This is a genomic window from Bradyrhizobium sp. 6(2017) (assembly GCF_011058295.2).
GTDB classification, from domain to species: Bacteria; Pseudomonadota; Alphaproteobacteria; order Rhizobiales; family Xanthobacteraceae; genus Bradyrhizobium; species Bradyrhizobium septentrionale.
On the sequence record NZ_CP049289.2, the window covers coordinates 3134066 to 3191538 of the forward strand.

Consider the following 57473-nt stretch of genomic DNA (forward strand, 5'->3'; position numbering starts at 1 on the left):
ACGGCGGTGGATGGGGAGGGCACCTCTCGTCGACACAAGAGCTACTCCAACCTCAACTCAACATACCCCTGCGCCGCGACCGCGTCGCAGCGTTCGCGATACGCCGGCGCGCTGCCGCTGTAGCGGGCGACGATGCGAGTTTGCTTGCCCTCGACGTTGCGGTTGATGCCGGTCATCCAGGAATCGACCTCGTTGGAGAGCAGGCCTGTGCCGAGCGTCTTGACATGATCGGTCCAGCCGGCGGTGCCCTCGGGCGTGGCGTCGAGGAAGGTCAGGCCTTTGTCTCGCGCGAAGCGGAGCAGGCCGGTAACCCAGTCGACGCTATACTCGATGCTGCGCGGGATGTTGCCGAGCGCGGTGTGCGGGCCCATCAGCATCATCATGTTGGGGAAGCCGTCGACCATCAGCCCGAGATAGGTTTCCGGGCCGTGCGTCCATTTCTCCTTCAGCCGCGCACCATGCGCACCGCGAAAATCGATCTTGTCGAAACTGCCGGTGATGGCATCGAAGCCGGTGGCGTAGATGATGATGTCGAAGGCGTAATCCCTGTCGCTGGTCTCGATGCCCTCGGGCGTGATCTTTTCAATCGGCGTCTCCAAGATGTCGACCAGCTCGACATTGTCGCGGTTGTAGACTTCGTAATAGAAGGTCTCGAGCGGCAGCCGCCTTGTGCCAAAGCCGTGATTCCTGGGGATCAGCTTCTCGGCCACCGCCTGGTTCTTCACGCGCTCACGGATTTTTCGCGCGACAAAATCGCTGATCGTCGCATTCGCCGCGCGATCAATCAGGATATCCCTGAAATTGCCCTGCCAGATGCCGAAGCCGCGCTCGCCATAGAGCTTCTCGTAGAACGCTTCGCGCTCGGCATCGCTGACCTCGAACGCGCCGCGCGGATCGGGCGTGTGCACGAAGCAGGCGAAGGTCTCCTTGCAGCGCGCAAAGATCTCGGGATAGCCGGCCTTGATCCTCGCTTGCGTCTCGGCGTCGATCTTGCCGTTGTGCAGCGGCGCCGCCCAGTTGGCGGTGCGCTGGAACACGGTGAGGTGTCCGACCTCGCCGGCGATGGTCTGGATGGTCTGGATGCCGGTCGCGCCGGTGCCGATCACGGCGACGCGCTTGCCGGCGAAATCCACCTTCTGTTTCGGCCAGCGCGCGGTGTGAAACGACTGGCCCTTGAAATCGTCGCGGCCCTCGATGCGCGGCAAGGTCGGTGTCGACAACGGGCCGATCGCGGTGATCAGGAAGCGGCAAGAGTGGCGCGCACCGTTCTCAAGCGTGATCTGCCAGCTTCGCGTCTCGTCCTGGTAGATCGCGGCGGTAATCCGGCTCTCGAACTGGATGTCGCGGCGCAGATCGAACTTGTCGGCGACATAGTTGCAGTAGCGCAGGGTCTCGGGCTGGCCGGCGAAATGCTCCGACCATTCCCATTCCTGCAGCAGCTCCTTCGAGAACGAATAGCCGTAGGAATAGCTTTCCGAATCGAAGCGCGCGCCGGGATAGCGGTTCCAGTACCAGGTGCCGCCGACGCCGGTGCCGGCCTCGAACACCCGCGTTTTGAGGCCGAGCTCGCGCAGCCGGTAGAGCTGGTACATGCCGGACAGGCCGGCGCCGATGATGATGACGTCGTAGTCCAGCGCAGCCGTCTGGGGGGTGTTGTCCTGGCGCAGTGCGGCCACCTGTCGTTGCTCCCTGATCGGTTGATTGCCGGGAAGGCTAGCCGGTCTCACCGCTGCCGACAAACATCGAGGAGCGGGGCAGCTATCGGGATTTGCCGGGTGCGTCGGCCTGTCCACGACATTCCGTGAGGCGGATCGCGGGCTCCACAGCTTTACTCGGCCGCGGGATTCCCTTTATCGTCGGCCCGGCACAACGATCGCCCGCCAAGCGGCGACGGAACCAGCGGGAGTGAAGCGATGGCAGAGGCGCTGCGCAGGCCGGCATCAATCGATGTCAGCAATCCCCGGCTCTATCAGGACGACATTTGGCGGCCGCTGTTCGCGCAGCTTCGCCGCGACGATCCCGTGCATTATTGCGAGACTTCGGCCTACGGCCCGTACTGGTCGGTGACGCGCTACGACGACATCTTCGACGTCGAGCTGGATCACGACAACTATTCGTCGGAAATCGGCGGGATTCAGGTGGTCGATCAGCCCAAGGGCCAGGAAATCGCAAATTTCATCAGGATGGATCCGCCGGGCCATACGGCGCAGCGCCGCACGGTGGCCCCTATCGTGGCGCCGTCCAACCTCGCCAATTTCGAGCCGCTGATCCGCAAACGCACCTCTGCTGTGCTCGACGCGCTGCCGCGCAACGAGACCTTCGACTGGGTCGAGCGGGTCTCGACCAATCTCACCAACATGATGCTGGCGACCTTGTTCGATTTTCCCTGGGAAGATCGCATGAAGCTGACCTGGTGGTCCGATGTCGCAATCGCCAACGTCGATTCGCCCGACGCTGTCGTGCATTCGGAGCACGAGCGTTTCGAGGAGATGGTCAAGATGGGCGAGTATTTTCGCAAATTGTGGGATGCGCGCGCCGACGCGCCGCCGACCTTCGACCTGATCTCGATGCTGGTGCATTCGGAGGCGACGCGAAACCTGCAACCGCGCGAATTCCTCGGCACGCTGGCGCTTCTGATCGTCGGCGGCAACGACACCACGCGCAATTCGATGTCGGCCGGGCTGATGGCGCTGTGCGAGAACCCCGAGCAGTTCGAGCTGGTCCGCGCCCGCCGCGAGCTGACCCCGAGCCTGGTGTCCGAGACCATCCGCTACCACACGCCGGTGCTGCACATGCGCCGTACCGCCCGCAACGATGTCGAGCTCGCCGGCCGCCGGATCAGGAAGGGCGACAAGGTCGTGATGTGGTACATCTCCGGCAACCGCGACGAAGACAAGATCGAGCGTGCCGATGAATTCATCATCGACCGCGCCAAGCCGCGCCAGCATCTCGCCTTCGGCGCCGGTATCCACCGCTGCGTCGGCGACCGCCTCGCCGAGCAGCAACTCCGCATCCTCTGGGAGGAGGTTTTGGCGCGCGACCTCCGCTTTGAGATCATGGGCCCACCACAAAGGCTCTATTCCAATTTCATCCGCGGTATACGAAGCTTGCCGGTGATAATCGTGGATTGAGCCGCATTACCCGTCATTGCGAGGAGCGAAGCGACGAAGCAATCCATCTCGTCGCGTGGGGAAAGAATGGATTGCTTCGCTTCGCTCGCAATGACGAAAGAGGACATATCAAGGAATAAGAATGAAGAACGATCCCGTTGACGTCCTGATCATCGGCGCCGGCGCCTCCGGCGCCGCGGTGGCCTGGAGCCTCGCCGATACCAAGATGCATATCCTCTGCCTCGATCAGGGCGGCTGGATGAATCCCGCCGAATATCCGAGCACCGGGCGCGACTGGGAGGCGAAGTTCTACGGCGACTGGTCGTCGAGCCCGAACATCCGCAAGCGGCCCGAGGATTACCCTGTTAACGACGACAATTCGCCGATCAAGGTCGTCAACTTCAACGCCGTCGGCGGCTCGACCGTGATGTACACCGCGCATTGGCCGCGGCTGCATCCGTCCGACTTCAAGGTGAAGACGCTCGACGGTGTCGCCGACGACTGGCCGATCGATTACGACGCGCTGACGCCGTTCTTCGAGGAGAACGATCGCATCATGGGTACGTCGGGCCTGTCGGGCGATCCGCTGTCGCCGCTGAGCCATCCGCCGATGCCGCCGCAGCCGCTCGGTCTATCGGGCCCGCTGATCGGCAAGGCCATGAACAAGCTCGGCTGGCACTGGTGGCCATCGGACACGACCGTCGCGACGATGGACTATGAGGGCAGGGCGCGCTGCATCAATCTCGGCCATTGCACGCCGGCCTGCGCGCAGGGCGCCAAGTCCTCGACCGACATCACCTATTGGCCGCACGCGATCCGCGCCGGGGTCGAGGTCAAGACTCATTGCCGGGTACGCGAGATCCTGACCAACGAGCACGGCATGGCGTCCGGCGTCGTGTACTACGACAAGGACGGCGTCGAGCAGTTTCAGCCGGCCGAGGTCGTCATCATCGCCTGCAACGGCGTCGGCACGCCGCGGCTGCTGCTGAACTCGGTGTCAGGGAAATTTCCGAACGGGCTGGCGAACTCGTCCGGCCTGATCGGCAAGAACCTGATGTTCCACCCCTATGCGCAGATTTACGGCTATGTCGAAGAGCCGACCGATTCCAACCGAGCGCCGCCGACCTGCCTGTGGAGCAAGGAGTGGTATGACACGGACCTGTCGCGCGGCTTCGTCCGCGGCTACGGCGTCCAGTTCGTCCGCGGCGCGGGACCGGTATTCGAGGCCGTGACGAGCGAGCAGAAGGGCATTCTGCCCTGGGGCAAGGATCATCACCGTGCGTTCCGCAAGCTCAACGGTCATCGGCTCGGATTCTCCGCGATCTGCGAAGACCTTCCGGAGGAGCATAATCGCGTCACGCTCGATCCCGTGCTGAAGGACAGCCACGGCATTCCCGCGCCCAGGATCGACTACACGATCAGCGAGAACAGCCGGAAGATGATGGACCACGCGCTGGCGCGCGGCCGCGAAGTGCTCGAAGCCGCCGGCGCGACCGATTTCTGCATCAACGCACCGATCTCGTGGGGCGGCTGGCATCTGCTCGGCACCGCGCGGATGGGCACCGATCCCGCGCGCTCCGTGGTCAACGAATGGGGCCGCTCGCACGACGTGAAGAACCTCTTCATCGTCGACGGCAGCATCTTCGTCACCTCGGGCGGCGTGAACCCGACCTCCACCATCCAGGCCCTCGCGCTCTACATCGCCGACCAGATGAAGCAGCGCCTCGCCAATCTGTTCGACTGAGACCGTCATGTCCGATGTAAAAGAACTGACCGCAGCCCAGCGCGCCGATCTCCGCACCGTCGCCGCGATGATCGTTCCCGCAAGTGAAGAGTACAAGGTACCGGGCGCGGACGATGCCGCGATCCAGGCCGACATGCTGGCAACGCTCGGCCGCGACACCGCGCCGGTCGCGCAGGCGCTGGATCATCTGGCTGATCTCGCCGGCAAGCCGCTCGCCGAGCTCGACGTTGCCGGGCGCAGCGCGGTGGCGCAGGAATTTCGCGCCCGCGGCGGCCCTGCCGCGGCGACGCTCATTCGCGTCGTGCTGCAATGTTACTACCGCGACGACCGCGTGCTGCGCTCGCTCGGGCTCGAGGTGCGCGCACCGTTCCCCAAGGGGCACGTGCTGCCGGACGGCGACTGGTCGCTGCTCGATCCGGTCAGGGAGCGCGGCGGGGTGCTGCGGCGGGTGCCCTAGCCAGCCGGGCAGGCCTGCGCGGGCGCGTAACCACTTGCGGCGGCGGGAGCCGGTCACCATCTGAGGAGACCAAAGGACTCTCGCCATGCTGGATTTTACCTCAGATACCGCCGGTGACACGCTGTCATCGCGGGCGGCTGACGCTGCCCGTGACGATGACCGGGCTTTGCTGGATGCCTATTCCAATGCCGTGATCGATGTGACCGAACGCGTCGGCCCCGCCGTGGTCCGCGTCGAAACCGGGCCGAAGGTACGCAATGCGCGCGAGCGCGGCGGGCTCGGTTCGGGCATCGTGATCTCGCCCGACGGGCTCGTGGTCACCAACAGCCATGTGGTCGGATCGTCGAAGGAGATCCGCCTGCGCGACACCGAGGGCTTCGACACCGACGCCCATGTGCTCGGCGTCGATCCCGACACCGATCTCGCGCTGCTGCGCGCCGATGGCGCGCGAGATCTGGCCTATGCCTCGCTCGGTAACTCCAAGACGCTGCGGCGCGGCCAGCTCGTGGTCGCGATCGGCAATCCGCTCGGCTTCGAATCGACGGTGACCGCCGGCGTGGTCTCGGCGCTGGGACGCTCGATCCGCTCGGTCAGCGGGCGGACCATCGAGGACGTGATCCAGACCGACGCCGCGCTCAATCCGGGCAATTCCGGCGGCCCGCTGGTGTCGTCGAAGGGCGAGGTGATCGGGATCAACACCGCGATCATCAACGGCGCGCAGGGCATCTGCTTTGCGGTCGCCTCTAACACCGCGCAATTCGTGCTGTCGGAGATCATCCGTCACGGCTATGTCCGCCGCGCCTATATCGGCGTCGCAGGCCAGACCGCGCCGGTGCCGCGGCGGCATGCGGTGCTCGCCGGCGTCGAGAACAAGATGGGCGCGCTGCTGATGCAGATCGAGCCGGACAGTCCGGCCGCGCGCGCGGCGCTGCTGCCGGGCGACGTCGTGATCAGGCTCGACGGCATCGAGATCAACGGTGTCGACGATCTGATCCGCGCGCTCGATCACAGCCGGATCGATCGCACGCTGTCGATGGACGTGCTGCGCCTCGGCCGCCTGCGCGCGATCGACATCCACCCGATCGAGAGGAAGCCGGCGAAACAGTAAGACAATCCCATCCCCGCACGAGATGCACTCTCTCTCCTTGTGGGAGAGGGTCGCTTCGCGCAGCGAAGCGGGGTGATGGGTCTTTCTCCGCGATCTCATCTGTGGAGAGAACCCCTCATCCGGCGCTTCGCGCCACCTTCTCCCAAGAACACCATCGGTCTGTGCTCGGGGCCGTCAAGCCCAAGCCTTTCGGCGGTTTCGGCGGCCGCTAGAGTGCTCGTATACTCGGTTGAAGTCAGCCGGTCTTCCTACAAGGTTGAAATCCGATCCATTTTCTAGTAAACTGCACTTCCATTTGCGCGCGACCGTCTCGCGTCGCTTAGTCTTAAAGCTTTACGTGAAGCAAGGAATTACGATGCTTCCTTGCATGACGACTGCGATTGCTATGCTGTTGCTAAGCTCGACAGTATTTTGTTGAGCTCAATCCGAGCCCAGATCGTATTACGACACGCGATTGCGTCGTCACGGTTTTTAGTGACCGACGCCGGATAATTCGCGGCGGGGTGTTGTATGCATCACCCTTCACAGACCGGAACCCGTTAGTCCGAAATGTGACGTTACTGCGGAGAGTTGAAATGACGATTGCGCTCTTGCTTGTCCCTAATCAGGGCGACAGTAAAGATAATTTCCTCGCCGTAGCGCGTGACCTGAAAGCAAATTTTTGCAAGAAATCAGTTATTTTTGCGGTTACCTGGGATGGGACGCCCTCAACCGGGCCTTCGGCTTCTCCTATTGGTGGAGTTCCAACAGGGTTCAGCACGAATTTTTGGGAGTCAGTCGCCGCAGCAGATACTTTCATTTCGCTTTCCCATAGCGGCATACAAGACGGCCCGATGATAGGTCCGGAAGGTGAGCAACCTTGGCCCACCACCGGGGCGGGCACCGCACTTAGCGATGAGGCGCTCCGATTTTGGCGGCGAATTGGTTGGGGAATCGGCGACGGCGGGCGAGTTCTGATCGCAGGCTGCGATACGGCGCATTCATATGGCAAGCTCGTATCGAAGATTATGACACCTACAGTTTTTGGATTTGCTCAACACATCGGTGCCGGCGTCATATCCGAGATGCGGATGTATATCGGCAATTATTTCCTGCAGAACCGTGTTGGAAAGAACGTTGTCAAATGCTGATCTCCTAAAGAAAAGGCGATTATACCGTTCGCACATATACGGCTGTTGGTGCTTTGATTGTTGTGTGGCGCGTCAACAGCAAAACGCCCCGCCGCGTTATCAGGCGACACCACACCGGCGTAGCCGGTCTGCCCGAAATGTGGTGCCCACACCAGTCCGGTCTTCCACTGCCGCCACCGCCACTGTCCGCTTCGAGACGACGGCGGGCGCTGATGGACGAGCTGCGCTATGCTCAACGGGTCGAGAGCGACGCCGAGGAAGCCTGAGCGAGGTCGCGATGGAAAAACGACCGACGAAAGAAAGCAGCAGCTAGTGAAGCTGTTCGCCGAGGCAGTTGCCGTTGCGGAGCGCGCGCGTGACGATGTTGGGAAAGACCCCGTTCTCTAATTGCAGTTTGAACGCGAACTGGACGAGTTGCGCAAGCTAATGCGTGCCATTCAGGAGGAAATCGAAAAAATTGGGATCGGATAGCGGCGTCGGGGGAGTTCGCGCGGCTGATGATCTGGTCGAGGACGAGGCCAGCGGCCATTGCCGGAGCCCTTCGCGCTCATAGCATCATCACGACCGACGACAACAGCGACAGCACCGCCACGACAGGAGCGGGCGACCGATAGCCGACGGCGTCACGTTATGTCGCGACTGCCGACAGATTGCGGAGGGACCGCCATCCTTCGACGATCCCCGCCAGACTGTCGCGGACATCACGTCATCCGACGACACGGTGCGAGCCATCGACAATGGGGTGTCCGCGCTTGAGGCAAAAGCAATCGTAGGCATTATTCCGAGAACCGTGTAGCTTCCTCGCACCGTCACGCCCTTTGCTTGCCGGAAGCCGCTGCCCACAAAACGGAGACACGCCGAACTCTCCGCTTCTCTTCAAATTGCAGCCTTGGTGCCATTGGCAGGCGCGATCTTCAGAACTGGCCATTCACAGATCACCAGCGTGCGCGCTGTACAGGTGCGCCCGACTGTCGGACACGATTAGATCAAAGAGGGCAAAGTCATGAGCAAAACCTTGTCGCTGCTACTGGTGCTGTTGTTCGTCACTATCGGCCATGCGCGGGCGGACCCGCTCACTGAGGACATGACGAAACTCAATGCGCAATGGGACGCCGCGATCAACGATCCAAATTTCGATGCCTTGCTGCCAATGTATGAAACCGATGCCAGTCTAATCCCGCCCGGCGCACCGCCCGTTTCGGGTGCGACTGCGATACGCGACTTCTTTGCCAAAAGGGGGACGAGCGTCAGAAATCACAAGCTCGAGCTTGTCGAGGTTCTACCAATGGGGAACTACGCATACGTGACCTCGCGCTTCAAAGCGTCCTTGGTCAAAGGCGAGGAAACGACCAAGCTGTCCGGAAGTACCGTTAAGCTTTACGAACACCAGTCCAACGGCGAATGGAAGGTTAAGTCCCATATTTTCGTTCGGGAATAACCAGCCAAGGCGCATTTGATTTTGATCACCACGACAAGAGAGGGCGACCGATAGCGAACGGCATCACGTCATCGCGCGTGCGCGCTCGATGCCGGCTCGCGGTGATGCGTACGCTGGCGTGCGGCTCTCGATAAACACTACGAGCCGAAGGTACGTGATGAATGTTTCCATGAAGCTTTTGACGGGCGGATGGGTACTCCAATCCGCGAACTTTGAATTTGAGGACGGGGAAATTATCGAAATCTATGGCCCAAATCCGATGGGCGGTGGTTTTTGGCGAACAAGGGAGGATGATAGCTATCTTGACCGCCAATAATCGCCCCACAACGGGTGACGACCATAGCAAAGCCGAGCTATTCAACACGATGCTGGCTTATTCGGGAAAATTCAAACTGAGCGGCGACACATTTACGACGACCGTCGATATAAGTTGGGTTACCGAGTGGCTGGGTACGGAGCAGCTTCGTTATGTACACCTCGACGGCGACATTCTTTCCTTGCGCACACCAATTCATGAACACCCTCGCTATCCCGGTCGAAGAGGATTTGGCGATCTAAGATGGCGTCGCGAAAAGTAATTAATGCGTCATTAGCTTCAGGAACAGGCGTGAGCGGCTCGGCCATTAGAAGGCCCTAGAGCGCGCCACAGCGTCGGGCTACAAGAAAACACCGGGCAGGACCGCGCCAGCGATCACCACTTTTCCCGGAATGCGATCTGTTTGGCGTGATCGCTGTTCACCACCAGTATGGCCACCGCCACCCCTCATAGAGGCGCCAAGACGACACCAGGGGCGGCGCATATGGATCGACCCGGTCGTCTTCGGGGCGATAGCGATATCGTGGAACAATATAATAGTCCCACGGAGTCGGCCTTATCACGGGCGTCGTGATAACGACCCTCGTTCGTTCATGAACGACTTGTACCTTCCGCGCCCGGGCTTCAGCACCGGACGCCCCGAGGTTACACAGCACCAGGGCCGCTCCGACAGTGCACACGACGGTCATAATCTTCATCTTCATGCATCGGCCTCCTAACCTGAGAGTGCAAAAGGACTCAAAGCAAGGCAAGCTAATTCGCTCTTGGCTGGCTTGAATCACCGCTTCTGGCCCCTCTCGGACTTGCGGCAATGCCCGCTGTCGCGCTCCTGTCAGGGCCATGGCAGACGTCCAACACGCGTGATCCGAGCCACCTCGATTTATGAGTACACGCCCCAGCTAGTGGTAGTCGATTATCTCCACGTCCGCCGGACCGGTGTCGGTTCACCGGAATACGACCCGCCATTGGTGATTGATAGGAATCGAGTGCTTACCCGGCAAGTCGCCCTTGCACCGGCATGGTGGGTGAGAATCGCGACGGACGCCTACGCTCTTGCGCCGGGATGTCCGCGGGATTTCTGAATAATAGAAGATATCGCTGATTTGCCCGACGCGTCAAGTTGCTTGTCCGGTTGCCGGCGGCCGCCCTGCTACTTTGCATGGGGTTGTTTTCGATATTTTTGAGTTCTCCAGCGTCACCAGCAGTAGTGGCGGCTGGGCACTTCGAATGCGAAAGCATCGGAGCCGGCTGAGGGGTCTCTATCCGCGGAGACAGACCCCTCATCCGGCGCCGTAGCCGACGCTATGCGTCGGCGTCATTTAATTGACGGCGGCCGTAGGCCGCCTACGCCACCTTCTCCCACAAGGGGAGAAGGGAAGAGGGCTGTTACTGCAGCGCGGCCAGCAGTTCGTCGGGCTGCTCGACCATCATCATGTGGCCCGCGCCCGGCAGCACCACAATGCGGGCATTCGGCGTCGCAGCGGCGAGTGTCTTGCCGGCCTTGGCCGGGGTCATCATGTCGCGCTCGCCGAGGACGAAGGTCGCGGGCACCTTGACCGCGGCCGCCGCCGTGAGCGCGTTCTGGTAGGCGTTGCAGGCGTTGAGGTCGTTGTACAGCACGCCCGGCTTCGCCTCCTGCAGCACCCGCTGCGCGCCCTGGTGCATCCACATCCCCGGCGCGAGGCTACCGCCGAGCTCGGCCTTGAAGCCGAGGCCCCAGATCGAGACCATGTCGATCGCGTCGGCATCGTTGGCCTCGGCGGCCTTCAACAGGTCGGGGCCGACCGTCATGGTCGCGGCGGTGCCGATCAGCGCAAGGCCGGAGACCTTGTCGGGATGCCGCGCCGAGGTCTCGATCGCGATCAGCGACCCCATCGAATGGCCGATCAGCCGGGCCTTCGCTGCGCCGGCCGCGGCAATCAGCGCTGCGGTCCAGTCGGCCATCTCGGCGATTGTCTTCAGCGGCTTGCCGGCGGAGCGGCCGTGGCCGGGGAGATCTGGCGCCAGCACCGAAAAACCATGATGTGCGAACCAGCGGCTGTGCAGCGCCCAGGTCGAAGAGTCGAAGCCGGCGCCGTGGATCATCACCACCGTGGCGAGCTCCGCATCGAACGGCTTGCCGCCGGTCGCAACAAAGGTGTCGATGCCGTTGACGGAAAGCTGCATGGCTCAGGTCCTTTGCGAGGCGCGCAGCGCCTGGCCGAGATCGTCGATGATGTCCTGCGCGGTCTCGATGCCGACCGAGAGCCGCACCAGCTCCTCGCCGATCCCGGCGGCCTTGAGCTGATCGGCATCCATCTGCTGATGCGTGGTGCTGGCGGGGTGGATCACCAGCGTCTTGGCGTCGCCGACATTGGCGAGATGGCTGATCAGCTTCAGGGACTCGATGAACTTCTTGCCGGCGGCGCGGCCGCCCTTGATGCCGAAGCTGATGATCGAGCCGGCGCCGCGCGGCAGCAGCTTCTTTGCCAGCGCGTAGTCCGGATGCGTCTCCAGCGACGGATGCAGCACCCAGTCGACCGCTTTGTTCGCGGCGAGGGCGTCCAGCACCGCATGGGTGTTGCTGACATGGCGGTCCATGCGGACGCCCAACGTCTCGATGCCCTGCAACAGCTGGAATGCGTTGGTCGGCGACAGGCAGGCGCCGAAATCGCGCAGGCCCTCGGTGCGGGCGCGCATGATGAAGGCGGCCTTGCCGAACTGCTCGTCGAAGACGATGCCGTGATAGCCGGCATAGGGCTCGGTGATCTGCGGGAATTTGCCGGAGGCGCGCCAGTCGAACCGGCCTCCGTCGACGATGACGCCGCCGATCGCGATGCCGTGGCCGCCCATCCATTTGGTCGCCGAATTCATCGTGATATCGGCGCCGAGCTCGATCGGCTGGCTCAGATAAGGCGTCGCGAAGGTGTTGTCGATCAGAAGCGGAATCTTCGCATCATGCGCGATCTGCGCGACCGCCGGGATATCGAGCACCTCGAGGCCAGGATTGCCGATGGTCTCGCCGATCACGAGCCGCGTGTTCGGCTTGATCGCGGCGCGGAATTCGTCGAGCGCGCGCGGCTTCACGAAGGTGGTGGTGATGCCGAAGCGCGGCAGCGTATGTGCCAAAATGTTGATGGTGCCGCCATAGAGCGAGGCCGAGGCGACGATATGGTCGCCGGCATTGAGCAGGGTTGCGATCGCCAGATGCATCGCGGCCATGCCGCTGGCGGTGCAGATCGCGCCGACGCCGCATTCGAGCGCGGCGATGCGCTCCTCCAGAACCGCGGTGGTCGGGTTCGAGATCCGCGTATAGATGTGACCGGCGCGTTCCAGGTTGAACAGCGCCGCGGCGTGGTCGGCGTCCTGGAAGACGTAGGACGTGGTCTGATAGATCGGAACCGCGCGCGCGCCGGTCGCGGGATCGGGGCGCTGGCCGGCGTGCAGGCTCAGGGTTTCGAAGGCAGGCGGCTTGGGTGCGGGCATGCGAAACTCGTCAGGTCAGTCGATCGGAGTGATCGGTGCGTTGATTTAGACGTGAACTGCGGTGCGAACACGGCCGACATTGCCGAACACGCGCAAATAGCGCTCGACCTCGGACGGGATGCCGGTCGCCTTCTCCGGATTGTCGGAGAGTTTGACGGCGGGCCGGCCGTCGACCGACGTCACCTTGCAGACGATCGAGATCGGATCGAGGGCCGCGGTGCCGTCGGGCGCGCAGCCGACGAAATCGTTGGTGAGGTTGGTGCCCCAGCCGAAGCTGACGCGCACGCGGCCCTTGAAGTGATGGAACGTCTCCTCGATCGAGCCGACATCCATCGCGTCGGAGAACACCAAAAGCTTCTCCTTGGGATCGCGGCCCTTCTGCTTCCACCACTTGATGATGTCTTCGCCGGCCGTGATCGGCGGCGCGCTATCGGGACGAAAGCCGGTCCAGTCGGCGACCCAGTCGGGCGCATCGCGCAGGAACGGTTTGGTGCCGAACGCATCGGGCAGGGCGATCAGCAGGTTGCCGCCATAGGTGTGGCGCCACTGGTCGAGGATGCGATAGGGGGCCCAGCGCAGCGCCTCGTCGTCATTGGCGAGCGCGGCCGCCACCATCGGCAGCTCATGGGCGTTGGTGCCGATCGCCTCGAGGTCGTTGTCCATCGCGAGCAGCACGTTCGACGTTCCGGTGAAGGACGGACCGAGACCTTCCTTCACCGCCTCGACGCACCAGCGCTGCCATAGGAAACCGTGGCGGCGGCGCGTGCCGAAATCGGACAGCCGCAAGCCATCCAGCTTGCGCAGCCGCTCGACCTTGGCCCACAGCTTGGCCTTGGCGCGGGCGTAGAGCACGTCGAGCGCGAAGCGTCCGTAGGTCTTGGTCGCGGCGCGGGAGCGCAGCTCATTGAGGATCGCGAGCGCCGGGATCTCCCACATCGTGGTGTGGGTCCACGGCCCGTGGAAATGCAGCTCGTACTGGCCGTCGACCTTGTGCAGCTCGTATTCGGGCAGGCGGAAGGCCGAGAGCCAGTTGATGAAGTCGGGCGAGAACATCTGGGTCTTGCCGTAGAACGTGTTGCCGGCGAGCCAGATCAGTTCCTTCTTGGTGAAGCGGATGGTGCGGGCGTGGTCGAGCTGGGCGCGCAGCTCGCCCTCGTCGATGACCTCGGCGAGCCGGATATGGGTCGAGCGGTTGATCACCGAAAAGGTCGTGCGCGTGTCCGGATAGCATTCCCGGATCATCTGCAGCATCAACAGCTTGTAGAAATCGGTGTCCAGCAGGCTGCGCACGATCGGGTCGAGCCGCCAGCCATGGTTGTAGGTCCGGGTCGCGATATCTGTCACGGTCATGCGGGAACCTTAGCCTGCCGAACGCCGCCCGCCCAGTGGGTATCCAGCGGAACATGGCAGGTCAGCGCGCTATGGTCCGCCGTATACGGCCGACCGTGGCGGCGACATCGGTCCATTCAGGCTTGCCCGGGGCAAATTGCCGCCGGAGGAACGTGACGAGCTCGGCGATCTGGCCGTCGCTCATGCTGTCCCTGAAGGCCGGCATGTAGCCGAGATCAGTCACGGCCGGCTTGGCGATGCCGTGCAGGATTACCTGGATCAGATTGTCGGGGACATCGCTGTGCAAATTGCTGTTGAGCGCCAGCGATGGCCGGCTGCCGAACAGCGGCGGTCCGCCGACCTCATGGCAGACGGCGCAGGCGCCTTGATAGATCCGCCCGCCCGCGGACGCGGCGGTGGTGACGGCGGTGGCGGTTTCGAGCTTGGCTACCAGTGCATCGTGAGCCGGCCGGTCAGCGCGCTCGTTGAACGAGGCGAGGTAGACCGCCATCGCGCGGATGTCCTGATCGGGCAGCGCGACGAGCTCCTGCACGACCGGCGCCATCGGGCCCGCGGCAACGCCGTGGAAGCGGGACTCGCCGGTGCGCAGATAGGCGTAAAGCTCATCCTCGCTCCAGGGCACCGGCGCCTTCGACAGCGACGTCAGCGCCGGAGCCTCCCAGCCCTCGGCGAAGCCGCCGGCGAGATAGGCGGCCTGCCGTTCGGCGCCGAGCGCGTTGCGTGGCGAGTGACAGGCGCTGCAATGGCCGAGACCTTCGATCAGATAGGCACCGCGATTCCATATCACTGATTTCGATGGATCGGGCTGGAACGTACCCGGCTGATGGAACAGCGCATTCCATCCGGCGAGCAGCGGCCGCAGGTTGAACGGAAATGCCAGCGTGTTCGGCGGCGTCTCGGCGCGCACCGGCGCCTGCGCCATCAGATAGGCATACAGCGCCTGCAGGTCGGCATCGGTAGTCTTGGCAAAATGCGTGTATGGAAACGCCGGATAGAGATGGCGCCCGTCGCGATGAATGCCCTCGCGCATCGCGCGCTCGAAGGCGGGGTAGGACCAGGCACCGATCCCGGTCGCGACATCGGGCGTGATGTTGGTCGTGGTGATGACGCCGAACGGCGTCTCGAGCGGCCGGCCGCCGGCGTTCACGATGCCATGCTCCGCCGTGTGGCAGACCGCGCAGGCGCCGAGTGCCGCAAGCTCTTTGCCGCGCGCGATCGTCGCGGCGGAATAGACCGCGGCATCGGGCCGGGCGATCGGCGCGATTGCGCGCCAGGGCAGCACGGCCGCGCCGACACCGATCGCCGCGGCGCAGAGCGCGGCAATGCCGGCGAGCAGACCGCCGCGCTTTGCAAACGGATTCTGCCATCTGTTGAGGTCAGCCGTCTGCGCGGGCGGTGGAAGCGGCGCGGGCGCGACGGGTTGCTCGCCACGCAATCCCTTCAAAATGCGCTCCGGTGTGAACGGCAGCTCGCGAAAACGCACGCCGGTCGCGTCAAAGATCGCATTGGCGATGGCGGCGGCGCTCGGCACCGAGGCGGACTCGCCGACACCGAGCGGCGGCTGGTCCTGCCGCGGCAGCATCAACACATCGATCTTGGGCAGATCGGGGAATTGGATGATGGGGTAGGCGCCCCATTCCCGCGCCGCCACCGCGCCGCGCTCGAAGGAGACTTCTTCCATGAGCGCGCGGCTGGTCGACTGGATGACATTGCCTTCGATCTGGTGCCGTACCCCGTCCGGATTGATCATCAGCCCGGAATCCTGGCCGGCCACGACGCGCGTCACGCTGACGTCACCGGTTGCCTTGTTCACCGCGACGTCGGCAATCCAGGCCGACCATGCCGCGCCGTAGCCGGGAAACTTGCTGTGCACGTAGAGCGCATAGGCAAAGCCGCGGCCGCGAACGATGTCGCCTTCCGCCTCGGGCGCCTCGCGCACCGGGCGCGGCGTCCAGCCGGCGCGCTCGGCGACCGCGTTGACAAGATCGATCGCGCGCTTGTCCTTCAGATAGCGCAGCCGGTACTCGATTGGATCGGCCTCGGCTTCGGCGGCAAGCTCGTCGATATAGGATTCATGTGCAAAGGTGTTTGGCAGCGCCGACACGCCGCGAAACCAGGACGCGCGCACGATCGGCGGCATGTCGTTGGCGACGACGCGCATATTCTCGTAGTCGTAGGGCGGGATCGCGGTGCGGTCGCCCATCTCGAACACGGCGGCTTCAGGCGCGATCCGCCCGGTGAGCAGCAGCGCCAGCGTCGGCGCGCCGTTCGACGGATAGCGCGTGGAAAAATCGTAACCGGCGACGCTGCCGTCGGCGTTGAGGCCGCCATTGACGTCCATCAGCTGCGCGGTGCCCTTCGGCTCCCACGCATGTTCCTGCTCGCGGGTGAGCTGGACGCGCACCGGGCGACCGACCGCGCGCGACAGCAGCAGCGCATCAGCGGAGACGTCGTCGGCGCAGTTGCGGCCGTAGCAGCCGGCGGCCTCCATCCTGATCACGTCGATCTCGGATTCCGGCCGCTGGATCAGCAGCGCAAGATCGCTGCGCAGGATGTGCGGGTTCTGGGTGCCGGACCAGACGCGGATCGCGCTCTCGCTATAGTCGGCAACCGCACAGGACGGCCCGATCGAGCCGTGCATCTGGTAGGGCCAGAGATAGGTCCGCTGCATCGGCTTGGCCGCCGCCTTGATCGCGGCATCGACGTCGCCCTTGTCGATCAGCTGGCGCGGCGTCGAGGGATTGGCGCGCAGCGCCTTCTCGATGTCGGCAAGATCGGTCAGTGCCGGTCCCGGCTTCCAGCTCACCTTGAGCTGTGCGGCGGCCTTGATGGCGTTCTCCTCGCGCTCGGCAACGACACCGACGAAATCAGCGATCCGCACCACCGCGACGAGGCCGGGGATGTCGCGCACCGAATCCTCATCGACCGCGATCAGGCTGGTGCCGACGAACGGTCCGGCATCGACGCCGGCGTAAGGCGGGCGGACGACGCGGCCGTGCAGCATGCCGGGTACGCGTACATCGTGGACATAGACGAGCTCGCCGGTGGCCTTCGCCGGCAGGTCGACCCGCGGCACGGACTTGCCGACGACCGAATAGGCGCTGACGGCCTTGACCGGAACGTCGTCGGCGAGCTCGAGCCGGATGGTCTCGTCCGCGATCAATTCGCCATAGCTGACGCTGCGGTTGTCGTGACCGCGGACCAGGCCGTCCTCGATCGTGAGGTCGCCGAGCGGCAGTTCGAGCCGCTCGGCCGCGCGTGCGAGCAGGAAATGCCGCGCCTGCGCCGCCGCCTTGCGCAAGGGAACGGCGGTGATCTGGATGGTCTCGCTCGCGATCGTCGCGCCCTGGTTCGGCACCATTGCGGTGTCACCGAGGATTACGACGACGCGGGCAAACGACACGTCGAGCTCTTCGGCGACGATCTGCCCGAGCGCAGTGCGGATGCCGGTGCCGAGATCGACATGGCCGTTATAGGCATTGACCGAACCGTCCGCGCTGACGGTGATGAAGGTCTCGAACGCGCCTTCCGCGCCCAGCACCGCAGGGCGAACGACGGACAGTGAGCCGCGCGCGCGTTGCTCCGAACCGGCCATCAATCGCGCGCCTCAAGTGTGTGGCCAGCTGCGCGCCTCGCGGCGCGGACGATCTCGATATGCGCGCCGCAGCGGCAGAGATTGTAGCGCAGCGCTTCCAGCACCTCGTGCTCGGAAGGGGTCGGGTTGCGCGTCAGCAGCGCCTTGGTGGTGATGATCATGCCGTTGAGGCAATAGCCGCACTGTGCGGCCTGCTCTCGGATGAATGCATCCTGCACGGGATCGGGATGCTCGCGGCTGCCGAGACCTTCGAGCGTGACGATGCTGCGCCCGGCGCAGCCTTCGATCGGAATCACGCAGGCGCGTGCGGCGACGCCGTCGATCAGCACCGCGCAGGCGCCGCACTCGCCGAGCCCGCAGCCATATTTCGGTCCGTTCAATGCGAGATCGTTGCGCAGCACGTAAAGCAATGCGGTGTCGGGAGCGGCGTCGACATCATGATTCCTGCCGTTCACGGTCAGGCGCATTGCCCCGGTTCTCCCCTGAAGTTTGCGCTGCAACGCCAGCGTCCAAATCGCGGATGAGGATAACGTTTGTATACAAACGTGCAAGCGGCGGCATGCCGCGCTGCAGCGAGTGCACGCTTTATGAACAGGGTGCGCAAGCGAATGGCAGGGTTTGATTGCAAAGGCCGCTTGACAGGTCTCAAGCTCGCGCGCAGGATCATTCGTATACGAACGATATAGTCGGGAGGCGGAAGCGCAGTATGATCGACCGTCCCCGCAAGTCCAGGCTGGGTCACGATGGCTGACACAATCACCGTCGCCGCCGGCGACAAGATCCGCTGCGATGCCTGTCCGGTGATGTGTTACATCAAGCCGGGCGCGGCCGGCGCCTGCGATCGCTACGCCAACCATGATGGCACGCTGGTGCGCGTCGATCCGCATGTCGTGCTGGAGCGCACCGTGTCGCACGGCGGCAAGCTGGTGCCGTTCCAGGTGAGCGGCGACTGGGACGGCAAGATCGTCCGCCAGCCCGATCTCTTCGTCACCGCGATCGGCGCCGGAACCACCTATCCGGATTACAAGCCGGCGCCTTTCATCGTGTCGTCGGAGGTTGACGGCGTCGACATGGTGACGGTGGTGACCGAAGGCATTTTCTCCTATTGCGGCGTCAAGGTGAAGATCGATACCGACCGCTATCTCGGCCCGGAAACCGCTATTGTCCGCGCGGAGGGCGAGGCGGTCGGCCACGTCACGACCAGCGAATATGGCTCGCAGATGCTCTCGCTCGGCGGCGTGCATCATCTGACCGGCGGCTCCAAGAAGGAAGGCCGCGTCACCTGCGACACGCTGATGGATCTCTCCAACTGCAAGGCGGTGGAGCTTGTGATCGACGGCGGCGCCACTGTCGTGGTGCAGGCCGGCCAGCCGCCGATCGTCAACGGTGTGGCGGAAGAGCGGATGCGGGTCGGCTGCGGCTCGGCCACCATCGGCATGTTCGCCAAGCAATGGCACGGCAAGGTCGATGAGGTCGTGGTGGTCGACGACCACATCACCGGCGTGCTCAGCGAGCATCAGGCCGGCAAGCTGCTCGACATCGCCGATACCGGCATCAAGATGAAGGGCCGGCGCTCGACGCCCGGCCGCTATTTCCAGGTCGCCGATCCCGGCACCGGATGGGGCGGCACCAACATCTCCGATCCGCTGTCGATCCTCGGTCCCTTCAATGCCAAGGAGGCGCGGCCCGGGCTCACCATGCTGATGGTCTCGACCACCGGCGAGCATGCCTCCTACTACGTGCTCGACGAGGCGCTGAAGCCGGTTGAGACCGAGATGCCGGCGGACCTCAGATTTTCGGTCGAACGCATCCAGGAGAATTGCGAGCCGGCGCTGTGCACCGTGCTGTTCATGGGCGGCGCGGGCGGATCGCTGCGCGCCGGGGTCACCGACAATCCGGTGCGGCTGACGCGCTCGGTCAAGGACGCGCTGACGCGGGTGACCAGTGGCGGCGCGCCGGTCTATGTCTGGCCCGGCGGCGGCATCACCTTCATGGTCGATGTCACGCAAATGCCGGCCGGCGCCTTCGGCTATGTGCCGACGCCTGCGCTGGTGGCGCCGATCGAGTTCACGATGAAACTGTCCGACTATGCGGCGCTCGGCGGCCATATGGATTATGTCCGGCCGCTGTCGTCGCTGCGGGACAGCGCGGAAGTTCGGCCGATGCCGTATCTTCCCGGGCGGCGCGCATGACCAGGCTCCCGCAAATCGCGCTTCTTCCTGACGGAAAGCGGCTGCATTTGCAGGACGGCCCGATTGATCTGGTCGTCGAGGTCAAGGGCAGGGATGTGGACGTGTCGGCCGCCTATCAGGCTGCGGCGGAGCGCTTTACCGGCTTGCTTGACGAACTCTGCATGGAACTCTCTGAGTTGCGCAGCGCGGCCAACCCGAAGCACAAAGCGCTGAAAGGCGTCGTCGCGCGGCGGATGCATGCGGCGGTCGCGCCGTTTGCCGCCGGTTGCTTCATCACGCCGATGGCGGCGGTCGCGGGCTCGGTCGCCGAGGAAATCCTTGGCGCGATGCTCGCGGCGGCGACGCTCGACCGCGCCTATGTCAACAATGGCGGCGATATCGCGCTATATCTGGGCGATGGCGAACAGTTCAGCGTCGGCCTGATGGACCGGCCGGACCGTCATGGCGTGATGCGCACGATGACCGTAGATGGCGACATGCCGGTCCGCGGCATCGCGACCAGCGGCCGCCACGGCCGCAGCTTCTCGCTCGGCATTGCCGATGCCGTCACCGTGCTGGCGCGCACGGCGTCGCAGGCCGATGCCGCGGCGACCGTGATCGCCAATGCGGTCGATCTGCCGGGTCATCCGGCGATCCTGCGCGTTCCGGCGAGCGAGTTGCAGCCCGACAGCGACCTCGGCGCACGGCTGGTGACCCGCGACGTCGGACGTCTGGCGGAACATGAGATCGAGCAGGCGCTCGAGGCGGGGGCGGCGCGGGCGCGCGACCTCCTGATGTCGGGATTGATCGAGGGCGCGGCATTGCGTCTACTGGGCGAAACGCGAATTGTCGGTGCAACTGGGGACGGAGGGCCGGCGTCGCACGCGTTTCAGGGACGAACGACAGACAGCATGCTGCAGGCATGACCGGGAGCGAGGCTGATACGATGAGCGCCGTCATTCGCAAAATCGTCACCGTGGTCGAGGAGACCCATCTGGAGATGGGCAAGACCATTGCGCCACCGACCCGGCGCGCCGCCGCGATCGCGGTGATCGAAAACCCCTTTGCCGGCCGCTATGTCGAGGATCTGTCGCCGCTGATCGCGATCGGCGAGGAGCTCGGCGAGTTGCTCTCGAAGCGGGCAGTGGCCGCGCTCGGCATCGACGGCGCCAAGGCGCATAGCTACGGCAAGGCCGCCGCCGTCGGCGAAAATGGCGAGCTCGAGCACGCGGCCGCGATCTTGCATCCCAAGATGGGCGCGCCGGTGCGCAAGGTGCTGTCGAAGGGCGCTGCGCTGATCCCGTCCTCGAAGAAGCGCTCGGGGCCCGGCACCACGCTGGATATTCCGCTCGGGCACAAGGACGCCGCGTTCGTGCGCAGCCATTTCGACGGCATGGAGGTGCAGATCAACGACGCGCCGCGGGCCAACGAGATCATGGTCGCGGTCGCGGTGACCGACAGCGGCCGGCCGCTGCCGCGCGTCGGTGGGCTGACGGTCGATGAGGTCAAGGGCGAAGACGGATTGCGATAATCTTTTTGCAGAACAACTGGAGGACGGGATGCGTGGTTATTTCGTAGGGGCGGGATTGGCGATCGCGGTTGCGACCATGGCAACGAGCGCCATGACAACGCAGGCCTTGGCGCAGAGCGAGATCAAGGTCGGCGAGATCAACTCTTATTCCCTGCTGCCGGCGTTCACCGAGCCCTATCGCAAGGGCTGGCAGCTGGCGGTGGAAGAGATCAACGCGGCCGGCGGCATCAACGGCAAGAAGCTCGTGGTCGTCTCCAAGGATGATGGCGGCAAGCCGGCGGATGCGCAGACCGCGGCGAACGAGCTGGTGTCGAGCGAAAACGTCGCGATGCTCACCGGCACGTTCCTCTCCAATATCGGCCTCGCCGTCAGCGATTTTGCAAATCAGAAGAAGGTGTTTTTCCTGGCAGCAGAGCCGCTAACCGACGCCATCACCTGGTCGAAGGGTAACCGCTACACATTCCGTCTGCGTCCCTCCAACTATATGCAGGCCGCGATGCTGGTCGAGGAAGCGGCGAAGCTTCCCGCAAAACGCTGGGCGACGATCGCGCCGAACTATGAATATGGTCAGTCGGCGGTCGCGGTGTTCAAGAAGCTGATGTCGGAGAAGCGGCCCGACATCCAGTGGGTCGACGAGCAGTGGCCGCCGCAGGGTAAGATCGACGCCGGCCCGGTGGTGCAGGCGGTGGCCGCGGCAAACCCGGAGGCCATCCTCAACGTCACCTTCGGTGCCGACCTTGTGAAACTCGTGCGCGAGGGTAACACCCGCGGTTTGTTCAAGGACCGCAAGGTCGTCAGCTTCCTGACCGGCGAGCCGGAATATCTCGATCCGCTGAAGGACGAGACGCCGGAGGGCTGGATCGTCACCGGCTATCCCTGGTATTCGATCAAGACACCCGAGCACGACGCGTTCCTGAAGGCTTACCAGGCCAAGTACAACGACTATCCGCGGCTCGGTTCGATCGTCGGCTACCAGACCATCAAGGCGGCGGCGGCGATCCTTGCGAAAGCCGGCTCGACCGATCCGGAGAAGCTGATCGCGGCGGCCGAGGGCATCTCGATGCCGTCGCCGTTCGGCGAGATCACCTTCCGCAAGATCGATCACCAGTCGACGCTCGGGGCCTTCACCGGCAAGACGGCGCTGAAGGACGGCAAGGGCATCATGGTCGACAGCGCCTATCGCAAGGGCTCGGACTATCTGCCCAGCGATGCCGAAATCGAGAAGCTGCGGCCGAAGGATTAGGCCTCTCGTTCTCTACGTAGGGTGGGTTAGCCGACTACGTCCGCCGTACCTCAACGAGCGAAGGCGGAAGGCGTAACCCACCGCCTCGCGGTGAAACGGCGGGTTACGCTTGCGCTAACCCGCCCTACGAAGTGACGCTTGTGTTCTCCAACGCGGACCGCCCATGGCCTTCTATATCGTCCAGTTCCTGACCGGTCTTGCCAGCGCGGCGTCGCTGTTCCTGGTCGCTTCGGGTCTGTCGATCATCTTCGGCGTGACGCGGATCGTGAATTTCGCGCATGGCGCGTTCTACATGCTCGGCGCCTATGTTGCCTTCACGCTGACCGAGCGCTTCGCCGGCGCGCTCGGCTTCTGGGGCGGCATCGTCGTTGCGGCGTTGATCGTTGCCGTGATCGGCGTGCTGGTGGAGATGCTGCTGCTGCGCCGGATCTATCATGCTCCCGAGCTGTTCCAGCTGTTGGCGACCTTCGGCCTGACGCTGATGGTCGAAGACCTCGTGGTGTTGATCTGGGGCCCGGACGATCTGGTCGGCCGCCGCGCGCCGGGCTTCAAGGGCGCGGTCGATTTCTTCGGCCAGAACATTCCAAGCTACGATCTGTTCCTGATCGTGCTCGGGCCGGTCGTGCTTGGCGTCCTCTGGCTCTTGTTCCAGCGCACCCGCTGGGGCGTCCTGGTGCGGGCGGCGACGCAGGATCGCGACATGGTCGCAGCGCTCGGCGTCAATCAGAAATGGCTGTTCACCAGCGTGTTCGCGCTCGGCGTCTTCCTCGCCGCGCTCGGCGGCGCATTGCAGATTCCGCGCGATGCCGTGCATCACGCGATGGACCTGCGCATCATCGTCGAGGTCTTCGTCGTGGTCGTGATCGGCGGCCTCGGCAGCATCATCGGCGCCTTTGTCGCCGCGGTGCTGGTGTCGGAGCTCAACGCCTTCGGCATCCTGATCTTCCCGAAGATCTCCATCATCCTGGTGTTCCTGGTGATGGCGGTGGTGCTGATCGTCCGTCCGTGGGGCCTGTTCGGCAAGCCGGAAGCGCCGGCGCGGCGCACGCCGGGCCTCACCGTCAACCCGTGGCGGCCGCTGACGGCGAACGAGCGGCTTGCCGCGATCGCGGTGCTCGTCGTCGCCGCGGCGCTGCCGTTCGTCGCCGGCAATTACGTGCTCACGGTCGGCTCGGAGATCGCGATCTTCGTGATCTTCGCAGTCAGCCTGCACTTCCTGATGTCGGTCGGCGGGCTCGCCTCGTTCGGCCATGCCGCCTATTTCGGCCTCGGCGCCTATGGCGTGGCGCTGCTCGCCAAGATGGCGGGCCTGCCGATGATCGCCTGCCTGCTACTTGGCCCGCTGCTCGGGCTGCTCGGTGCGGCCGTGTTCGGCTTCTTCGCCGTGCAGCTCTCCGGGGTCTATTTCGCGATGCTGACGCTGGCCTTTGCCCAGATCGTCTGGTCGATCGCGTTCCAGTGGGTGTCGGTCACCGGTGGCGACAACGGCATTCTCGGCGTCTGGCCTTCGAGCTGGGCGGCGAGCCCGGCGCACTTCTACTGGCTGTCGCTCGGCGTCGCCGCGCTCGCGGTCGTGATCCTCCGCATCATCGTGTTCTCGCCGTTCGGCTTCGCCCTGCGCGCCACGCGCGACTCTCCGCTGCGCAGCGAAGCGGTCGGCATCAACGGCAAGCGCATCCAGTGGACCGCCTTCGTGATCGCGGGCACCGTCGCCGGTCTCGCCGGCGCGCTGTTCGCCTATCTCAAGGGCAGCGTGTTCCCCGACAACATGAGCATCTCGCTGTCGGTCGATGCGCTGGTCATGGTGCTGCTCGGCGGCGTCGAGACCGTATCGGGCGCGGTGGTCGGGGCGATCGTCTATAAGGCGCTCAACATCTGGCTGGTCAGCCAGACCGATTTGTCAAAACTCGTGCTCGGCGGCTTCGTCGTGCTGATCGTGGTCGCCTTCCCTAAGGGTATCGTCGGCACGCTGGAAGCGCTGCTGCATCGCCGGCGCAAGTCCGGATCGTCATCGTCACCGCTGCTCACCTCCCGCATCGAGACCGCCGAATGAGCATGGCCCCCATATTGCTGTCGGTCGAAGGGCTGACGAAGTCCTATGGCGGCGTGCATGCCGTGCGCGGTGTCTCCTTCGAATTGCGCGCCGGCGAGATCCTGGCGCTGATCGGGCCGAACGGCGCGGGCAAGAGCACCTGCTTCGACATGCTCAACGGCCAGAATATTCCCGATAGCGGCCGCATCCGCGTGCTGGGGGCGGAGACCACCGGCAAGAAGCCGCGCGTGATCTGGCGCATGGGCGTCGGCCGCACCTTCCAGATCGCGGCGACGTTCCCGACCATGACGGTGCGCGAGAACGTGCAGGTCGCGCTGGTGTCGTATGGCGGGCAATTGTTCAATCTGTGGGCCTCGACCGCGGGCCAGGCGCGCGGCGAGGCCGGACGGCTGCTCGATCTGGTCGGCATGGGCGCCTATGCGGAGCGGCCCTGCGGCGAGCTTGCCTATGGCGACGTCAAGCGGCTGGAGCTTGCGATCGCGCTCGCCAATCAGCCGAAGCTGCTGCTGATGGACGAGCCGACCGCCGGCATGGCGCCGCGCGAGCGCGTCGAGCTGATGCGGCTGACGGCGCGGATCGCGCGCGAGCAGTCGATCGGCGTTCTCTTCACCGAGCACGACATGGATGTCGTGTTCGAGCATGCCGACCGCATCCTGGTGCTCAACCGCGGCAGCCTGATCGCCGAGGGCTCACCCGAAGAGGTGCGCGGCAATGCCCTGGTGCGGGCGATCTATCTCGGCGAAGGCTTGCTTTACGATGCGCGGCATCGCGAGGGAGCATCCGCATGAAGCTCACGGTGAGGGACCTCAACAGCTTCTACGGTCCGGCGCACATCCTGTTCGACATCGCGCTCGAGGTCGGCGAGGGCGAGGTGGTTGCTTTGCTCGGGCGCAACGGCGCCGGCAAGTCGACCACGTTCCGCTCCATCGTCGGCCTGGTCGAGAACCGCTCGGGCCGCATCATGTTCGAGGGCAGGGATGTCTCGGAGCTGCCGACGCACGCGATCGTGCGCGGCGGCCTCGGCTATGTGCCGGAAGAGCGGCGCATCTTCACTGACCTGACGGTCGAGGAAAATCTCGAGGTCGGCCGCCAGCCGAAACGGGCGGGCGCGCCGCAATGGGACCGCGACAAGCTGTTCAAGCTGTTTCCGAACCTTGGCGAGATGCGGGGACGGCCCGGTGGCCGTATGAGCGGCGGCGAGCAGCAGATGCTGACCATTGCGCGCACGCTGATGGGTAATCCGTCGCTGGTGCTACTCGATGAGCCCTCGGAAGGCCTGTCGCCGAAGATCGTCGAGCAGATGGTCGATGCGATCCTGGCGATGAAGAAAGAGGGCGTCAGCATCGTCGTCTCCGAGCAGAATTTGCATTTCGCTCGGCTGATCTCGGATCGCGCCTATATTATCGAGCGCGGCCGGATCTGTTTCGGCGGCACCATGGCGGAACTCGATGCACGTCCGGATGTCCGCGACGCGCATCTGTCGCTGTAAGGGCGGGGTAAAACAATGGCGAGGAGCGCAGCACAGAAGCGAAACGGGAAGGCGGCGAAGCCGGGTTACGTGCTGGACGAGCAGATCGGCTTCATCCTGCGCCAGGTGTCGCAGCGCCACGCCATGATCTTCGCCCGCGAGATCGGCATCAACCTGACGCCGACGCAGTGGGCGGCGCTGTCGAAGCTGTCGGAGGTCGGCGCGTGCTCGCAGAACCAATTGGGGCGGCTGACCTCGATGGACGTTGCGACCATCAAGGGCGTGATCGACCGCCTGACGGCGCGCGGCCTGACCGAAACCTCGCCCGATCCCGACGACGGCCGCCGGCTGATGGTCAGTTTGACGCGCGCGGGCCAGCAGATGGCCGACAAGGCCGCGCCGAACGCGTTTACGATCTCCAAGGAGACATTGGCGCCGCTCGACGCCAAGGAGCGCGAGACGCTGATGGCGCTGCTCGGCAAGTTGCGGTGATCTATCTATCACCGTCACCCCCGCGCAAAGGCTTCGCCTTTGTCGCTGCAGGAGCCGCGCGGAAGGCGGCGTCTCGAAAGGGCGACGGCCCGGCTGTCTGCCATGGGCCGTGCATCCTTCGAGGCTCGCCCCGCGGCGCAAGTGCGCCGCAAGGCTCGTACCTCCAGCGACAACGGCAGAGCCGTTGCGCGGGGATGACGGGTCATCTATCGCGCCTACGTCGCCACGACCTCCGCCACCTTGCTTGCTGACTGGCGCATCACGCGCGAATTATGTCGCAACACCGAGCGCCAGCGCGACCGCGCCGACCAGCACGAGGCTGAGGGCCCAAACCGTGTCCAGATTGAACCAGCTCCGCGCCACGAATTTGAGACCCAGATAGCGGTAGACCAGCCACGCCAGACATCCGCCGGCGGCGATCATCGCGCCGGCATGGACGAGGGAGACCAGCACGGCCATCGTGAGGCTGGTGTCGATCAGGCTGTTGGCGGCGGCGTGGCCTTGGTCCGGCGCAGCCCCGCGGCATAGCCCCAGATAGATCGGTACCAGCATCAGCGCCGCGCCGTGGGCGATCGCCACCGCAAACGACCATAGGGCGAGTTGCGTCGGCGGGATCCGCGCCAGGGCTCGCGGATGGCGCCGGTCGATCAGCCGATAGAGGCCGAAGGCGATCACAAGCAGGCTGGCGCCGATCCGGAGCGTGCGCTGCCATTCGACAAGAGCGACGAGCAATGCAAAGGGCAGGATCACGAGCAGCATCGCCAGCAGGTGACCGATTGCGAGCGGGCCAAGCGCGGCGAGCAGCGCGCGCGAACTCCTTTGCATCAAACCCGCTGAAACCGCGAGCGGCCAGCCCATGCCCGGGTTGATCCCGTGGTAGAGGCCGCTCGCGATGACCGCCAGCCAAAGCCAGGCCGGTGTCCAGTGGGCTGCACTCACATTCAGGCCGACGGATAGCAGAACGAATCCGTCGAGCAGTCGCCGCCGTCGAGCCGGATCTGGTGGGCGCGGTAGCCGTCGGGGAAGGTGACCCAGTAGTTCTTTGCCAGTTCAAGGCCGCCGCCTGGGCTCGCATTCGCCATCACCTGGGCGCCGGGAATGCCTTGCGGATAGAACTGGTCGTCCCAGGTCGAGTAGAGCGAATTGGTCCAGTAGACCCGTTTGCCGTCGCGGCTGATCTCGACCATTTGCGGACCGCCGGCAAATGGCTGGCCGTTGGGGTGAGGAGTGCGGCTGACGATACCGCCGATGCGGACCGATCCGGCAAGCTTCGGCTTGCGCGGATTGCTGACATCGTATTGGCGCATCTCGCCGGTGGCCCAGCAGGCGACGTAAAGGAACTTGTCGTCCATCGACAGATCGATGTCGGTCACCAGCGGCGGTACGGCGCCGAAGCCTTGCAGCAGCGGCGGCAGCTGCTCCTTCGGCGCGGGCTCGGGCGGTATCGTCACCGTCTTCTCGATGTGAAACTTGCCGCCCTCCCGCCACCAGGTCCAGATCGACCCCTCGAGGTTGGTGGTATCGACCACGACGCCGACGAAGCCGTATTCTCGAACCGGATCGTGTGCAGGACGCACCTCCAGCGCCATCTGATGATTGGCGCCGAGATCGATGGTCTGGACATTGCGCCGCGCGCGCAGATCCCAGAAGTGGAGGCGATGGCCGTATTTGTTCGAGAGCAAATCCTCCGGCACGATCCCGTTCTCGAATTGCGGCGGCAGCGCCCATTCGCTGCTCACCATGTAGTCGCGCGGCAGGTTCCACCAGAAGTCATAGTGCTTGGTCTGGGGACCGCGATCGATCTCCCAGCGTCCGAGCACCTCGAAGGTCTCGCAGTCCATGATGAAGACGCCGGGCGGCCCATCGGTGCCGTCCTTGCCGCCGCCGCCGAGCGTGGAGACGTAGATGCCGTCCGGTCCGCAGTGGATGGTATGCGGCCGCGAATAGCCGGTCTTCCTGAACACCTCCTCGGGCTCGATGATCTTGTGGATCTTGGCCTGCGTCGGATCCGGCTTGGTGTCGATGATGTATATCCGCGACGACCGCATGCCGGGGACGATGAGATAGCGGCGCTCGATGAAGGCATGTCCTGCAAGCGGGGACAATGCCGAGGAACAGGCGTTCCAGCCGAAATGGTGAAACTCGTCGCCCTTGTTGGGCATCGTCACGGTGTGGACGATCTTGCTGTAGGTCGGCGAGCCCGGCTTGACGTCGATGACGGCGAGCGCGTCGGGCTTTGAAAAGTCCGGGCTGAGCAGCACGGTGTAGGCGAAGTTCTCTGCCGGAGCTTCCATCGCAAGCTTCGGCGAGGCGTGAAACGTGGGATCTGGCCTCATCGTCATCGTGCTGCCTCCTGTTTGTCTGGTGTGGACCAACACGGCGCGGCGGCATGCGGCAGGAACTAATCCGGATCGTCGCGTGTCTCTTGTGAGTGCCGCCGGCTAGGTCGCGTGGCTGCACGATACACCCCAATGGTGACAGGTGAAAGCAACGTCCCGGTGCGGTAAGATGGCACATAATGCACGGGTCACGTCATTCCGGGCGCGACGAAGTCGCGAACCCGGAATCCGGAAATTGTCGGGAGGAAATTCCGGGTCGGATTACTTCGCCACGATCTCCGGCACCTTGCCGGCGGGCGGCGTGTTGCGGCTGCGCTGGGTGCGGACGATGCCGTCGATGATGGTCATGCCGATGCCCGGGAGATCGCCGAGCTGAACGCTGTGCAAAAGGTTCTTGCCGGGCGAGTGCTGCGCCATGTCCATGATGACAAAATCGGCGGAGCGGCCGACCTCGACCAGGCCGCAATCGAGCTCGCGCATCCGCGCGGTGTTGCCGGTGGCGAGGCAGAACGCCAGTTCGGCGGGCAGCTCCCCAAGCGAGGACAACAGCGAGACCATCCGCAAGATGCCGAGCGGCTGCACGCCGGAGCCGGCCGGCGCGTCGGTGCCGAGGATGACGCGATGCAAATCGCCCATCTCGCGCGCGGTGCGCAGCGTGAACAGCGCCGAGCGCTCATTGCCGTTATGCACCAGCTCGAGTCCGCGCTTGCAGCCCTCGCAGATGCAGCGGATCTGGTCGTCGGGCAGTGCGGTATGGCCGCCATTGATGTGACCGACCACGTCGGTGTCGGCTTCCAGCACCACGTCCTTGTCGATCAGGCCGGAGCCCGGGATCGAGGGCCCGCCGGTGTGGATCGTGCTCTGGATGCCGTATTTGCGCGCCCAGCCGACCATCTTCCGCGCCGTCGGGCCGTCCTTGACGCCGCCGAGCCCGACCTCGCCGAGCAGCTTGACGCCGGCGGCGGCCAATTCCCTGAAATCGTCCTCCACCATCTCGCATTCGATCACCGGCGCGCCGGCATGCACCTTCACGCCGCCCGGACGCAGCGTCCAGAACGCGCGCTGCGCGAAGATCGCCATCGCCTTCAGTCCGACCACGTCGCGCGGCCGCCCGGGCATGTGCACCTCGCCGGCGGAGATCATGGTGGTGACGCCGCCATGCAGATAGCTGTCGATCCAGTTGGTCTGGTTCTGCCGCGGCGTCCAGTCGCCGGCGACGGGATGGACATGGCTGTCGATCAGGCCGGGCGCGACCGTCGTGCCATTGGCGTCGACGATGGTGGTGGCGCCTTCGGTATCGACGTCCTTGAGACGGCCGATCGCGGTGATCTTGCCGTTCTCCGCGACGATGGTATCGGCGTCCAGAATCGGCCTTTCCAAGGCTCCCGACAGCAATAGCCCGATATTGCGGACCACCAGCTTGCTGGGGCCGGTGGTCTGGGGCGCGTCGTGAGCCATGGGTGTTTTCCTTCTGTTTCTGCCGAAAATTGCCCGGGAATTTGAGCCCGGCTTGACTTTCGGATCAAGCCGGATTATTCGTTTGTATACGAACGATCGTATACAAACGATCCGGCCGGTCAACGGGGTTCAAGTTCTCGCCCCGCCGCAGCACAGATCAGGGATTGGTGCGATGAGCAATTTCAACCAGGAAAGCGTCCTCAGCGTTCATCACTGGACCGACACGCTGTTCTCCTTCACCACCACCCGCAACCCGTCGTTCCGCTTCCGCAACGGCGAGTTCACCATGATCGGCCTCAAGGTCGGCGAGAAGCCTCTGCTGCGGGCCTACAGCGTCGCCAGCGCGAATTACGAGGACACGCTGGAGTTCTTCTCGATCAAGGTTCCGGACGGCCCGCTGACCTCGCGTCTCCAGCATCTCAAGGAAGGCGACGAGATCATCGTCAGCCGCAAGGCCACCGGCACGCTTGTGATCGACAACCTCGAGGACGGCCGCAACCTCTACCTGGTCGGCACCGGCACCGGCCTTGCTCCGTTCCTCAGCGTGATCAAGGATCCCGAGACCTATGACCGCTTCGAGAAGGTCGTGCTGCTGCACGGCTGCCGCCGCGTCAAGGAGCTCGCCTATGGCGAGATGATCACCGAGCGGCTGCCGCAGGACGAATTGATCGGCGAATTGGTGCGCGACCAGCTGATCTACTACCCGACCGTGACGCGCGATCCTTTCCGCAACCGCGGCCGCATCACCGACCTCATCACCTCGGGCAAGCTGTTCGCCGACATCGGCCTGCCAGCGCTCGATCCCGCGCATGACCGCGTCATGATCTGCGGCTCGCCGGCGCTGGTCGCCGACACCCGCACGCTGCTGAATGGCCGCGGCTTCGTCGAGGGCAATCACGGCGAGCCCGCGCAGTTCGTGGTCGAGAAAGCGTTCGCCGAGCGCTGATCTTCGCACTGATCTCCAGCCCCGTCATTGCGAAGAGTTCGCGACAAAATTGCAATGCAATTTTGCGCTGAAGCGACGAAGCAATCCATCTTCCGGTACAGCCGGAAGCAATGGATTGCTTCGCTCCGCTTGACAAAGCTGATGCGGCTTACGGCCGGATCGCCGGCGTCTCGATCGGCATGCCGCGCGCCCGCGACATCAGGTAGAGCTCGAGCTCGACGAGCTCCGGCGAACCATAGTCGTAGGCCTGCGCGCGGATGCCGGTGATGCAGGCGCGCAGCCGCCGCTGCAGCGATCCGAGCGATTGCCATTCCAGCCGATAGAGCGGATAGCCGGTCGGCTGCGCCTGCGTGATCGCGCTGCCCGCGAGCTTCATGTCCCAATTATCGTCGTGGCAGTTGGTGCAGCCGAGATTGAGCTGGCCCTGCCGCTGCATGAACAGCGCGCGGCCCTTCTCGGTAAACGGCGCGAGCTCCGGATCGTCGCCGGCCGCGATCGGCACGCCACGAGACTGCTGCGCGACATAGGCTGATAGCGCCAGCAGTTCGCGGCTTTCATAGGCGAATGGCGACGCCTGCTGGTGGTTGGCGCGGCAGAGGTTGATCCGCCCTTCGAGGTCAACAGGCTTTCCCAGTGCCTTCTCGAAGGCCGGATAGTGCGCCGCGACGCCTTTCATGCTGACGCGGGCATCGTTGTGACAGTCGGCGCAGGCCTTGTCCGCGCTGCCGGCCTTGCGCTTCCACAGCGCCTCGCCGTCGAGCACAAAGAGCATGCCGGGATTGGCAGTGTCTTCGTCCTGCATCGCCCTGGTGTCCGCGCTCATGAAGCTATAGCCGGAGCGGCGCTCGACTTGCGGGATCTCGGTGGCGAGCGCTGCGCCCGCCATCGCCGTCAGCAGCGCGATGCAGCCGGCAATCCTCATTCGACCGTGATCGAAGCCTGCGCGGTCTCCGAAAATCCTTTGTCGCCGATCCACTCGAATTCGAACTTGCCGCTCTCGGTCACCGTCGTGAAGAAGGTGATGAACGGATTGGCGGCGATCGCAGGATAAAGATCGGCGCGGAAGATCTCGGTGCCGTTGAAGCGGCAAGTGAAGCTCGTGACGATGTCGCGCGGCACCACGTCGCCCGACGCGGTGTGGCGATAGCCGGTCTCCATGATGTGCGACATCAGCGTCTTGATCTCGATGACGCTGCCGCGCCTGGCCTTGGCCGGCACGTTGATCAAAGCCGATGGCATCAGATCGCCTCCTCGGTGCAGGCGGCGAGCGTCACCACGACATCAGCGGTCGCCGACCAGAACGTGTCGTCGGAGAGCCGTGCAATGGCCGTGACCTTCTGGCTGTCGGCGAGGCGGATGCGGGCCGACACCTGAGCGCGCCCGGCGCGCGGTGTGAGATAGAAATTGCCGATGTTCGGCTGCGGGTTCTTCTCGTTGAAGATATGGATGCTCTTCACATACTCGTCTGCCGTCATCGGGCTGGTGACGCTAACCGTCACCGGCACGGTGTTACCGTTCTCGACCAGCGGCGGGATGTCGAGCTTGACCTTGCCGGTCCGCACGTTGGCTTCGCCGACGACATTGCGGATCGCGGACTGCAGCGTCGCGGGCGTGGCGTCGGCCGGCCGCACGATCACCAGCGCTGCGGCACCGCCCGTGAGGCTCAGGAATGTGCGACGTGTGGTGTGCTCCGAATTCGTCATTCCTAGGTCCTAGTTCCGTAGCGTTACCAGATAGGCCACGATGTCCTCGATCTGCTCCGCCGACAGGATCGGTTTGTCGCGCCATGAGGTGCCGACGCGCGTGAGCCCATCGACTCGATAGTAGGACGGCATGATCGTCGCCGCGTTGAGATGCGCCGCATCGACCAGCCGGAGCCGCAACTGTCCTTCCGACCAGCGGGCGCCGCTCCCAGTGAGGTTCGGCGCGAGGTCGCCCTGGAACGCCTGCTCCGGAAATGGGCCGCTGTGGCAGAGGATGCAAGTCGAGGAACGCTCGACGATCAGCGCACGGCCACGAGTCGCGTCGCCCTTTGTTGCCGTCAGCGGTTGCGGGATCGCATCGCCGACCACGGTATAGGGGCGCAGTGCTTCGGCGCCGGCAGGTGCGCAAGCCGCGAGTGCGACCGCTGCGAGCAGTGCCATGAGGGAGAGCCTAGCCAAAGGCCTCTCCCGTGATGGTCCTGAACCAGTCGAGCGCCTGATCGGCCTCGCGCTGGCGCACCTCGCGCGGCGCGTCAACCGGGCTCGTGGTCACCTCGGCTTCGGCATATTGATCTTCCTTCGGCTGATAGATGCCCTTCAGCGAGAAGGCGTAGCCCGGGGCGACCGTGTTGTAGCAGGCGCCATCGAGCCGCGGCGTCTCCGGCGCCTTGCCTGCAAGTGAATTCACGATCGCCGCCGCACAGGCGCGGCCTTGCGCGGCCGCGGCGGAGGCGGATTTCGGAATGCCGCCGGCGATCGCGGCATCACCGATGACGTGAATATTGGGCACGAGCTTCGAGGCAAAGCTGACCGGATCGATCGGGCACCAGCCGGTGTGGTCGGCGGCACCGGCGATCTCGGCGATGCGGCCGGCTCGCTGCGGCGGGATCACATTGGCGACCGCGGCGGTGTAGTTGCCGAAGTCGGTGACGATCTCGTTCGTCGCCGGATCGACCGCCGTCACCCGTCCACCCTGTGACAAGGCAATTCGTTCAATCATGCCGGGATAGAGTTCCGCCCAGGCCCTCTCGAACAGCTTTTGTTGCGAATAATTGTCCTTGGCGTCGAGCACCAGGATCTTTGAACGTGGCTTCCGGGCCTTCAGGTAATGCGCGATCAGGCTGGCGCGCTCGTAGGGCGCCGGCGGGCAGCGTAGCGGCGCGGCGGGGACGGCGATCACGACGAGGCCGCCATCGTCCATGGCTTCGAGCTGCCCGCGCAGCAGCATGGTCTGCGCGCCGGCCTTCCAGGCGTGCGGCATCTTCTCCGCCGCCGCCTCGTCATAGCCGGAGAGCGCGTCGAAGCGCATGTCGATGCCAGGGGCGAGGACAAGCCGGTCATAGAAGAGGGAGGTGCCATCAGAGAGAACGATGCTGCGCGCCTGCGCGTCGACCTTGGTGGCTGCCTGTGCGGCAACTGCGATGCCGTCGGCTGCGACCTTGCCGTAGGTGAATTGCTGCGCGGAAAGCTCGCGCAGGCCTGCGATCACCTCGTTGCTGAACGGGCAGGCGGTGAAAATCTTGTTCGGCTCGATCAGCGTGACCTGGAATTTTGCATCGAGCCGCCGCAGTGCCCGCGCGCAGGCCGCACCGCCGAAGCCGCCGCCGATCACCGCGATCCGCGGCGCGCCCTGCGCCAATGACGGACGCGCCAATGCGGCCGCTGCTGCGATGGCAGCGGCGCCACGGACGACATCCCTGCGCGTCTGAAGACGCGAGACGGCCATGCACGATAATCCTGAGGAGGGGGCGGCGGCCGCTCGGGCCGCCGCTTCTGGTTTGATCAGGCGAAGCTGATGTTCTGGTTGCGCAGCGGGAAGCTGCGGATGCGTCTTCCCGTCGCCGCGAAATAGGCGTTGAGCACCGCCGGCGCCGCGACGCCGATGGTCGGTTCGCCCACGCCGCCCCAGAACCCGCCGCTCGGCACCATCACCGATTCCACCTTCGGCATTTCGTTGATGCGCATCGAGTTGTAGGTGTCGAAGTTGGTCTGCTCGATGCGGCCGTCCTTCACGGTGCAGCCGCCGTAGAAGAGCGCGCTGAGGCCGTAGACGAACGAGCCCGCGATCTGCCGTTCCACCTGCGCCGGATTGACGACATAGCCGGGATCGGTGGAGGCGACGATGCGGTGCACCTTGATCTTGCTGCCGTCGGTCACCGAGATCTCGGCGGCGCCGGCAACATAGCTGCCATAGCCCATCACCTGCGCGATGCCGCGATAGACGCCCTGCGGCGCCGGCGTGCTCCAGCCGATCTTCTCGGCCACGGCGTTGAGCACCGCGAGATGCTTGGGGTTCTTGCCCATCAGCTTGCGGCGGAATTCGAGCGGGTCCTGGCCGGCAGCCAGCGCCAGCTCGTCCATGAAGCATTCCATGTAGATCGCGTTGTGATTGACGTTGACGCCGCGCCAGAAGCCCGGCGGGACGTGCGGGTTGCGCATCGAATGCTCGACCAGCAGATTCGGCACCGAATAGCCGATCGCGGCCTCGCCGGCTTGTGCGACGCCCTGGAACGCGGCGGGGTCCATGCCGTTCTGCAGCGCTTCCGGGCGCACCGAGAACAGGATGGATTGGCCGGACAGCCGGTAGTGCAACGCGACCAGGTTGTTGTCGGCATCGAACGCGCCGGTCAGCTTGCACTGCGTGATCGGGTGATACTTGCCGTGCTGCATGTCCTCTTCGCGCGACCACAACAGCTTGATCGGCGTGCCTGGCATCTGCTTGGCGATCGCGACCGCCTGCCGCACATAGTCGGTCATGCCGCGCCGGCCGAAACCGCCGCCGAGCATCAGCTTGTGCACGTCGACCTTGTCCGCCGGCAGGCCCGAGGCCTCGAGCGCTGCGGCGAACGCCGCCTCGCCATTCTGGGTGCCGCACCACACCTCGCATCTATCAGGTGTGTAGAGCACGGTGGCGTTCATCGGCTCCATCGTGGCGTGGTTCTGGTAGGGGTAGCTGTAGACCGCCTCGACCTTCTTGGCTGCGGTGGCGATGGCCGCCTTTGCGTCGCCGTTCTGGTTGCCGACATAGGCCGGCTGCGCATTGTCGAGACCCTCGGCGAGCCAGTTCGCAATCGTCTCGCTGGAGACTTTTGCGTTGGGGCCTTCGTCCCAGACGACCGGCAGCGCATCCAGTGCGGTCTTGGCGTGCCACCAGGTGTCGGCGACGACGGCAACGGCGCTGTCGCCGACCGGCACCACCTTCTTGACGCCCTTCATGCCGGCGATCTTGGCTTCGTCAAAACTCTTCACCTTGCCGCCGAACACCCGGCAGTCCTTGATCGCGGCGTTCAGCATGCCCGGCAGCTTGACGTCGATGCCGTAGGTCATCTTGCCGGTGGTCTTGTCGACGGTGTCGAGCCGCTTCAGGCCCTTGCCGGCGATGGTCCAGTCCTTCGGGTCCTTCAGCTTGACGTCGGCCGGCGGCTCGAGCTTGGCCGCCGCCTCCGCGACCTTGCCGTAGGTCGTGGTCTTGCCCGACGGCGTGTGGGTGATGACGCTCTTCGCGGCCTTGCATTCGGAAGCAGGCACCTTCCACTCATTGGCCGCCGCCTGGATCAGCATCACGCGTGCGATGGCGCCGCCCTTGCGGACATAGTCCTGCGAGGTGCGGATGCCACGGCTGCCGCCGGTCGAGAAATCGCCCCAGGCGCGCTTGCGGGCGACGCTCTGGCCGGGCGTCGGATATTCGGTGGTGACCTTCGACCAGTCGCACTCCAATTCCTCGGCGACGAGCTGGGCGAGGCCGGTGAGGGTGCCCTGTCCCATCTCGGAGCGGGCGATGCGGATCACCACGGTGTCGTCGGGCCGGATCACGACCCAAGCGTTGACTTCCGGTGCACCGTCGGCCGCGCGCACCACGGAGGGGCCGCCGAACGGAAGATCGAGGCCGAGCGCGAGACCGGCGCCGGCGGTTGCCGTGCTGATCACGAAGGCGCGGCGATTGAGCCTTGAAGAGAGCTTTGGCATGACGTGCTGATTCATTGCTGCTTCCTCATGCGTTCGCGGCAGCATGAATCGCCTCGCGCACCTGCTGGAAGGTGCCGCAGCGGCAGATATTGGTGATGGCGTCGTTGATGTCGTCGTCGGTCGGCTTCGGGTTCTCCTTCAGCAGCGCCGCCACGGCCATGATCATGCCGCTCTGGCAATAGCCGCATTGCGGCACGTCGTCGGCGATCCAGGCGAGCTGAACCTTGTGCATCACGCCGCCCGCCGCGAGGCCCTCGATGGTGGTGATGTCCTTGCCGGCGGCTTCGCTCACCGTGACGCCGCAGGAGCGCATCGCGACGCCGTCGATGTGAACGGTGCAGGCGCCGCACTGTGCAATGCCGCAGCCGTATTTGGTCCCGGTCAGTCCGACATTCTCGCGAATCGCCCACAGCAGTGGCGTGTCGTCCTCGACGTCTACGTTGATTGTTTTGCCGTTTATTTTGAGATTTGCCATCGCTTTTCCCTGAATAGTCCAATCCACCGATTGGACTGCGGCGCGATGGTGGCCTTGAAACTGGAACGGTTCAAATCAAGAAAATGCGCTCGCAACGCGGAAGAAAGTTGATGACGTGGTGTTTGGTCGCGCGCCCCGCGCGCGCAACATGGCTGTCATGTCTTTTGCGGTGAGGCGACTACCAAACGCAGGAAACTCATGACACTGCCGAGCGCGGCAAATCCGGCACCGAGTGCCAGCGCGACGGTGGCGCCCTCGCGGTCGGCCAGTGCGAAGCAGAGTGCGGCGAGTGCGGCGCCGGTGGTCTGCCCGGTCAGCCGCGCGGTCGCGACAATGCCGCTGGCGCTGCCGCTGCGATGTGACGGGGCGCTCGACATGATCGCCTTCATGTTCGGGGTCTGGAAGAAACCGAAGCCGATGCCGCAGATCATCGTGCGCCAGACGATGTTGGCGACGCTGGGCTCTCCCGGCAGGGTCGCGAGCAGCACCATGCCAAGCCCGAGCAGCAGCATGCCGATGCCGCCGAGGATGCCGGCCGGATAGCGGTCGGACAGCCGGCCGCCGATCGGCGCCATGAAGGCAACCACCAGCGGCCACGGCGTCATGAAAAAGCCGGTCTCGACCTGCGAGCGGTGCAGTATGTCCTCGAAGTAGAACGGCAGCGAGACGAAGGCGAGGCCCTGCACAGCAAACGAGCAGACGGCGGTCGCGGCCGACAGCGCGAAGATCGGCCGGCGAAACAGGTCGATCGGCAGCATCGGCGCCGGATGATCGGCATGCCGCCGGGTCAGGATCCAGCCGAACAGGATCGCGCCGACAAGCTCGGCGATGACAAGCGCAGGCGCCGTCTTGTGGGCGGCGCTGCCGATGCCGATGATGAAGAGGCCGAGGCAGGCGCAGGCCAGCGCGGCGCCGGCGAAGTCGAAGGCGTGGGTGGCGCGCGGTGTCTTGGGCAGCGTCTTCATGCCGATCAGCAAGGCTGTGATGCCGAAGGGAATGTTGACGGCGAACAGCCAGGGCCATGGACCGACAGCGAGGATTCCCGACGCGATCGTTGGTCCCAACGTAAACGCGGTCGCGACGACGAGCGCATTGTGGCCGAAGCCGCGGCCGAGCATCCGGCTCGGATAAACGAAGCGCACCAGCGCGGTGTTGACGCTCATCAGGCCGCTGGCGCCGAGCCCCTGCAAGGTGCGCGCGACCAACAGGCTCGGCAGCGACCACGCCAGAGCGCAGCCGAGGGATGCCAACGTGAACAGCAGGAGGCCGCCGAGATAGATGCGCTGATGGCCGACAATTTCGCCGAGCGCGCCGAGCGGCAGCAGCGTCGCGACCAGGGCGATCTGATAGACGTTGACGACCCATACCACCTCGGCGGGGCTGACATGCAGATCGTTGGCGATCGCGGGCAGCGCGATGTTGGCGATCGCGGTATCGAGTGAGGCCATCGCCAGCGCCGTGAAGATCGCCGCCACCGCCCAGCGTCGGGTTTCCCACGGCAATCCATCGGTGATAGGCGCCGCAGCCGCGCCGGTGGTGGGGGTCTTTTCGAGCATGCCTGACAATGTCTCCGGGGCGCCATGTACTACGCCGGCACCCCGTTCCCCAGCCGCGCCGCTGCATGATGCGTATGCGAAGCGGCCGGGCGCGGTCAGTGGTCCCGGTGCGGCCCGAACAGATAACCCTCGATCGCGCGCAGGACCCGGCGGTTCGCGGCGGCATTTGACAGGTCCTGCTGCAGGGCATGGTCGACCATGGCGCGGCTGATCACGATCAGGTCCTCGATGATTTCGTCGTCGACGGGCCTTGCGATCTCGCGACGGTGCCGGGCGAGCAGGGCGGCGACCAACTCCTTCAATTCGCTGGCCGCCGAAGAGTCTGATGACGCCGGGCGCAGGCGATCCTCCTCGGTCTCCAGGATGCGGTTGAGCCCGGCTCGCTCGGCATGCGCCTCGAGCTGAGCGCGAATGATGAGGTTGAGCGACGCGGTCAGGCTCCTGCCCTCGGACGCTGCGACCGCGTCCCGCACCTTGGCCAGCAGCGCGTCCTCGAACCGGCCGATCAAAGCCAGCGTCAGCGCGTCCTTGTTGGGAAAGTACTGGTAGACCGAGCCGACGCTGATCCCGCCGCGCTCGGCCACCGCATTGGTGTTGTAACCCTCGAGCCCGCGTTGCTCCAAAACGCGAGCCGCCGCTTCCAGAATGACCGCCACGGTTTCCCGCGAACGCTGCTGCAGCGGCTGTTTTCGGGCCTTTATGCGCCGCTTCGCCGGCATTGAGAGTCGCTCCTGAACGCGAGTTGCAGAATATGAGTAATTGCTCATATTATGAACGTGAAAGGAGAACTGATCAATGGTCACACCGCAAACGACGTCGTCCCCCGTGCTTCCCGAGCACGCGGACGATCCGCACAATTTTCACATCTTCGTCATGGTCAAGACCACGCGGCACTGGCTCGATCTGAAGACCGAGCAGCGCCTCGCCTTCCTGCACGAGGAGGTCATTCCGCTGCTCCGGCGCCGTCCCGAGCTGAGGGTGCGCTGGTTCGAGCCGGAGGCCTTCTCGACCAGGGCGACCGACGTCATGATCTGTGAAACAAGCGACCTCTCGGCCTGGGCCTGGTTCTGCGACCATTTGCGCGAGACGAGGTTTTGGGATCATTACTTCGAAGTGCTCGACATCATGCCGGCGCTCGAAGGCAATTATCTCGCCTAGAGCCGAACGCCGGCCCGGATCGTTTCGGGCCGGCGCGTCGGCAGGGTGCGGCCGAGGGCGCTCTTGCGGTGAAGTTTCTTCGCTTTTTCAGAATTATCTCTCTGATCGAGAGAGGGTGAAACGAGAAGCAAACCTCGGACAAATCATGTCGCGAGAATGCGAAGCTATGGCCCACATTGTCATCGCCCGGCTCGACCGGGCGATCCAGTACGCCGCGGCCCATCGGCTCAATCACCGACGTCTCTGGAATACTGGATCACCCGCTTTCGCGGGTGATGACACCGAACTAGCCGTTTGACAGGTGAATCAAACCGACCCGTCATCCCCGCACAAAGGCGGAGCCTTTGCGCGGGGATGACGGGACTGATAGCAGCGGCGTCCAAACATTCAATTCGTGTCCCGCGCTGCGTCACAGAATCGCGCCGAGACGACTTTCGGATAGCTTGCGTCACAGTCGCGATCGACTACGCTTGGTATGCAAGCAGGCGCGACGTCAGATCGCGCCGCAAGAGGGGACGCGCGCATTGCACGGACAGGCCGACGGGCGCAGCGATGCCATGCGAAGCGCCGGCGAGGGAACTCGGCGCCGCGCATTCACCGGCCTTTGGGTCGCAGCACTGCTGGCGATCCTCACCTTCCTGGTGATCTATCCCGTTTTCATGCTGCTGCTCGGCGCGCTCACCGACACCAATCCGGTGGTCGACGGCATCCGTCTCAGCCTGAGCCATCTGTCGATCGCCAATTTCCTCGCCGTGCTCGCCAATCCGAACGTCGCCGAAGCGCTGCTCAACACGCTGATCGCCTGCGGCGGCGGCACCGTGATCGCGGTCGCGATCGGGCTGTTGTTCTCCTGGATCGTGGTCCGCACCAACACGCCTTTCAAGGGCTTCATCGCCGCGGCCAGCATCCTGCCGCTGTTTGCGCCGCCGCTGGTCGCCGGCGTGGCCTGGGCCATCCTCGGCTCGCCAAAGACCGGGCTGATCAACACGATGTTCAAGTGGATGGGCTCCGACCTGCGCATCGATCTCTATTCGATGTGGGGCCTGGTGTTCGTGTTCGGCATCTACTACGCGCCCTATGTCTACATGTTCACCTCCTCGGCGCTGCGCAACATGGACCCGAGCCTGGAGGAGGCCGCGGAAATCTCCGGCGCCAGCGCGTTCGCCACTTTGTTCACGGTGACGTTCCCGCTGATCATGCCGGCGATCGTCTCGGGCATGCTGCTGTCGTTCATCGTGATGCTCGGCATCTACGGCATTCCCGCCGTGCTCGGCGCGCCGACCAACCTGAACGTGCTCACGACCTACATCTTCAAGCTCACCAACTGGTCGCCGCCGCTCTACAACACCGCAGCCGCCGTGGCGATCATCCTGATGGTGGTCACGGGCCTCCTGGTCTATCTCCAGCAGAAATTGCTGAGCGGACGCAGCTACACGACCGTGGCGGGCAAGGCGTTCCGGCCGCGCAGCCTCGATCTCGGGCCGTGGCGCTGGCTGACCTTCGCGCTCGGGATCGGCTATCTCCTCATCGTCGTGGTGCTGCCGTCGCTGGCGCTGATCGTCGCGGCGTTCCGCAAGTTCATGTTCATCCGCGACGCCGCGAGCCTGTTCGACATGCGGCAGTATTCGCTGGTGCATTTCGAGAGCATCTTCGACAATCCGCTGACGATGCGGTCGATCTACAACGCGGTCGAGGTCGGCGTCATCACGGCGGTGGTCGGCGGCGCGCTCGCCTTTGCGATCGGCTACACCATCCATCGCACCCGCGTCAGCGGCCGCAGCGCCATCGATCTGATCTCGACAGTGCCGGTCGCGATCCCCGGGCTCGTGGTCGGCGTCGCCTATCTCTGGGCCTGGATCGGCGTGCCCGGCGGGCTCTACGGCACGATCTGGATTCTCGCGCTGGCCTTCATCGCGCGCTTCATGCCCGACACCGTGAAGGCGCTGTCGACCTCGTTCCTGCAGATCCATCGCGAGCTCGAGGAGGCCGCCTGGGTCTGCGGCCGGGGCATGCTCGGTGCCATCAGGACGATCGTGCTGCCGCTGGCGCGGCCGGGCGTGCTGGCGTCGATGACGCTGCTGTTCGTGCTGGCGATCCGCGAGCTCGGCTCGTCGCTGTTCCTTTACACCAGCAACACCATGGTGATGTCGGTGCTGCTGCTCGACTATTACGAGGGCGGCAATATCGGAAAGACCGCGGCCTTCAGCCTGGTGCAGACGGTGCTGCTCGGTGTCCTGATCGGCGGCGCCAACTGGCTGTCGCGCGGTGCCGCACAGGGCAATGTGGCGCGGACCGGATAATAACAAGAAGAGGGAAGGATTGGCGATGGATAGACGGACCTTCACCACACTGGCCACTATACTCGCCTTGGCGGGCGTCGCGACATTCGCGCCGGCGCCGGCCGCATCGGCGCAGGAGTTCGGGTCGCCGGAATTGATCGCAGCCGCGAAGGCCGAAGGCAAGCTCGTCTTCTACACCGCGAACTTCGCCGAGATCGAGCAGCAGGTGATCAAGGCGTTCAACAAGCGCTTTCCGGAGATCAAGGTCGAGATGGTGCGCGCCCCCGGCGGCCAGCTGATCACCCGTGTGAAGACGGAGGCCGCCGCCGGCAAGCTGATCGCCGATGTCGTCGACCACTCCGACCGCGCGCTGATGCAGCCGCTGGAAGACTTGTTCCAGGACTATGCGCCGCCGAACGCGGCCGATTACGATCCGCACGCGCTGATCTCGCCAAAATATTGGCCCCGCGCCACCATCGCCTGGTCGATCGGCTACAACACCGAGCTGGTGAAGGATCCGCCGAAATCCTGGATGGATCTGACCAAGCCGCAATATGACAAGCTGATCGGGCAGGTGTTCGCGCAGTCCGGCGGCACGACGTGGACCCGGATCATGTTCGAGCGCCAGGTGCTCGGCGAGGGGTACTGGGCCAGGCAGGCCGCGACCCATCCCGTGCTTTATCCCTCCGGCGCGCCGACGGCCGATGCCCTGGTGCGTGGCGAGATCGCGATAGCTCCGCTGCTCTACAACGTGATCTATCAAAAGAAGAAGGACGGCGCGCCGATCGAGATTTTCTTTCCGCCCGAAGGCGCTCCGGTCAATCCCTATGCGAGCGGCATTCCGAAGACGGCCGCCCATCCCAACGCGGCAAAGCTGTTCCTGAACTGGTGCCTGTCGAAGGAAGGGCAGACCTTCATGATCAAGGAGCTCGGCAATCTCACTTCGTTGAAGGAGCCGCCGGCGTTTCCGGAGGGGTTCGATCCCAAGGTGGTCAAGCTCTGGTATCCGAAGTTCGACGACTATGTGAAGCTGCACGCGGCGTGGGTTGCGGAGTGGGACAAGACGTTCGGTTACCGGCAGTAAGCTGATGGTGAAGCGATGACGGCGACGCTCGAGGTCAGCGATCTCAGGAAGCAGTTTGCGATCGGCCGCCCGGCGATCGACGGCGTCAGCTTTGCCGTGCCGGCAGGCGAGATCGTGGTGCTGCTCGGGCCGTCCGGCTGCGGCAAGACCACGACGTTGCGCTGCGTCGCCGGGCTCGAGCATCCAACCGGCGGCGAGATCAGCATTTCCGGGCGGGTGGTGTCGTCGCCGGCGCGCGGCATCCTTGTGCCGCCGCGCGCGCGCAACCTCGGCATGGTGTTCCAGTCCTATGCGGTGTGGCCGCATATGACTGTGCGGCAGAACGTGATCTATCCGCTGAAGCATCGGAAGATCGGGCGTGCTGACGCCGGGCGCATGGTCGAGGAGGCGCTGGCGCTGGTCGGACTGTCCGAGTATGCCGACCGGCCGGTGGTTGCGCTGTCGGGAGGCCAGATGCAGCGCGTCGCGCTCGCGCGCAGCATGGTGTACCGACCGCAACTTCTGCTGCTCGACGAGCCGCTGTCGAACCTCGATGCGAAATTGCGCCTGCGGCTGCGCGACGACCTCCGCGTCATTCTCAAGCAGACCGGGATGACCGCGCTCTATGTCACCCATGATCAGGCCGAGGCGGTCGTGCTCGGCGACCGGATCGGCGTGATGCGCGACGGCAAGCTGTTGCAAATGGACACGCCCGACATGATCTACAACCACCCGGCCGATCTGTTCGTCGCCAATTTCACCGGCGCGACCAACGAGCTCGCGGGCACGCTGGTCGCCTGCAACGACCGCTACGGCATGGTCGATTTCGGCGACGGCAGGCAAGGGGAGGTCGCCCTATGCCAGACGCTGAAACCCGACGAGAAGGTCCGCGTCGCGCTGCGGCCCGAGAATATCGCGATCGGCCGCCCCGATGGCGCCAACACGTTCTCGGCAAAGGTGCTGGACCGTCGCTATCAGGGCACCCAGACCGCCTACGGCATCGAGCTGTTCGGCAAACGGCTGGAGGCCATCGAGCTCGGCACCGCCGCGCGCCATCAGGTCGGCGTCGAGGCACAGGTCGCGCTGCCGCGTGAATGCCTGTGGGCCTATCGCGACAACGGGCCGGCATCGCATGACTAAGGCGCCCCGGTCGGATGGAGTTAACGCATCCTGAATGCGCTGAAGTCGATTCAATTTTAGCGACCTGGACCCCGGTACTTTTACGTCCTTCCGGTATGCTGCCGGTCGTATCGGGGGAGACCATGCCGTTCGGGAGATTCAAGTCTGGCGCTGCATCGATCTCCGATGCCGTCTATCTGGAGGTTATCGGCAATCTTTACGGGACCACGGTTCCGATCCTGATTGCAGGCGGTTGCCTGGCGATTGTCGGCGCGATCTCGGTCAGCGCGACCGGGGACCGCCTCTCCGCGGCACCGACGATCGTTGGCGTTGTCGTCGCTGTCGTACGGTTGCTCGGCGTGCTTGCATTCCGGACCGAAACGCGTCGCAGGCCGCTGCTTGATCGGGCCGAGGCCGCCGTCTGGGAATGGTGTTACGCGGTCGGTAGCGTCGCCACCGCCCTGATCATCGGGTTATTGGCCGGCCGGAGCCTGTTCGTCGGCGACGCCATCTGCCTAGTGATGGCGGTCGGCATCGCCTTTGGCTTCAGCGCGGGGACCGTCGCGCGGCTGTCGTTGCGGCCGGTGGTGGCGATCCTGGATTTCGCGGCGGTGGGTCTGCCTGCGGTCGTTGCGAGCTTCATGAAAGCATCGGATGTGCCGCATATCGCGCTGGGCGTCATGTTCCTGGTCTTCATCGTCGCGGGCGTCGAGATGGTTCGCCTGTCCTACGACAATACGCTGAACCAGATGTCGCTGAAGCGGAAGTTCGAACAGCTTGCGCGTCTCGACCCCATGACCGGCCTGCTCAACCGGTCGGTGCTTGCCACCGACCTTGCCGAGATCATCGTAGAACGCGGCAGCGCGATGGTCGCGGTCCATGCCATCGACCTCGATCATTTCAAAGCCGCCAATGACCGCTTTGGTCATCCGGTCGGCGATGCCCTGCTGCGGCAGGTGGCGGCAAGATTGTCGTCGCTTGCCGGCCGATCCGATCTCGTGATCCGCATGGGCGGCGACGAATTCATTCTGCTGCAGGGGGCGCCGCAGTCCCGCGGCGATGCCGAAGCCATGGCGCAGCGGATATACGAGATGGTCAGCGCGCCCTATCGGGTCGGCGATCATGAGATCGTCATCGGGGCCAGCATCGGCATTGCCCTGTCGCCGGACCACGGCAGGACCGTCGAGGCGCTGCTGTCCCGGTCCGACGCGGCGCTGTATCGGGCGAAGGAGCGTCGCGGCGGCTACGTCTTCGCGGCCGAGCCGGCACGCGCGAATGGCGATCGCAGCCGCCAGCGCGCCGCCTGACGTCGCCGAAGGCCAGGCGCATTCGGATCATCGCGGAATGATGCAAACCAGGATCTATTGCAGCGCCATTCCCGCGGTCTTGATCACGGTCGTCAGCTTTTGCTGGTCGGCCTTCATCAGTTCGGCAAGTTCATCGAGCGACATCGGCTTGCCCGGAATGTTGGCGAGCGACAGCTGGCGCTGCACGTCGGGGTTCTGCAATGCCTTGTTGATGGCCGCATTGATCTTGGCACGCAGCGGCGCCGGCGTCGCCGCCGGCACGTAGATGCCGTACCAGGGCACGTAGGCAGCTTCCGCGAACCCGGCTTCCGCGATGGTCGGGACATCGGGCAGGTCGGGCACGCGCCTGTCGGTGAAGACCGCGAGCGGCTTGACGCTGCCGGCCTTGATGTGCGGCAGCGCAAGCTCGAGCGAGACGATCTCGAAATGCATCAGGTTCGTCATCAGGTCGATCAGGGCCTGCGGCTGGCCCTTGTAACCGACATTGGTCAGCTTGATGCCCGCCACCTGAAACAGCTTCTGTGCGCTAAGGTCGATCGATGAGCCCGTGCCGGGATTGCCGAAGTTGAACTGTCCGGGCTGCTTGCGGGCCAGTTCGACGAACTCGCCGATGGTCTTCGCCGGCATCGACGGATGCACCAGCGCTACGCTCTGATTCCAGACCGCAAGGCCGACGCACCGAAAATCCTTTGCCGCGTTCCAGCCGGCATCCTTGTAGAGGTCCGGGTTGACCAGCAGCGCCGGGCCGGTGACGATCCAGGTGTAGCCATCCGCCTCGCTGCGTGCGACCGCCGATGTGCCGATATTGCTGTTGCCGCCGGGCCGCGCCTCCACCACGACGGTCTGCTTCCAGTCGCGGCCGACCTGCTCGGTCACCGCGCGCGCGACGATGTCGACGATGCCGCCAGCAGGGTAGGGCACGATGATGTGGATCGGCCGGCTCGGATAATTGTCCTGCGCCCAAGCCGCCGTGCTGCCGGATGCCGCCGCGATCATGGCCGCAAGCAAGGCCATGGCGGTTGTGATGCCGCGCATCTCTCCCTCCCGATGTCTCCCGCATCGTTGGTGCGATGCGTCTTGTTGGGCATGATCTTATCGGAAAACCGCTTCACACTTTTCCGGATCATGCCTCTAGCTATTGGCCACCAGCGAGCGGATGCTGCGGGCGAGCCCGAGGATGCGCGGCCCGCATTCGCGCTCGATCTGCTCGGCGCTGAAGCGGAACGAGGGGATGCCGCAATTGACCGACAGGCATTCGCCGGTGGGCGTGCGATAGAGCGGCGCGGCGACGCCGAAAATCTCGCGCCGCCATTCGCCGAGCGAGACCGCGAAGCCGCGCTCGTTGCAGAGCGCGATGTCCGGCAGCGTGCGCCGTTCGACATAGTCGAGCTCTTCGGGGCGTTCGGCCTTCACGCGGGCGACATAGGCGTCAAGTTCGTCCTTGGTGAACAGCGACAGCAGCGCGCGCCCGACCGCGGTCGGCGCCAGCGAGGAGACAAAGCCGACATCAGGCACGTGCGGCACCGCGTCGGTCGTGCGCAGCGTTTCGACATAGATGAAGTCGAGCCCGAACGGCATCGCGATCGACACCGTGCCGCCGGTGTAGGCGGCGAAGTCACGCATCAGGGGGCGCGCGAGCTGGCGGACCTTCAGCGACGACAGCACCGGATAGGCCGCCGCGAGCACGCCGAGCCCGAGCACGAAGCGGCCCTTGGCGTCGCGCCTGAGATAGCCGAGCTGCTCCAGCGTGTAGGTCAGGCGCGAGACCGTCGGCCGCGACAGGCCGGTGTGCTCGGCCAGCTCGGCATTCGAGAGCGGACCTGTGTGGTTGCGGAAGGCGGCCAACACATCGAGCCCATGCGCCAGGGTGGTCGCAAAGGAGGGATCCGCTTGGGGTTCGAGCGAGGACAATGCCGCCATGCGAAATAATGGTCTTAAATGCTCTGGAATGTCAATATATCGAAATGGATTTGCAAATCGTTTCGATATAGCCTTATCTTCCGGCCAAAAGGACGGGAGGCGGCATGGATTTCGATCTGTCCGAACAGTCGGAGCAGTGGCGACAAAATCTATCGGCCTTCTTCGATAAGGAGGTGCTGCCGCGCCACCGCGCCTGGCTCGACCACGTCCGCGAGCACAGCGACACGCCGCCGTTCATGGCCGAGCTGCAGCAGAAGGCGCGCGCGGCGGGCCTGTGGAATCTCGGCCTGCCCGAGCTCGCCACCGATGAGCCGGGCACGCGTCTCTCCAATCTCGACTACGCGCCGCTGGCGGAGATCATGGGGCGGCTGTTCTGGGCGCCGGAGGTGTTCAACTGCCAGGCGCCCGATGTGCCGAACATGATCGCGTTGCAGGCCTGCGCGACGCCGGAGCAGAAGCAGCGCTGGCTGCATCCGCTGCTCAACGCCGAGACCCGCTCCGCCTTCGGCATGACCGAGCCCGATGTCGCTTCGTCCGATGCCACCAACATCGCAACGCGGATGGTCCGCGACGGCGATCACTACATCATCAACGGCCGGAAGTGGTTCATCACCGGTGCCGCGCATCCGCGCTGCAGCTTCCTGATCGTGATGGGTGTGACCGATGCCGGCGCCGAGCGCACCAGCCGGCATTCCTGCATTATCGTGCCGATGGATGCACCGGGCGTGCGGCTGGTGCGGCGGCTGCGCTGGATGGGCTGCGAAGATCATACAGCCCCGATCGGCGAGCTGGTGTTCGACAATGTCCGGGTGCCTGCGGAGAATCTGCTCGGCGCCGAAGGCGAGGGTTTCAAGGTCGCGCAGACCCGGCTCGGGCCGGCGCGTATCCACCATTGCATGCGCTCGATCGGGCTTTGCGAGCTGCTGATCGAGCTGATGATGGCGCGCGCCGCGGAGCGCAGCGCGTTCGGCCGCACGGTGATCCAGTACGATACCGTGCAACGCTGGATCGCCGAAGCCCGCGTCGAGCTGGAGCAGGCGCGGTTACTTGCCTGGCGCTGCGCCTGGCGGCTGGATCGGGCCGGCCATCACGGCGCCTGGCGCGACGTCTCGCTGATCAAGGTCGCGGTGCCCGCGATGCTGCAGAAGATCGCCGACCGCGCGATGCAGGTGTTCGGCGCGATGGGCGGCTCCGACGACACGCCGATCCACCAGGCGCTGGCGTGGGGGCGGCTGCTGCGGATCGGCGACGGGCCGGACGAGGTGCATCTGCGGCAGATCTTCCGGATGGAGCCGATGCCGGAATGGTCGATCGCCAGCTCGCCCTATCTTGCTGCACATCCCGCCTGAGCGGCGCTACAGTGTCCACCGAATTTCCTGAAAGAGGCGCTTTCCGATGACGATGACCGAGCAAGCCCGCGACGCAAAACCCTCCGCGATCGATAAGGAGCTGCTGCGCCTGAAATATCAGGAGGAGCGCAACAAGCGGCTGCGTCCCGACGGCAATGACCAGTATCTCCAGATCAAGGGCCAGCTCGCGCACTATCTCGACGATCCCTACACGCCGGTCGCAGAGCGTGCGCCGAAGACCGATCACGTCACCTTCGCCTTCATCGGCGGCGGCTTTGCCGGGCTCGCCACCGCGGCGCGGCTGACCGAGGCCGGTGTCAAGGATGTCCGCATTGTCGAGAAGGGCGGCGATTTCGGCGGCACCTGGTACTGGAACCGATATCCCGGCGCACAATGCGACACGGCCTCGATGGTCTACATGCCGCTCTTGGAAGAGACCGGCCACATGCCGTCGGAGAAATACGCGCACGCGCCCGAAATCCTCGCGCATTGCCAGCGGATCGGCCGGCAGTTCAATCTCTACGACAATGCGCTGTTTCACACCGAGGTGACGAGCCTCGATTGGGATGCGGCGCAATCGCGCTGGATCGTCCGCACCACCAGGGGCGACGTTTTCACCGCGCAGTATGTCGGCATCGGCACTGGGCCGCTGCATGTGCCGAAGCTGCCCGGCATTCCCGGCATCGATCGCTTCAAGGGCCACTCGTTCCACACCAGCCGCTGGGATTACGATTACACCGGCGGCGATCCCAAGGGCGCACCGATGACGAAGCTTGCCGACAAGCGCGTCGGGATCATCGGCACCGGCGCAACGTCGGTGCAGTGCATTCCGTACCTCGCGCGCGCCTGCAAGGAGTTCTACGTGTTCCAGCGCACGCCATCGTCGGTCGACGTGCGCGGCAACGGCCCGATCGATCCCGACTGGTTTGCCGATATCGCGACGCCGGGCTGGCAACAACGCTGGCTGGAGAATTTCACCGCCAACCAGGCCGGCGGATCGGCCGAGGAAGATCTGGTGCAGGACGGCTGGACCGATCTGTCGAAGCGGATCCGCGCCAAGGTCATGCTGCTGCCGCGCGAGCAGAGGACCCTGGAGAACATGCGGGCTGCCTTCGAGGATTCCGACTTCGAAAAGATGGAGGAAATCCGCAACCGGGTCGACACCATCGTCGGCGACCGCGAGACGGCCAAGAACCTCAAGGCCTGGTACGGCCAGCTCTGCAAGCGGCCATGTTTCCACGACGCCTATCTTCAGGCCTTCAACACGCCGGGCACGCATCTGGTCGATACCGACGGCAAGGGCGTCGAGGAGATCACCGAGAACGGGATCGTCGTCGCGGGCAAGGAATACGCGCTCGACTGCATCATCTACGCGTCGGGATTCGAGGTCGGGACCGAATACCGCAGGCGCGCGGGCTTCGATCTGACCGGCCGCGACGGCATCAAGCTGTCGGAGCATTGGGCCGAGGGCATGCGCACCAAGCACGGCATCCACGTGCATGGCTTTCCGAACGTCTTCTTCGTGCAGCCGACGCAGGGCGCCAATCTGATCTCCAACGTGCCGCACAATCTGACCGAAGCGGCGCGCACCATCGCCTTGATGGTCGGCCATGCCAAAGATAACGGCTTCAAGGAGATCGAAGTCAGCAAAGAGGCTGAGGATCGCTGGGTCGAGCTGCTGTTGACCAGCGTCGGCCGGATGATCGGCGGACCCGATTGCACACCCGGCTACTACAACAACGAGGGCCGCGAGCCGGGTCCAGCTGCCAAGCTCAATGTCGGCCATCCCTCGGGCGCGTTGGCCTACTTCAAATACATCGACGGCTGGCGCAACAGCGGCCAGTTCGAAGGCGTGCAATTCCGCTGAGTGAAGCGCGATCGAGACCGATTTCCGCCAGTCAAGGGAGTGCTTGAGGATGACCCAGACAACCGCCGCCGAAATGTCGCACGGACTTCCGAAGCCAGCCTCCGCGTCCGTCATCGCGCAACACGAGGCGACGCTGAAGGCGTTGCCGTTCGCCGACACCAGGGATTTCGACGACGCCGCGCGCGGCTTCCTCGGCACCATCGAGAACGCGCGCGTCTCCTCGGCCCAGGGCAGGGTGGTCTGGAGCCTTGAGCCTTACGGCTTCCTCACCGACGAGAAGGCGCCTGCGACCGTCGATCCGAGCCTGTGGCGGCAGTCGCGGCTCAATATGCATCACGGCCTGTACGAGGTGGTGCCGGGCGTCTACCAGGTGCGCGGGCTCGACATCGCCAACATGACGCTGATCGAGGGCGACAAGGGCGTCACCGTGGTCGACACGCTGACCTCGATCGAGGGCGCACGCGCCGCGATGGAGCTGTACTTCCAGCATCGCGGCAAACGGCCGGTCGCCGCCGTGATCTTCACCCACACCCACACCGATCATTGGGGCGGTGCGCGCGGCGTGCTCGACGACGACATGCTGGCGGCGGGCGTGCCGATTATCGCGCCGAACTTCTTCATGGAGCACGCGGTCTCCGAGAACATCATCGCGGGTCCGGCAATGCTGCGCCGCGCGCAGTACCAGTTCGGGCCGTTCCTCGCCAAGGGCGTCCGCGGCCAGGTCGATTGCGGCCTCGGCAAGACCATGGCGGCGGGCGGCGTGGCGCTGCTGCGGCCGACCGATTTGATCATCGCGACCGGCGATACGCGCATCATCGACGGCGTCGCGCTCGAATTCCAGATGGCGCCGAACAGCGAGGCGCCGGCGGAGATGCATTTCTTCATCCCGCGCTACAAGCTGCTGAACCTCGCCGAGAACTGCACGCATAATTTCCACAATCTGCTGCCGTTCCGCGGCGCCGATGTGCGCGATGCGCTGGCCTGGTCGAAATATCTCGGCGAGGCGCTGCAGATGTGGGGCGGCAAGGCGGAAGCGATGTGCGGCCAGCATCATTGGCCGGTGTGGGGGCGGGAGCGGATCGACACCATGATCCGGCAGCAGCGCGATCTCTACAAATACGCGCATGACCAGACCATCCGGCTGATGAACCACGGGCTCAACGCAGCCGAGATTGCCGAGACGATCCGGCTGCCCTCGAGCCTCGAAGGCGCCTGGCACGGCCGCGGCTACTACGGCCACATCAGGCACAACGTGAAGGCGATCTACCAAAAATATCTCGGCTGGTACGACGCCAATCCGGTCAATCTCGATTCCTTGCCGCCGGTCGAGGCCGGGAAGAAGTATGTCGAGTATATGGGCGGCGCCGACGCGATCCTGAAGCGCGCCGCGGCCGATTTCGCCAAGGGTGAATTCCGCTTCGTGGCGCAGGCCGTCAGCCATCTGGTGTTCGCCGAACCGGATAATCAGGCGGCCCGCGCATTGCTGGCCGATACGTTCGAGCAGCTCGGCTACGCCGCGGAAAGCTCGACCTGGCGCAACGCCTATCTGTTCGGTGCGCAGGAGCTGCGGCAGGGCATGCCGAAGGCGCCGCCGCGCTCGCCGATGCCGCGCGAGACGCTGGCTGCGCTGCGCACCGAGCAGCTCTGGGACGTGCTCGGCATCCGCCTCAACGGCCCCCAGGCCGAAGGCAAGCGCATCGTGCTGAACTGGAGTTTTACGGATACGGGCGAGACGTTTGTGCTCAACCTCGAGAATTCAGCGCTGACCTACGTCAAAGGCGCGCAGGCAGAAGATGCGCACGCCAGTTTTACGCTGGCGCGCAGCGTGCTGGACGAGGCGATCGCCAAGCTGACCACGTTCCCGGAGGCGGTTGGCGCCGGCAAGATCAAGGCGGCGGGTGATCCGTCGCGGCTCGATGAGTTGATGGCGCTGATGGACGAATTCCCGCGGATGTTCGAGATCGTCGAGCCGAAGCGGACGGTGGTGACTTAGGGCCGCACACTAAAAACGTCGACCGTCACCCTGAGGAGCGCAAAGCGCGTCTCGAAGGGTCGACGGCCCGGCTGGTGGCCGTGCATCCTTCGAGACGCGCGCAAGAGCGCGCTCCTCAGGATGACGGGTCGATAAATGCGCGCTCAAATCCCCAGATACGCCGCCTGCACCTGCTTGTTGTTGGCGAGCTCGGCGCTGGTGCCCTGCATGATCACGTTGCCGCTTTCCAGCACATAGGCGCGCTGCACCAGCGACAGCGCGCGGCTGACATTCTGCTCGACCAGCAGGATCGCCGTGCCCATCTTGTGGATCTCGCCGATCTTCTCGAAGGTCACGTCGGTCATCACGGGTGCCAGGCCGAGCGAAGGCTCGTCCAGCATGAGCAGGCGCGGCTTCAGCATCAGGCCGCGGCCGACCGCGAGCATCTGCTGCTCGCCGCCGCTCATCGTGCCGGCGAGCTGTTTCTTGCGGTCGGCGAGCCGCGGGAAGATGCTGTAGACCAGCTCCATTGTGCGCGCGCGGTCCGCCTTGGCTTTGGGCGTATAGGCGCCGATCTCGAGGTTTTCCTGCACCGTCATTTCCGGGAACACCTGGCGTCCCTCCGGGACATGCGCGATGCCGAGCTCGGGGATCCGGTAGGGCGGCAGGGTTGCGAGATCGACGCCATCGAACGTCACCTTGCCGGCGAACAGTTTGACGAGGCCGGAGACGGCGCGCAGCGTCGTGCTCTTGCCGGCGCCGTTGGCGCCGAGCAGGCCGACGGCTTCGCCCTCGCCGATCGAGATGCTGACGTCGGTGATGGCGGGGACCGAGCCGTAGCTGGCGCTGACGCGGGAGAGCTCAAGCATGGGCGTCTCCCTGCGCCGGCGGGTGCACGTAGGAGCCGAGATAGGCGCGGATCACTTCCGGATTCTCCACGATCTCCTTCGGCGCGCCCTCGGCGATCTTCTGGCCGTGGTCGAGCACCACGATGTGGCGCGCCACCGCCATGATCGCGCGCATCACGTGCTCGACGATCACGATGGTCAGGCCGCTGGCGGAAAGCTTCTTCACCAGCGCGACTGCCTGGTCGATCTCGGCCGGGTTGAGCCCGGCCATCACCTCGTCGAGCAGCAGGATCTTCGGCTGCGTTGCCAGCGCGCGCGCCATCTCCAGCCGGCGCTGGTCGATTGTGGTGAGGTCCTTGGCCGGCGTCTGCTCCTTGGCGCCGAGGCCGACGAACTCGATCGCCTCCAGCGCCTTGTTGCGTGCGGCAGCGACATGCCGGTCGCGCAGGAAGGCCCCGGTCATCACATTGGCCAGCACCGTCATCGCGCCGAATGGCTTTGCCACCTGGAAGGTGCGGGCAAGGCCGAGGGCGCAGACGTCATGCGGCTTGAGGCCCACGACCTCCTGACCGAAGGCGAGCACCGAGCCGGAGTCCGGCCGGTGAAATCCCGTGATCAAATGAAAGCTCGTGGTCTTGCCGGCGCCGTTCGGCCCGATCAGCGCGACCGTCTCGTTCTCCTGCACCGTGAAGCTGACGTCCTGCACCGCGCGCAGGCCGCCGAAGCGCTTGCTGAGACCCTTGATGACCAGTGCTTCTGCCATCGCAACGACCTCAGGCGCGCGCCGGCTTGCGCCGGATGGTGCGGTGATAGACGTCGGTCGCGAATCCGATCAGCCCGGTCGGCCGCCACAGGATCACGGCCATCAGGATCAGGCTGTAGACCGTGAGCTGGATGCCGCCCACCGAGCTGCCGAGCCAGCTCTGCAGCAGTGCCGAGGTGGTTTCCAGCAGCACGGTGCCGATCACCGGACCCCACAGCGTGCCGATGCCGCCGACGATCGACACCAGCGCCGCTTCGATCGAGACGCTGAAGGAGAACGCGGTCGCGGGATCGATGAAGTAGATGTACTGGGTGTAGAAGGTGCCGGCGAGCGCGGTCAGGAACGCGCTGATCATGTAGATGTCGCGCTTGACCTTCGGCGCGTTGACGCCGATCGCCTCGGCCGCGTCCTCGTCCTCGCCGATCGCGACGAGGTAGTAGCCGATCCAGGACTTTTCGATCAGGTGGGTGATCCAGAGGCCGATGACGAGCAGCCCGAGCACGACATAGTAATAGGACGACTTCTCCTCGAACTGCATCATCAGCGGCGCGCTGCCGAGGTTCGGGATCGTGGTGCCTTCGGCACCCCAGGCGAAGTCGCGGAACTTCAGGAAGATCAGCATCAGCACCTGGGCGGTCGCGATGGTCGCGATGGTGAAGTAGGGTCCGCGCAGGCGGAAGCAGAGCCAGCCGATCGGCAGGCTTGCGAGCATCGCCACCACGCCGCCCGCGATCATCCCGATCCAGGGCGAGATGCCGTAGTTCACCTGCATGATGGTCGAGGTGTAGGCGCCGAGCCCGAAATAGGCGGCGTGCCCGAGCGACAGCTGCTTGGCATAGCCGCCCATCAGGTTCCAGGCGACGCCGATGAATGAGAACAGCAGAATGCGGATGAAGATGTCGATCGCAAACGACGAGGTCACGAGCTGGGGCAGGGCGATCATGACGACGGCACCGACCGCCAGCCACAGCCATTTCATGTTGCCTGACTTTTGCATCAGCGGCCCCTCCTGGCACCGAGGCCGCTCGGCCTGAAGGCGAGCGTCAGCAGCAGCAGCGCGAACACCACGATCAGGCCGGAATCGGCGCCGACGAACTGGATGCCGAGCGATTCCGCCACGCCCATCATCAGGCTTGCGACCAGCGCGCCCATCACATTGCCGAGCGTGCCCATCACGACCGCGACGAATGCCATCAGCACGAACACCTGGCCGACGAATGGATAGGCCGAATAGAACGGCATCAGCAGCGAGCCGGCCGCACCGGCGAGCGCCAGCGCAGTGCCGAACGCAACCGCGAACACCCGGTTGGGATTGATCCCCATCAGCATCGCGACGTCGCGGTTCTGCGACGCTGCGCGCATCGCGCGGCCGAGGTCGGTGGTGTGCAGGAAGACCCAGAGCAGGCCGCTCAGCGCCATCGCGACCGCAAAGGCGATCAGTTTTGCCACCGGGATGTAGAGCCCGCCGATGTGGAACGCTTCATCCGAATAGGACGTATGGACCGTACGGTAATTCGCGGTGAAGAGCATCAGCGAGAGATTGAGCAGCAACAGCGACAGCGCGAAGGTCAGGAAGATCTGCGGCATGTCGTTCGGCCCAAGCACCCTGCGGATCAGGAAGTGCTGGATCAGGACGCCGGCGAGGAACAGAACCGGCATCGAGACCACGAGCGAGACCAGCGGATCGACGCCGAACTGGGTGGCGAGGAAGAACGAGATATACATCCCGATCATCACGAACTCGCCCTGGGCGAAATTGACGATCTTGACCACGCCGAAGATCAGCGTGACGCCGATGCTGACAAGCGCGTAGATGCCGCCGATGAGCAGGCCGTTGATCACGGCCTGGGCCAGTGTCTCCCACATGCGATACGACCGCTGCTCAGGTCTTGATCAGCGGGGCGCGGGCGTCTTCCTTGGGGAAGATGCTGGCGAGGTCGGCGTTCTGCCACTGCACGCCGACAGGACGGCCATAGACGTTCTTGCCGTCAGGGCCGAACTTCACCTTGCCGCCCGGCGCCATCGCGGCGTAGCCCGAGGAGACGTCCAGCGTCGAGAGCGCCTCGCGGACCTTCTTGGGATCGGCGGAGGCCGCGCGCTCCAGCGCGTCGGCCAGCATGAAGGTCTGTGCGACCAGGCCGCCGGCATATTCGAACGCGAATTCGCCGGTGCGCTTCTTGAACTCGACGTTGACCTTCTGCGCATCGTCGCTGACATCGTGGTTCCAGTGCGCGACGCCTTGCAGGCCTTCGGCGGCCTTGCCGACATTCTTGTAGAAGTCCGGCATCACGAAGCCGCCGGAGCCGCCATTGATCGCGATGTTGAGCCCGACCTGCTTCACGGTGCGCACGATCAGGATGAGGTCGTTGAGATAGGACAGCGAGAACAGCGTGTTGGCGCCGGAGGCCTTGACCTTGTTGATCAGCGGGCTCGCATCGGTGAAGCCGGCCGAGTAGGGCTCGAACATCACGATCTCGACGCCTTCGCCCGGCGCCAGCTCCTTCAGCCCGTTCGAGGTCGAGGTGCCGAACGCGGTGTTCTCGAAGATGACGGCGACCTTGGCCTGCTCGCTGACCAGCTTGGCCATCTGCAACTGCGCCTTGGCGAATTGCGAGGCGCGTGCGAATGGCGTGAAGGTGTAGGTGCGGCCCTTGTTGAGCTGGTCCGAGCTCGATCCGGTGATGATCGGAACCTTGGCGCGCTCGCAGACCTCG

49 protein-coding genes (1 of these 49 cut by a window edge) are annotated in these 57473 nt (G+C 64.7%); 24 read left to right on the plus strand and 25 right to left on the minus strand.

The window, feature by feature from the left end:
* Positions 1-41: 41 nt before the first annotated feature.
* On the minus strand, positions 42-1676 hold the full coding sequence (locus G6P99_RS14705) for a flavin-containing monooxygenase (protein WP_051345968.1): 1635 nt from the start codon (positions 1674-1676) through the stop codon (positions 42-44).
* Between the two features lie 237 nt (positions 1677-1913).
* Here G6P99_RS14705 and G6P99_RS14710 point away from each other — a divergent pair, with 237 nt between their 5' ends.
* From G6P99_RS14710 to G6P99_RS14740, 7 genes are all read left to right on the plus strand, one after another.
* Complete coding sequence (locus G6P99_RS14710) at positions 1914-3131, plus strand: cytochrome P450 (RefSeq protein ID WP_029078214.1); 1218 nt, start codon at positions 1914-1916, stop codon at positions 3129-3131.
* Between the two features lie 121 nt (positions 3132-3252).
* Positions 3253-4854, plus strand: coding sequence for a GMC family oxidoreductase (locus G6P99_RS14715; RefSeq protein WP_165128629.1), 1602 nt, complete (start codon positions 3253-3255; stop codon positions 4852-4854).
* A 7-nt stretch (positions 4855-4861) separates the two neighbouring features.
* Complete coding sequence (locus G6P99_RS14720; RefSeq protein ID WP_029078213.1) at positions 4862-5311, plus strand: hypothetical protein; 450 nt, start codon at positions 4862-4864, stop codon at positions 5309-5311.
* Positions 5312-5396: 85 nt separating this feature from the next.
* The gene (locus G6P99_RS14725) at positions 5397-6419 is read left to right on the plus strand and encodes a S1C family serine protease (protein ID WP_029078212.1); all 1023 of its coding nucleotides are present in this window, start codon (positions 5397-5399) and stop codon (positions 6417-6419) included.
* A gap of 575 nt (positions 6420-6994) precedes the next feature.
* A complete protein-coding gene (locus G6P99_RS14730) occupies positions 6995-7549 on the plus strand; it encodes a hypothetical protein (RefSeq protein WP_156928346.1) in 555 nt (184 codons plus the stop codon).
* 1003 nt (positions 7550-8552) lie between these two features.
* Positions 8553-8987, plus strand: coding sequence for a YybH family protein (locus G6P99_RS14735; protein WP_029078211.1), 435 nt, complete (start codon positions 8553-8555; stop codon positions 8985-8987).
* A gap of 302 nt (positions 8988-9289) precedes the next feature.
* Positions 9290-9565, plus strand: coding sequence for a lipocalin-like domain-containing protein (locus tag G6P99_RS14740; RefSeq protein WP_165128631.1), 276 nt, complete (start codon positions 9290-9292; stop codon positions 9563-9565).
* Positions 9566-10689: 1124 nt separating this feature from the next.
* Here the strand turns inward: G6P99_RS14740 and G6P99_RS14745 are convergent.
* The 5 genes from G6P99_RS14745 to G6P99_RS14765 form a co-directional block, all read right to left on the minus strand.
* Positions 10690-11469, minus strand: coding sequence for an alpha/beta fold hydrolase (locus tag G6P99_RS14745; protein WP_029078209.1), 780 nt, complete (start codon positions 11467-11469; stop codon positions 10690-10692).
* 3 nt (positions 11470-11472) lie between these two features.
* Complete coding sequence (locus tag G6P99_RS14750; protein ID WP_029078208.1) at positions 11473-12768, minus strand: O-acetylhomoserine aminocarboxypropyltransferase; 1296 nt, start codon at positions 12766-12768, stop codon at positions 11473-11475.
* Positions 12769-12813: 45 nt separating this feature from the next.
* Complete coding sequence (gene pncB / locus G6P99_RS14755; protein ID WP_029078207.1) at positions 12814-14118, minus strand: nicotinate phosphoribosyltransferase; 1305 nt, start codon at positions 14116-14118, stop codon at positions 12814-12816.
* A gap of 61 nt (positions 14119-14179) precedes the next feature.
* Positions 14180-17713: a molybdopterin cofactor-binding domain-containing protein gene (locus G6P99_RS14760; protein WP_165128633.1), complete on the minus strand. Its 3534-nt coding sequence runs from the start codon at positions 17711-17713 to the stop codon at positions 14180-14182.
* The gene (locus G6P99_RS14765; protein WP_029078205.1) at positions 17713-18180 is read right to left on the minus strand and encodes a (2Fe-2S)-binding protein; all 468 of its coding nucleotides are present in this window, start codon (positions 18178-18180) and stop codon (positions 17713-17715) included. Before G6P99_RS14765 ends, G6P99_RS14760 begins: the two co-directional genes overlap by 1 nt.
* Positions 18181-18456: 276 nt before the next feature.
* Here G6P99_RS14765 and G6P99_RS14770 point away from each other — a divergent pair, with 276 nt between their 5' ends.
* From G6P99_RS14770 to G6P99_RS14805, 8 genes are all read left to right on the plus strand, one after another.
* The gene (locus G6P99_RS14770; protein ID WP_029078204.1) at positions 18457-19905 is read left to right on the plus strand and encodes a hypothetical protein; all 1449 of its coding nucleotides are present in this window, start codon (positions 18457-18459) and stop codon (positions 19903-19905) included.
* Positions 19902-20810, plus strand: coding sequence for a UPF0280 family protein (locus G6P99_RS14775; protein ID WP_165128635.1), 909 nt, complete (start codon positions 19902-19904; stop codon positions 20808-20810). The genes G6P99_RS14770 and G6P99_RS14775 overlap by 4 nt, the downstream gene beginning before the upstream one ends.
* A 20-nt stretch (positions 20811-20830) precedes the next feature.
* Entirely contained in the window at positions 20831-21415 is a 585-nt protein-coding gene (locus G6P99_RS14780) for an amino acid synthesis family protein (protein WP_029078203.1), read from the plus strand.
* A 28-nt stretch (positions 21416-21443) separates the two neighbouring features.
* Positions 21444-22658 carry an ABC transporter substrate-binding protein gene (locus tag G6P99_RS14785; protein ID WP_029078202.1) on the plus strand — a complete coding sequence of 405 codons (1215 nt, stop codon included), beginning with the start codon at positions 21444-21446 and terminating at the stop codon, positions 22656-22658.
* Positions 22659-22821: 163 nt separating this feature from the next.
* Positions 22822-24711, plus strand: coding sequence for an ABC transporter permease (locus G6P99_RS14790; RefSeq protein ID WP_029078201.1), 1890 nt, complete (start codon positions 22822-22824; stop codon positions 24709-24711).
* Entirely contained in the window at positions 24708-25499 is a 792-nt protein-coding gene (locus tag G6P99_RS14795; protein WP_029078200.1) for an ABC transporter ATP-binding protein, read from the plus strand. The genes G6P99_RS14790 and G6P99_RS14795 overlap by 4 nt, the downstream gene beginning before the upstream one ends.
* Entirely contained in the window at positions 25496-26200 is a 705-nt protein-coding gene (locus tag G6P99_RS14800) for an ABC transporter ATP-binding protein (protein WP_029078199.1), read from the plus strand. The genes G6P99_RS14795 and G6P99_RS14800 overlap by 4 nt, the downstream gene beginning before the upstream one ends.
* 15 nt (positions 26201-26215) lie before the next feature.
* Entirely contained in the window at positions 26216-26671 is a 456-nt protein-coding gene (locus G6P99_RS14805) for a MarR family winged helix-turn-helix transcriptional regulator (protein ID WP_029078198.1), read from the plus strand.
* Positions 26672-26941: 270 nt separating this feature from the next.
* Here the strand turns inward: G6P99_RS14805 and G6P99_RS14810 are convergent, their stop codons facing one another.
* The 3 genes from G6P99_RS14810 to G6P99_RS14820 form a co-directional block, all read right to left on the minus strand.
* Positions 26942-27610 carry a hypothetical protein gene (locus tag G6P99_RS14810; RefSeq protein WP_029078197.1) on the minus strand — a complete coding sequence of 223 codons (669 nt, stop codon included), beginning with the start codon at positions 27608-27610 and terminating at the stop codon, positions 26942-26944.
* A 2-nt stretch (positions 27611-27612) separates the two neighbouring features.
* The gene (locus G6P99_RS14815; RefSeq protein WP_165128637.1) at positions 27613-29013 is read right to left on the minus strand and encodes a selenium-binding protein SBP56-related protein; all 1401 of its coding nucleotides are present in this window, start codon (positions 29011-29013) and stop codon (positions 27613-27615) included.
* A gap of 258 nt (positions 29014-29271) precedes the next feature.
* Positions 29272-30468 carry an amidohydrolase family protein gene (locus G6P99_RS14820; protein ID WP_029078195.1) on the minus strand — a complete coding sequence of 399 codons (1197 nt, stop codon included), beginning with the start codon at positions 30466-30468 and terminating at the stop codon, positions 29272-29274.
* Positions 30469-30640: 172 nt separating this feature from the next.
* On the opposite strand from G6P99_RS14820, the gene G6P99_RS14825 reads away from it, so the two are divergent.
* Positions 30641-31414: a ferredoxin--NADP reductase gene (locus G6P99_RS14825; protein WP_029078194.1), complete on the plus strand. Its 774-nt coding sequence runs from the start codon at positions 30641-30643 to the stop codon at positions 31412-31414.
* A gap of 148 nt (positions 31415-31562) precedes the next feature.
* Here the strand turns inward: G6P99_RS14825 and soxA are convergent, their stop codons facing one another.
* The 9 genes from soxA to G6P99_RS14870 form a co-directional block, all read right to left on the minus strand.
* A complete protein-coding gene (gene soxA / locus G6P99_RS14830; protein WP_029078193.1) occupies positions 31563-32336 on the minus strand; it encodes a sulfur oxidation c-type cytochrome SoxA in 774 nt (257 codons plus the stop codon).
* Entirely contained in the window at positions 32333-32653 is a 321-nt protein-coding gene (gene soxZ, locus G6P99_RS14835) for a thiosulfate oxidation carrier complex protein SoxZ (RefSeq protein ID WP_029078192.1), read from the minus strand. Before soxZ ends, soxA begins: the two co-directional genes overlap by 4 nt.
* Positions 32653-33117 (minus strand): SoxY-related AACIE arm protein, encoded by a 465-nt coding sequence (locus G6P99_RS14840; RefSeq protein ID WP_029078191.1) that lies wholly within the window; start codon positions 33115-33117, stop codon positions 32653-32655. The genes soxZ and G6P99_RS14840 overlap by 1 nt, the downstream gene beginning before the upstream one ends.
* A gap of 9 nt (positions 33118-33126) precedes the next feature.
* Positions 33127-33558, minus strand: a complete 432-nt coding sequence (soxX, locus tag G6P99_RS14845; RefSeq protein ID WP_035976008.1) for a sulfur oxidation c-type cytochrome SoxX — start codon at positions 33556-33558, stop codon at positions 33127-33129.
* A 10-nt stretch (positions 33559-33568) separates the two neighbouring features.
* Positions 33569-34843: an NAD(P)/FAD-dependent oxidoreductase gene (locus G6P99_RS14850; RefSeq protein ID WP_029078189.1), complete on the minus strand. Its 1275-nt coding sequence runs from the start codon at positions 34841-34843 to the stop codon at positions 33569-33571.
* A gap of 56 nt (positions 34844-34899) precedes the next feature.
* Positions 34900-37098, minus strand: a complete 2199-nt coding sequence (locus tag G6P99_RS14855) for a xanthine dehydrogenase family protein molybdopterin-binding subunit (RefSeq protein ID WP_165128639.1) — start codon at positions 37096-37098, stop codon at positions 34900-34902.
* A gap of 10 nt (positions 37099-37108) precedes the next feature.
* Entirely contained in the window at positions 37109-37558 is a 450-nt protein-coding gene (locus G6P99_RS14860; protein ID WP_029078187.1) for a (2Fe-2S)-binding protein, read from the minus strand.
* A 155-nt stretch (positions 37559-37713) separates the two neighbouring features.
* Positions 37714-39114, minus strand: a complete 1401-nt coding sequence (locus G6P99_RS14865) for an MFS transporter (protein WP_165128641.1) — start codon at positions 39112-39114, stop codon at positions 37714-37716.
* 95 nt (positions 39115-39209) lie between these two features.
* Positions 39210-39833, minus strand: a complete 624-nt coding sequence (locus tag G6P99_RS14870; RefSeq protein WP_035976004.1) for a TetR/AcrR family transcriptional regulator — start codon at positions 39831-39833, stop codon at positions 39210-39212.
* Between the two features lie 76 nt (positions 39834-39909).
* Here G6P99_RS14870 and G6P99_RS14875 point away from each other — a divergent pair, with 76 nt between their 5' ends.
* The 5 genes from G6P99_RS14875 (at position 39910) to G6P99_RS14895 (ending at position 46040) form a co-directional block, all read left to right on the plus strand.
* Entirely contained in the window at positions 39910-40272 is a 363-nt protein-coding gene (locus tag G6P99_RS14875) for a darcynin family protein (protein WP_029078185.1), read from the plus strand.
* A 524-nt stretch (positions 40273-40796) separates the two neighbouring features.
* Positions 40797-42572, plus strand: coding sequence for an ABC transporter permease (locus G6P99_RS14880; RefSeq protein WP_246709545.1), 1776 nt, complete (start codon positions 40797-40799; stop codon positions 42570-42572).
* 25 nt (positions 42573-42597) lie between these two features.
* A complete protein-coding gene (locus tag G6P99_RS14885; RefSeq protein WP_245284502.1) occupies positions 42598-43635 on the plus strand; it encodes an ABC transporter substrate-binding protein in 1038 nt (345 codons plus the stop codon).
* A 15-nt stretch (positions 43636-43650) separates the two neighbouring features.
* Positions 43651-44754 (plus strand): ABC transporter ATP-binding protein, encoded by a 1104-nt coding sequence (locus G6P99_RS14890; RefSeq protein ID WP_029078182.1) that lies wholly within the window; start codon positions 43651-43653, stop codon positions 44752-44754.
* Between the two features lie 122 nt (positions 44755-44876).
* The gene (locus G6P99_RS14895) at positions 44877-46040 is read left to right on the plus strand and encodes a GGDEF domain-containing protein (RefSeq protein ID WP_165128643.1); all 1164 of its coding nucleotides are present in this window, start codon (positions 44877-44879) and stop codon (positions 46038-46040) included.
* 54 nt (positions 46041-46094) lie between these two features.
* Here the strand turns inward: G6P99_RS14895 and G6P99_RS14900 are convergent, their stop codons facing one another.
* Together G6P99_RS14900 and G6P99_RS14905 are read right to left on the minus strand one after the other, a co-directional pair.
* Positions 46095-47075, minus strand: coding sequence for a Bug family tripartite tricarboxylate transporter substrate binding protein (locus G6P99_RS14900; RefSeq protein WP_051345966.1), 981 nt, complete (start codon positions 47073-47075; stop codon positions 46095-46097).
* A 96-nt stretch (positions 47076-47171) separates the two neighbouring features.
* A complete protein-coding gene (locus G6P99_RS14905) occupies positions 47172-47960 on the minus strand; it encodes an IclR family transcriptional regulator (protein ID WP_029078180.1) in 789 nt (262 codons plus the stop codon).
* A gap of 104 nt (positions 47961-48064) precedes the next feature.
* On the opposite strand from G6P99_RS14905, the gene G6P99_RS14910 reads away from it, so the two are divergent.
* The 3 genes from G6P99_RS14910 to G6P99_RS14920 are packed head-to-tail and all read left to right on the plus strand — an operon-like array spanning position 48065 to position 53169.
* Positions 48065-49309 carry an acyl-CoA dehydrogenase family protein gene (locus G6P99_RS14910; RefSeq protein WP_029078179.1) on the plus strand — a complete coding sequence of 415 codons (1245 nt, stop codon included), beginning with the start codon at positions 48065-48067 and terminating at the stop codon, positions 49307-49309.
* Between the two features lie 46 nt (positions 49310-49355).
* Complete coding sequence (locus G6P99_RS14915) at positions 49356-51176, plus strand: flavin-containing monooxygenase (protein WP_029078178.1); 1821 nt, start codon at positions 49356-49358, stop codon at positions 51174-51176.
* A 49-nt stretch (positions 51177-51225) separates the two neighbouring features.
* Positions 51226-53169 (plus strand): alkyl/aryl-sulfatase, encoded by a 1944-nt coding sequence (locus G6P99_RS14920; protein ID WP_029078177.1) that lies wholly within the window; start codon positions 51226-51228, stop codon positions 53167-53169.
* A gap of 143 nt (positions 53170-53312) precedes the next feature.
* Here G6P99_RS14920 and G6P99_RS14925 read toward each other — a convergent pair whose 3' ends face one another.
* The 5 genes in view from G6P99_RS14925 to G6P99_RS14945 are tightly spaced (at most 16 nt apart) and all read right to left on the minus strand, a layout consistent with a single transcriptional unit that may run on beyond the window.
* Positions 53313-54017: an ABC transporter ATP-binding protein gene (locus G6P99_RS14925; RefSeq protein ID WP_029078176.1), complete on the minus strand. Its 705-nt coding sequence runs from the start codon at positions 54015-54017 to the stop codon at positions 53313-53315.
* Positions 54010-54759 carry an ABC transporter ATP-binding protein gene (locus G6P99_RS14930; protein ID WP_029078175.1) on the minus strand — a complete coding sequence of 250 codons (750 nt, stop codon included), beginning with the start codon at positions 54757-54759 and terminating at the stop codon, positions 54010-54012. The genes G6P99_RS14925 and G6P99_RS14930 overlap by 8 nt, the downstream gene beginning before the upstream one ends.
* Before the next feature lie 10 nt (positions 54760-54769).
* Positions 54770-55756 carry a branched-chain amino acid ABC transporter permease gene (locus tag G6P99_RS14935; RefSeq protein WP_029078174.1) on the minus strand — a complete coding sequence of 329 codons (987 nt, stop codon included), beginning with the start codon at positions 55754-55756 and terminating at the stop codon, positions 54770-54772.
* On the minus strand, positions 55756-56625 hold the full coding sequence (locus G6P99_RS14940) for a branched-chain amino acid ABC transporter permease (RefSeq protein ID WP_029078173.1): 870 nt from the start codon (positions 56623-56625) through the stop codon (positions 55756-55758). The genes G6P99_RS14935 and G6P99_RS14940 overlap by 1 nt, the downstream gene beginning before the upstream one ends.
* Positions 56626-56641: 16 nt before the next feature.
* Positions 56642-57473, minus strand: the 3' portion of a protein-coding gene (locus G6P99_RS14945; protein WP_029078172.1) for an ABC transporter substrate-binding protein. Its footprint extends 422 nt past the window's final position; only the last 832 of its 1254 coding nucleotides appear in the window; its start codon lies off the right edge, out of view; its stop codon occupies positions 56642-56644.

What these genes read in the sequence shown, in the direction of transcription:
- G6P99_RS14795 (WP_029078200.1), top strand. Translation starts at nt 24,708, where the DNA reads ATGAGCATGGCCCCCATATTGCTGTCGGTCGAAGGGCTGACGAAGTCC.
- G6P99_RS14760 (WP_165128633.1), bottom strand. Translation starts at nt 17,713, where the DNA reads ATGGCCGGTTCGGAGCAACGCGCGCGCGGCTCACTGTCCGTCGTTCGC.
- G6P99_RS14905 (WP_029078180.1), bottom strand. Translation starts at nt 47,960, where the DNA reads ATGGCGGCATTGTCCTCGCTCGAACCCCAAGCGGATCCCTCCTTTGCG.
- G6P99_RS14840 (WP_029078191.1), bottom strand. Translation starts at nt 33,117, where the DNA reads ATGACGAATTCGGAGCACACCACACGTCGCACATTCCTGAGCCTCACG.
- G6P99_RS14780 (WP_029078203.1), top strand. Translation starts at nt 20,831, where the DNA reads ATGAGCGCCGTCATTCGCAAAATCGTCACCGTGGTCGAGGAGACCCAT.
- G6P99_RS14770 (WP_029078204.1), top strand. Translation starts at nt 18,457, where the DNA reads ATGGCTGACACAATCACCGTCGCCGCCGGCGACAAGATCCGCTGCGAT.
- soxA (WP_029078193.1), bottom strand. Translation starts at nt 32,336, where the DNA reads ATGAGGATTGCCGGCTGCATCGCGCTGCTGACGGCGATGGCGGGCGCA.
- G6P99_RS14895 (WP_165128643.1), top strand. Translation starts at nt 44,877, where the DNA reads ATGCCGTTCGGGAGATTCAAGTCTGGCGCTGCATCGATCTCCGATGCC.
- G6P99_RS14825 (WP_029078194.1), top strand. Translation starts at nt 30,641, where the DNA reads ATGAGCAATTTCAACCAGGAAAGCGTCCTCAGCGTTCATCACTGGACC.
- G6P99_RS14940 (WP_029078173.1), bottom strand. Translation starts at nt 56,625, where the DNA reads ATGTGGGAGACACTGGCCCAGGCCGTGATCAACGGCCTGCTCATCGGC.
- G6P99_RS14710 (WP_029078214.1), top strand. Translation starts at nt 1,914, where the DNA reads ATGGCAGAGGCGCTGCGCAGGCCGGCATCAATCGATGTCAGCAATCCC.
- G6P99_RS14885 (WP_245284502.1), top strand. Translation starts at nt 42,598, where the DNA reads ATGGATAGACGGACCTTCACCACACTGGCCACTATACTCGCCTTGGCG.
- G6P99_RS14765 (WP_029078205.1), bottom strand. Translation starts at nt 18,180, where the DNA reads ATGCGCCTGACCGTGAACGGCAGGAATCATGATGTCGACGCCGCTCCC.
- G6P99_RS14865 (WP_165128641.1), bottom strand. Translation starts at nt 39,114, where the DNA reads ATGCTCGAAAAGACCCCCACCACCGGCGCGGCTGCGGCGCCTATCACC.
- G6P99_RS14715 (WP_165128629.1), top strand. Translation starts at nt 3,253, where the DNA reads ATGAAGAACGATCCCGTTGACGTCCTGATCATCGGCGCCGGCGCCTCC.
- G6P99_RS14935 (WP_029078174.1), bottom strand. Translation starts at nt 55,756, where the DNA reads ATGCAAAAGTCAGGCAACATGAAATGGCTGTGGCTGGCGGTCGGTGCC.
- G6P99_RS14910 (WP_029078179.1), top strand. Translation starts at nt 48,065, where the DNA reads ATGGATTTCGATCTGTCCGAACAGTCGGAGCAGTGGCGACAAAATCTA.
- G6P99_RS14775 (WP_165128635.1), top strand. Translation starts at nt 19,902, where the DNA reads ATGACCAGGCTCCCGCAAATCGCGCTTCTTCCTGACGGAAAGCGGCTG.
- G6P99_RS14860 (WP_029078187.1), bottom strand. Translation starts at nt 37,558, where the DNA reads ATGGCAAATCTCAAAATAAACGGCAAAACAATCAACGTAGACGTCGAG.
- soxZ (WP_029078192.1), bottom strand. Translation starts at nt 32,653, where the DNA reads ATGCCATCGGCTTTGATCAACGTGCCGGCCAAGGCCAGGCGCGGCAGC.
- G6P99_RS14745 (WP_029078209.1), bottom strand. Translation starts at nt 11,469, where the DNA reads ATGCAGCTTTCCGTCAACGGCATCGACACCTTTGTTGCGACCGGCGGC.
- G6P99_RS14900 (WP_051345966.1), bottom strand. Translation starts at nt 47,075, where the DNA reads ATGCGCGGCATCACAACCGCCATGGCCTTGCTTGCGGCCATGATCGCG.
- G6P99_RS14920 (WP_029078177.1), top strand. Translation starts at nt 51,226, where the DNA reads ATGACCCAGACAACCGCCGCCGAAATGTCGCACGGACTTCCGAAGCCA.
- G6P99_RS14800 (WP_029078199.1), top strand. Translation starts at nt 25,496, where the DNA reads ATGAAGCTCACGGTGAGGGACCTCAACAGCTTCTACGGTCCGGCGCAC.
- G6P99_RS14870 (WP_035976004.1), bottom strand. Translation starts at nt 39,833, where the DNA reads ATGCCGGCGAAGCGGCGCATAAAGGCCCGAAAACAGCCGCTGCAGCAG.
- G6P99_RS14730 (WP_156928346.1), top strand. Translation starts at nt 6,995, where the DNA reads ATGACGATTGCGCTCTTGCTTGTCCCTAATCAGGGCGACAGTAAAGAT.
- G6P99_RS14855 (WP_165128639.1), bottom strand. Translation starts at nt 37,098, where the DNA reads ATGAATCAGCACGTCATGCCAAAGCTCTCTTCAAGGCTCAATCGCCGC.
- G6P99_RS14915 (WP_029078178.1), top strand. Translation starts at nt 49,356, where the DNA reads ATGACGATGACCGAGCAAGCCCGCGACGCAAAACCCTCCGCGATCGAT.
- G6P99_RS14850 (WP_029078189.1), bottom strand. Translation starts at nt 34,843, where the DNA reads ATGGCCGTCTCGCGTCTTCAGACGCGCAGGGATGTCGTCCGTGGCGCC.
- G6P99_RS14815 (WP_165128637.1), bottom strand. Translation starts at nt 29,013, where the DNA reads ATGACGATGAGGCCAGATCCCACGTTTCACGCCTCGCCGAAGCTTGCG.
- G6P99_RS14930 (WP_029078175.1), bottom strand. Translation starts at nt 54,759, where the DNA reads ATGGCAGAAGCACTGGTCATCAAGGGTCTCAGCAAGCGCTTCGGCGGC.
- G6P99_RS14925 (WP_029078176.1), bottom strand. Translation starts at nt 54,017, where the DNA reads ATGCTTGAGCTCTCCCGCGTCAGCGCCAGCTACGGCTCGGTCCCCGCC.
- G6P99_RS14820 (WP_029078195.1), bottom strand. Translation starts at nt 30,468, where the DNA reads ATGGCTCACGACGCGCCCCAGACCACCGGCCCCAGCAAGCTGGTGGTC.
- G6P99_RS14875 (WP_029078185.1), top strand. Translation starts at nt 39,910, where the DNA reads ATGGTCACACCGCAAACGACGTCGTCCCCCGTGCTTCCCGAGCACGCG.
- pncB (WP_029078207.1), bottom strand. Translation starts at nt 14,118, where the DNA reads ATGACCGTGACAGATATCGCGACCCGGACCTACAACCATGGCTGGCGG.
- G6P99_RS14890 (WP_029078182.1), top strand. Translation starts at nt 43,651, where the DNA reads ATGACGGCGACGCTCGAGGTCAGCGATCTCAGGAAGCAGTTTGCGATC.
- G6P99_RS14805 (WP_029078198.1), top strand. Translation starts at nt 26,216, where the DNA reads ATGGCGAGGAGCGCAGCACAGAAGCGAAACGGGAAGGCGGCGAAGCCG.
- G6P99_RS14735 (WP_029078211.1), top strand. Translation starts at nt 8,553, where the DNA reads ATGAGCAAAACCTTGTCGCTGCTACTGGTGCTGTTGTTCGTCACTATC.
- G6P99_RS14785 (WP_029078202.1), top strand. Translation starts at nt 21,444, where the DNA reads ATGCGTGGTTATTTCGTAGGGGCGGGATTGGCGATCGCGGTTGCGACC.
- G6P99_RS14725 (WP_029078212.1), top strand. Translation starts at nt 5,397, where the DNA reads ATGCTGGATTTTACCTCAGATACCGCCGGTGACACGCTGTCATCGCGG.
- G6P99_RS14750 (WP_029078208.1), bottom strand. Translation starts at nt 12,768, where the DNA reads ATGCCCGCACCCAAGCCGCCTGCCTTCGAAACCCTGAGCCTGCACGCC.
- G6P99_RS14790 (WP_029078201.1), top strand. Translation starts at nt 22,822, where the DNA reads ATGGCCTTCTATATCGTCCAGTTCCTGACCGGTCTTGCCAGCGCGGCG.
- G6P99_RS14720 (WP_029078213.1), top strand. Translation starts at nt 4,862, where the DNA reads ATGTCCGATGTAAAAGAACTGACCGCAGCCCAGCGCGCCGATCTCCGC.
- soxX (WP_035976008.1), bottom strand. Translation starts at nt 33,558, where the DNA reads ATGGCACTGCTCGCAGCGGTCGCACTCGCGGCTTGCGCACCTGCCGGC.